Genomic DNA, 57,671 nt, shown 5'->3' with positions numbered 1-57,671 from the left:
CCTTCGCCGCCCGCGCCGCCGACACCGGCCGAACCGCCTTCGCCGCCCGCGCCGCCGACGCCGCCTTCGCCGCCCGCGCCGCCGACACCGGCCGAGCCGCCTTCGCCGCCCACGCCGCTCTCGCCGCCTTCGCCACTGGCGCCGCCCACGCCGCTCTCGCCGCCGGCGCCACCTTCGCCGCTCCACCCGCCGGCGCCGACGTCACCGCTCGTTCCACCGGCGCCGCCCACGCCGCTCTCGCCGCCGGCGCCACCTTCGCCGCTCCACCCGCCGGCGCCACCCGCACCTCCGGCGCCGCCCTCGCCGCGCTCGCCGCTCGGTGCGGCGCCTCGCGCGGCGCTCGGAGTGCCGGGTTTCGTGACGGAGATGGAGTCGACGTAGACGACGGTCGGGTTGGTCCAGGGCCCGGTGCCGCCCGCCGTGAGCTGAAGTCCGATCAACTTTACCTCCGTGCGTTCGAAGGAGGGCTTCGACCCGGCCAAGGCGTCGACATCGATCGTGATCTCTTGCCAGTCTGCCAGCCCGGCGATCGGATTCCACGAGTAGCCGATGTTCGCATAGAACCGGTCCGCCCCGTTTTGCACGAACGGCTGCACGCCGCCGCTGGTGCCGGCGTGGGTCTTCACACGGAACGTGACCGTGCTCCCCGTCAGATCGACCACCGAGGCGAACTCGATGAAGAACTGCGTCGCGGTATTCGCGGTCGTGAACGGCACGGACAGCCGCGCACAGCCGGAGCAACGCTCCTCCGGGACCGAGCCGCCGCCGCCTTCACCCGAGCTGCCGCCGCCTTCGCCCGAGCTGCCGCCGCCGCCGACACCCGGGCTGCTGCCGCCGTCGCTCGAACCACCGCCGCCGTCTCCCGAGCCACCACCGCCGTCGCTCGATCCGTTGCCGCCGTCGCCCGCACCCCCGCCGCCATCCGCGTTTGAACCGCCATCACCCGCGCCGCCGCCGCCGTCAGAGCCCGAGCTGGTCGAGCTCGACGACGTGCTGGAGGTGGACGAGCTCCCGCCGCCCGTCCCGCCCGCGCCGCCGCTGCCTGTCGACTCGTCATCACCACAACCCGTCATGGCGAACGCGCCGACCAACACCCCGTACGCCGCCAAAGAAAGAACTGATCTCATCGTGACCCCTCCTGGATAGGCCCCCGCGAGGCTGCGCGGCCGAGGCCGCCGTTCGCCGGAGCGGCTCTCATCGCACTCGATCTCTGCCGAGCCAGCCCCGCAAGCAGCGACATTATCCTGGACAGACAACTTTCTCAACAGCCTGGACGTGCGAATCCGTCACCAAGAGTCAACGCGCTTGGCATCGCTCGGCGCTGGCGCCGCTGCGAGCGCGGCAGCCACATGAGACCACCTGCGGAGTCGAGCAAAGCGAGGCGCGGCAGCCACATGAGACCACCTGCGGAGTCGAGCCCGAGCACGGCGCGGCATCTCGAGAGCGCAGATCAGCGTTCTCTCATGCCAATCGCTTCCTCAGCGACCGTCGTCACCGCGACGACGCCGCCGACAGCGCACCTCGTTCATTCAAGGCACCTCCGGACGCGGCAGCGCGCTCGGCTCGTCGAGGTTGCCGAGCCCCTCGCCGTCGCGTCCGGAATCGTCGTCAGATCGGTGCAGCTCGATGCTTCAACACGTCTCGTGGACCTCCCTGACGAGCGGGCGCCACAGGATAGCCAGGGGTCACTGGGCGACGTGGGTCACCGTCGAGCCTTCCACGGGCTGGTAGTCGTTGACCACCATCGGCTCCTCGCTCGTCGTGAACTCGTACGGACCCTTCACATGAATGACATCGACGCTGGAGCCGCCGCCTTCGCCGCCTCCGCCGCCTTCACCGCCTCCGCCGCCTTCACCGCCTCCGCCGCCTTCACCGCCTCCGCCGCCTCCGCCGCCTCCGCCGCCTCCGCCGCCTCCGCCGCCTCCGCCGCTCGCGCTGCTGCTGCTCGCGCTGCTGCTGCTGCTCACGCTGCCGCCGCCTTCGCCGCCTTCGCCGCCTTCGCCGCCCGCGCCTCCGGCCCCGGCCACCCCACCCGCGCCTCCGGCGCCGCTCATACCCCCCGCGCCGCCTTCGCCGCTGGTGCCGCCCGCGCCGCCATCGCCGCTGGTTCCGCCAGCGCCTCCGGCGCCACCTTCGCCCCCGGCGCCGCCTTCGCCCCCGGCGCCTCCTTCGCCGCGCTCCCCGCTAGAGCCAAAGAAGAAGCGCTGGCTGCTCGGAGCCCCTTCGCCTGTGCCGGGTCTCGTGACCGTGACGTAGTCGACATCGACGACGGTCGGATTGGCCCAGGGCCCCGTGTTGCCCCCCGTGATCTGCACCCCGATCATCTCCACCACAGTGGGGTTGAAGAATGAATTCGCCGGAGCCAGCTCGTCGACATCGATCTTGATATCCGTCCACTCTCCCAGCTGGGCAAGCGCGTTCCACGAATAGCCGATGTTCGCATAGCCGAGATCGCCCCCGTTCTGCACGAACGGCTGCAGACCGCCGCTCGTGCCGGCGCGGGTCCTCACGCGGAAGGTGACGGTCGCGCCGGTCAGGTCGACCTTCTCGTGGAAGAAGATCATGAACTGCGTGGCCTGCGCCGCCCTCGTGAGCGGCACGGAGAGCCGCGCGCAGCCAGGGCAGCCATCGCCCGGATCAACGATGCCTCCACCCACACCGCCGCCGGCACCACCACCTGCGCCGCCCTCACCTGTGGTCGCTCCGCCGCTCGAGCTGCTGGTCGCGCCCGTGAGGCCCGACGATGTGCTCGGGGGGAAGGGAAAGCCCCCGCCCGTACCGTCCTGGCTCGCGGGGTTGTCCGTGCAACCCATGACGGCGAACGCGAAAACCAGCAACCCACACCCCGCCGCAGAACGAACTGTTCTCATCCTAGCCCCTCCTAGATCCATCCCGCGAGGCCCCGCGGCCAATGCCGCCGTTCGCCTTCAGCGGCTCCGACCGCGCCCGAGCTCCTCCGAGCCAAACAGCACGGGACGAGACTATCCTGGACAGAGCAACTTCTCAACAACACGGACGTGCGGATCCGTCGTTACAGTTCAGCGCATTTCGCGATCACCGACGCCGGCCCCAATGCGCGTGAAGAGGCCACATCATGCCACCTGCGAAGTCGCTTCCGGAGCGCGGGCGCCCGCCGGCGCCAGCGGCTGAGCGTCCCTGGCTGCTCGGCCGTGGTGCGATGTCGAGGCGACGGCGGCGCGCGGCGCCCGTGGCGAGGCCCCATCGATCATCGGGGCGCGGGGCTCAGCGCCCACCCGACGACGGGGCCGCGGTGGGGTGGAGTAGCATCATGGCAATGGCGATCACATAAAACGAGAGGCCGACCAGCAGGAGCGCGATGGCGACACGGTAGATCGTCGTCTTGCGATCGCGGTAGGCGAGCGAGGCGAAGAGCCAGCCGCGCAGGTCGTCGCCCGGTTGCTGGGTGAGCCAGCGGATGTGCTGCACACCCCAGACGATCAGGGTCGCGGAGAGCAGGACGATCGCCACGCCGGCGATGATCAGCCCCTGCGCGTGGGGGCTGGTGCCGGCGATGAGGCGGCCGGAGAAGCCGGTCGTGGTGATGACGATGCCGCACAGACCGATGAGCACCTGGGCGCGGTTGTGAAGGACGGCGAACTGCCGCTCCAGGACCCCGTGGATGACGTCCCAGGACCCGGCGCCGACCAGCTCGACGAGCCGGCCCACCTCTTCCTCTCTCGCGATCTTCTTCATGACAGGCGCCCTAGCACCGCGGCGCCCGCGCCTCATCACGCCGCGCCGCGCGCGCGACGAACAGGCCGAACGCCGCGCTCGTCAGCGCGACGAGGAGCGCGCCCGAGGCCCACAGCACGGGGCGGTGCCCGTAGCGATCGACGCCCATCCCCACGACGGGCCCGAGCAGCACGAAGGCGAGGCGGAAGAGGAAGCTGCGGAGCGAGACGCAGCTCGCGCGATCGCCGTCGGGCGCGAGGCGCTGCTCCTCGTGGTGGAGCAGCGGCATGTGCAGCCCGCGCACGAGCGCGAGCAGGAAATAGAACGCGACCCCGAGCACGTGGCGCGAGAGCGCGAGGCCGAGGTACCCGGCCGCCACCAGGACGACGCACGCGAGCAGCGTCCCCGTCATGCCGAGGCGGCGGCCGGCGCGCTCGCTCAGCATCGAGCCGAGCGCGGTGGTGAAGCTCGCGACGGCCCACATGGGGCCTACCCACGCGACCGGGGCGCCGGCCTCGGTCGCGTACAGCGCCATGAGCCACGTCGGCAGGTACGACGCGAGCGCGAGCGCGACGCCGAGCAGCAGCACCGCGCGGAAGTCGGCGCGCTCGAACAGCGCGTCGCGCACGATCGCGCGCATGCGGCCCAGGTGGTCCTCGACCTTCGGCTCGGCGCGCCGGGTCTCGCCGAACCGGAGGGCGATCCCCGCCGCGAGCGCCCAGGCCGCGGCCTCCATCGCGAACGGCAGGCGCGACCAGCGCGCGTAAAGGAAGCCCGCGGCGAGCGCGGCGCTCCCCGAGGCGACCTGCGCGATCGAGCGCATGCGGCCGTACCAGCGGGCGAACTCGTGCTCTTTGCCCTGCTCTCGCAGCGAGTCGAAGAGGAGCGCGGAGTCCGCCCCCGAGACGAGCGAGAACCCGACGCCGAGCACGAGCTCGGCGAGCAGCACCGACCAGAGCCCGCGCGCGAGCGCGTAGAGGACCCAGCCGGCGAGGATGCAAAAGGAGGCGATCACGAGCGCGCGGCGGTGGCCCAGGCGATCGGCGATGTAGCCCGACGGGAACTCGAAGAGCGCGATGCTCAGGCTGAACGCGCCCTGCACGGCCATCATGGTGGCCACGCTCATGCCGATGTCCTGCGTCCAGAACAGCGGGAAGATGGCCGCCGGGAACATCAGCGACTGAACGCCGTGGTAGACGCAGATGCGCCAGGGGTTCTGCTGGACGGACGACATGACGGGGAGCCCTTGGGCCCGCGCTGCCGCGGGCGCGCCGGACGCCTAGAACTCGGTCCCGATCATGTACCTGAGCTGCCCCGTCTTCAGCGAGAACACGTAGAGCGCCGTCCAGCTGGCGAAGAAGACGTCGTTCGCCGAGATCGCGATCCCGGCCGAGACCTGCGACTTCTTGTGGACCTGCACGTCCCACAGCCGCTTGCCGGTGGCGGCCTCGAAGCAGGCGAGGCGCGTGCCTTCCTTGTGATCCTTCATGTCATAAGGGACGACCAGGAACCCGCCTTCATAGGCCCCCACCTCCACCCCCGTGGCCTTCGTCGTCAGCGGGTCGACGCCGGGCACCACCGTCGTCCAGAGGACCTTCTTCTTGTCGACCGCGGCCACCATGCCGACCTGGCTGCCCTTGCTCCGGGCGCCGAGCAAAAACCGCGGCCCGGGCCCGCTCGGGATGATCGCGCCCCTCACCGACATGCCCTCGACCTCATGCGAGCCGGGCAGCCCGAGCTTGTCGAACTCGTGCCAGCGGGCGAACCGATAGCCGGGCGCCTCTTCCTGGATCGAGCTCGGGACCGTCTTGCAGGCCGCGTCCTTCGCGAGCTCGCGCCGCGTCCCGGTCGCCGGGTCGAGCCCGTGCTTCGCGTCGTCGACCGTCTCCACGACGATGACGCCGTCGCCCTGGCACAGCCGCCTCGCCTTCTCGCCGAGCAACGCCGACCACGACGGCGTCCCGGTGCGCAGGTCATAGGCCTGCGCCTTGCCGAGCGCGTCGATCGAGATCAGGCGGCCGGAGGCGATCGCGCGCCGCGCCTCGTGGTGGGCCGCGTCCTTGGTGAGCGCCGCGGTCTTCCAGATCGGCTTGCCGTCGCGCCCGTCGTAGGCCGCGATCCACTCCTCGCCGCCGGGGACGTTGCTCTTGCCGATCACGTCCGGCGCGCCGTCGCCGTTCACGTCGGCGAGCATCGGTCGATCGCTGAAGTACGCCTTCGGTCCCAGGCCGGCGAGCGGTGTAGGCCGGCCCTTGGACGGCCCCGACGCGCTGAACATGAAGGCGCCGGCGGCCCCGCCGGCCACGACCATGGCCATGACGACCGACATCACGACGACCCCCGCCGCGTTGCTGGACGGCGGGGCGACCCGGACGACGTGCATGCCCTGCGGGATCGGCGCGGTGGTCGGCTTCCTGCCGCGATCGATGAGCGACCGCGCGCCGCAGTACTGGCAGGTGACTGCATCCATCGCCGGCTGGATGGGCAGCGGGGCGCCGCAGCGCGGACACCTGGAATCGACGATCCGAGCCATCGTCCCACTCTACACGAGCTCGAGACTGTCTATTTCTTCTTCTCGCGCTCGGCCGGGACCACGCGCGGCGCCGCGCGGCCCGAGGGCGGGGGCTCCAGCAGCGCCGCGCGGGTGAGCCCCTTCCCGCCGAAGCGCTCGGCCACCTCCGCCACGACGCCCTCGAGGCGGCGGCGGCGCTCGGAGGCGACAGGGAACAGGCTCAGCGTCGGGCCGCCTGTCTCGCTCGTCAGGTCGCTCGCGGCGACGCCGACGAGCCGCACGGGTCGCGAGAGATCGAAGCGCGAGAGCAGCCCCTTCGCGCAGGTGTAGATCGAGTCCGTGTCGCTGACCGGCTCGGACAGCGTCGTCTGGCGCGTCCGCAGCGTGAAGTCCGAGTACTTGAGCTTCACCACCACCGCGCGGCAGGACAGGCCCGCCTTGAGCAGGCGCCGCGCCACGCGGCCCGACAGATCGAGCAGCCAGCGCTCGATCGGCTCCCTGCCGCAGAGGTCCTCCTCCACGGTCTCCTCCGCGCCGATCGACTCCGCCGCGCGGCCCGGGACGACCGCGCGCTCGTCGACGCCCGCGGCGAGCAGCCGCACGTGCTCGCCCCACGCGGGGCCGAGCAGCTCGTGGAGGCGCGGCGCGGGGCAGCGCGCGAGATCGCCGATGGTCGCGAGCCCCGCCGCGCGCAGCCGCTCGGCCGCGCGCGGGCCCACGCCCCACATGCGCTCGAGCGGCAGCGGCGCGAGGAAGGCGGCGACGTCGTCGGGGACCACGACGAGGCCGTCGGGCTTTCGCAGATCGCTCGCGATCTTCGCGGCGAACTTGCAGGTCGCGACGCCGGCGGAGGCCGTGAGCGCGGTCTCGTCGCGGATCGCGCGCTTGATCTGCGCCGCGATCGCCTCGCCGTCGCCGAAGAGCGCGCGGCTCGCGGTCACGTCGAGGAACGCCTCGTCGAGCGACAGCCCCTCCACGAGCGGCGTGAAGCGGCGGAAGATCGCGAAGACCTGCGCGCTCACCTCGGCGTAGCGGGCGTGCCGCACCGGAACCACGATCGCCTGCGGGCAGCGGCGGAGCGCCTCGACCATCGGCATCGCCGAGCGGGCGCCCGAGGCGCGCGCCTCGTACGACGCGGCCGCGACGACGCCCCGCCGGGAGGCGCCGCCGACCAGGACGGGGCGGCCTCGCAACGAGGGATCGTCGCGCTGCTCGACCGACGCGAAGAACGCGTCCATGTCGATGTGGAGGATCTGTCGCATCGCGGGGCGCCGATCGCACCCGAGAAGCGCGCCGGGATCAACCGGCGCCCGCGGGGCCAGGGGCCGCGGGGCGATCGAGCCGGCGGTCGCGCGCCGCTCCGGAGAATGCCCGCCTTCATGCCGAGCTTGCCTGGGTGCGCAGGCACGCGGTACACCCGAACGAGACGCATGGCGAGACTGAAACGGCTGCGGATCGAGAGGTTCAGGGGCGTGGCGCCGGGGACGGAGCTCGTCTTCAACGACACGTTCAACGTGCTCCTCGGCCAGAATGGAACGGGGAAGACGACGCTGCTGAGGCTCATCGCGATGGCTCTGGCGTCGAATTTCGCAGCGCTCGAGGGAGAGGACTTCGCGCTGGAGTACGAGATTGTATCGGTGGGGATAAGCCTCCTTGTCTCCGTTCGAAACGATCTTTCGGACGAATCCGCAATAGAGTCACGCATCGCACGAGGTCGGTTCTCGAAACGTTCTCCGGAGAGCGCAACCCCGGCGTGGTCATACGAAGCGCGCATCCGATTCCATCACCATGCACCAGAGCACCGGGTCGCAGTGACTCCCGTGGGAGCCAAACACTTCATTAACGACGCCCCAAACCGCGACCTATCGATTCCAATATCCGACCCATTTAAACCGGATTTCCTACTATGGTCTCTTAATGAAATTTTCAGCGAAACAGCCATAAATCTCGGCCCTGAGTGGTACGATACCACTGTCGACGACATGCTTGTCCCACGCGGCAGAGGGAGGTTCGACGAGGTGTCACACGCCTTCGAGAAAATGACCGGAGAGTCCTTGGTAGAACACCAGGGTGACTGCATCGAATCTCCCATGCTCAGCGCTCTGAGAACGAGTGACCAGCATGTGAGCGTCAAGCAGTCGACGCGTGTTCCCCCTGAGGTAGTTCGCCTTATCGAGAGCAGCCCCGCGTCGCTCGAAGCCACGAGCCCCAGCCTTCCACACACCGAGTTACCCTTTCTACGCGACGTGGTATCGCTGTTTCACTACGCCGGCTCCGACCTCATCTTGCGCCTTAGTTCGAAGAAGGTCACACCGACTGGCGATGAGTTGCTCTATACAGGCCTCGCCTTCATCTTCACCCTGGAAGACGGCTCTGTCATCACCCACGATGCGCTCAGCTATGGGCAAAAGCGACTGCTGTCGTTCTTCCATTACCTCGCGGTGAGCGAGGACATCGTCATCGCTGACGAGCTGGTGAACGGCCTGCATTACGACTGGATCGAGGCCTGCCTCAAGCGGCTTGTCGATCGGCAGTCCTTCCTGACGAGCCAGAATCCCCTCCTGCTCGACTTCCTCCCCTTCGCCTCTGCCGAGGATGTACGGCGATGCTTCATCCTCTGCCGCCGCGAGCTCCACGAAGGGCGGCATCGAACGGTCTGGGCCAACATGGACGAGGAGAACGCCAACGCCTTCTTCCGTGCGTACCGGACCGAAGCGCTCCAGGTGAGCGAGATCCTGAGGACGAAGGGACTGTGGTGATCCGCGAGCAGGCTTGCCTCTCGATCCTGGTCCTCACGGAGGACAGCGCCGAGGGGAGCTGCGAGACCGTCGCGGCGCTCATGAAGAAGATGGTGCTGCTCGTGGATCCGGCGTGCCGGACCCACCTCATCGCGTTCGAGCCTCAGGGTGAGCATGAGCAGCGTGCGATGCGCGGCAACCTGTGGAAGAGCAGGAGCCCGTTCGACCGGCAGAAGATCATTCTCCTCGGCAGGGCGATCGCCGCGAAGCTCATCGAGGATCCGATCGGGTTCGTCGCCTTCCATGTGGATGGCGATCGCCGATGGGCCGAGCGGGCATCGAGCGAGAACGTCGCGAAATTCGCCGAGTTCGTGAGCACCTACGTGCAACCCCGTGTCCACGATGCGCTGCGCCGGCAGCGTGACCGGGACGCGCTCGCGGCATCGGACCAGGACATCGCCCGGGCGGCCGAAGCAGCGCTTGCGCGTCTGCTGCGCCTCACCCCCTTCCGCAGCATCGAGGCATGGCTCTACCAGAACACCGCCGAGGCACGCAGGCTCTGTCAGGCCGCATGTGGCCGGCATGTTGCGAAGATCGACGGGTGGGCCGCGGACCGCGGGGCGCTCGACGAGCTGGAGGATCCCAAGGCGGAGCTCTGCCTGGGCTCCGAGCACCACCTGGAGCTGGCGCGGCGAGCATTTCCGGCAGACGAGGTGTTCGGGGCGAACAAATCCTATGCCGCGGCCGTGGTGGGGCTCCTGGACTGCGCTGATTTGTGCGCAGCCCTCGCCCGCACACACGCCTGAATCGCGCTCGGCTTTGCCGAGACGATGGACGTGCAAGCCCTACGGTGACCCTTCGTCGCAGCGCCCGCTCGCCTGGCGCTCCAGCCAGGCAGCCCGCGGGGCGGGATCGACGCGGAATCGATCACCGGAGCGCACCGGAGCGCGCCGGCGCGCGCCGCGAGCCGCCCGGGTCGGGTCAGCCGCCGGGCGGGCCCAGGATCACCGGACCTGGCGAGAGGACGTGGGTGCCGTTCATCAACCACACCGCCATCTGGCTCGTCCCCAGGCGTTGCCACACGACATCCGACATCAGATCGGCGTTGACGTCGCCGGCGGCGACCGCTCTCCAGCCGTCGCCGATCGGCCCGGGGATCACCGGCCCCGCGTCGAGGAGCTCGACGCCGTTCATCAGCCAGATCGCGACGAGGCCCCTCTCCTCGTTGGTCCAGAGCACGTCCGACATGCCGTCAGCGTTGAAGTCGGCCGCCCAGAGGATGTCCCATCCCTCGCCGCTCGGCCCGGGGATCACCGGCCCCCGCCCGATGACCTCCGTGTTGCTCATCAGCCACACCGTCATCAGGTTGTGCACCTCGTCGTTCCAGATCACATCCGCGATGCGATCGAAGTTGACGTCGGGCACGGGGCCGATCTCCCAGTCGCCGCCCGGCCCCGGGATGAACGGCCCCGGCGCGAGCAGCTGGACGCCATCCAGCAGCCACACCGTCATCAGGTTCTGCTCTTCGCTGTGAAAGAGCACATCCGAGGCGACGTTGCGGTTGAAGTCGTTCGGCCGGATCACCCAGCCTCCGCCTCGCGGCCCGGGGAGCATCGGGCCCTGCGCGAACGGCCGGCCTCCGTCCGTCAGCCAGATGGTTATCAGATTCCGCTCATCGTGACGCCAGATCACGTCCGCCAGGCCGTCGAGGTTGAAGTCGTGCCCTATGGCGACCCAGCCGCTGCCGGCCGGCCCGCGAAGGATCGGGCCCGGCGCGAGCAGCTGGACTCCGTCCATGAACCAGATGGCCATGAGGCTGCGCTCGGGGTCGATCCAGAGCACATCCTGCTTTCCGTCGAAATTGTAGTCGATCACCTCGATGACCCGCCACCCGTAGGAGCTGGCCCGCTGTTCTGCGACCCCGAGGGTGGGCGTCGCGGTCGCCGCGGATCCGCCCTCGTCGAGCAGGTCGACGCCGGTCGCGCAGCCGAGCACGGCGTGAATCGCGGCGGCGGCACACAGATACTTGGTCACGACCACAGGACTCGTCACGCTCGCCTCTTTTGCGCCGCGCGCGCGGCACGGCCGCCGATCCTGGGGGGATACGCGACCTCGCCCGTGGGCACGCCGCTCACGCGCCTCGTGGGACGGCAAGCGCCAGTCCATCCGGGACCGGCCCTCGGACACCGAGGCGAGCGCGGCGGTCGCGGCCCTCGCTGGGCTCGGTATCGCAGGCTTCTTCGGGTTCTCGAGCAAGTGGGAAGAACGGTACAGACATCCTCGCTCGGGGCGCCGATGCCCATATGAACGCTATGCCCGGCAGCAGAACGTCGACGGCTCGGCCGGCAGCAGCTCGCCGGTCGGCTCGCCGCCGCTCGGGGCGCAGCCGCCGGGATCCACGGCCACGACCTCCGCCGACTTGCTGCCGAGGGCGACGCCGGGCGGCGTGACCCCGCAGAACGGCGCCATGGAGCTGACGAGGATCGAGGCGACCTGCTCAGCGCACGCGCCATCGCTGTAGACGGAGGCCATGACGATGCACGACGCGCCCTCCGGCTCCCCGCAGGCGCACTCGGAGCAACCGCGCGTGTCGTCGGCGGCGCCGTAGAAGACGTGCCGGTCGAGGTAGGGCGCCTCGCACGTCACGTCACCCTCGTGAAAGATGCACGTCAGGAAGCCGCCGGGTGGCGGCGGGACTCCGGGCTGGTCCGGCGAAGGCATGCAGGTGCTCCGGTCGCCCAGGCACTCCGTGTAGGCGCCGGGCACGCAGGCGAGCGCCCGGGTCTGCCAGGGATCGAGGAGCGCCGGCGGCGGGGGCTCGTCGACCCTGGGCGTGCAGGCGGCGGCGGTGACCAGCACGACCGGCGCGTCGATCGAGATCGACTGCACACACGGCTGCCCGCCGCAGTCCTGGCCCGCGGGGACCGCGGTCGAGGCTGTGCAGGCGCCGTCCCAGCCGTCGGGCGCGGCGAAGGGGGTCTCGACGCTGCCGGGGTCGCCGGAACACGCCGAAGATGCATGCGCCGACCAGCCCAGCGGGAGCTGGCACGAGGCGGTGGCCGCGTCGGGCGGGTCGCACAGGCAGGCCGCGCAGGCGAGCGGCGCGGGCGCCAGGTCGGCGAACCCCTCGTAGCCGACATTCGGCGCGGCGGCGGGGCATGCGGGTACCTGGTCCCGCGGGCCGAACCAGAGGAGCGCCGGGCCGAACCAGCCGAGCGGCGCCGGCGGGACGCAGTCGCCGGCGCAGGCGGTCTCGTCGCCGCCGCCGGCCCCGCCGCCCCCGCCCCCGCCGCCGCTGCCACCTGCACCGGCCTCGCCGCCGGCCCCTCCGCCACCTTCCTCGGGCCACGGGCAGCCTGGGTGGCCGTATTCCTGAGGCTGACAGGGACCGTGGATGATCGCGTCGCCGGAGCAGCCCACCAAGGAGAACAGTCCCACGAACAAACAGGAGAAGAGGCGCATGCCGGAGAAGCTACCTGACGGGGCTCCACGCCGACAACGGAGATTCATGACGACACAGGCGATTGCATGCCGCATTGCGGCTCCCTTCTAAAAATTGTCATGTTGGATGCGAAAGGCCCCCGGCGTCGTTCGAGCTCGTTCAATACATTGCCGTGATACCGAATCCGAGCGCAGCGCCGACCGGGGGTGACGACCAGGTGAGGGGTGAAGGCGGTTCACTTCCATCTTTCTGGCGTCGAAGAACCGCGTCCGCGACGATCCAGACAGCTTCGGCGTAAGCGTGCGCGGACCACCTGTTTGACAAGGGCCACGCGCCGCCGAACCGCGGGCCGACGCCGAGCATCGGCTGGCCGGGTGAGCTGATGGTCCACGGCGCCCGAGGGACGAACCGGACCACGCCGATGGAGGCGACCGCGCAACCGAACAGGGCTTGGCCGCGATGACAGGCCAGTGCAGCCGCCGTGAATGCCCTGGCGCCAACGGGCACCGCTTCCACCTCCTGCGCCAGGGACACGAGGCCGCGCCCCTCCACCGCGATCGACCAGTCGGTCCGGCGCACACCGAAGGAGAACGTCATCCCGGCCGCGGCCCCCGGCGTGATCCCCAGGCCCAGGGTCGCCCCGAGCCCCGCTTCGAGCCGCAGCCGTTCCGACGGAGCCGGCGCCGCCTCCGGCCGGGAGGACCCCTGGGGCAGCCCGGCCGGCCGAGGTGGCTCCGGCGGGGCACGCTGCGCTTGCGGGGGCGGCGCCGCGGGCGGTGAGGAGGGCTCGGGCGACGCGGACGACTCGGGCGGCGGCGAGGGCGCAAACGGCGGCGAGGGCTCGGGCGGCGGGGATGCCGGCTCCGGCGCGCTCACGACCCGCGCCACGATCGCCAGGGCCACGCCGGAGAGCAGCTCCTCGCAGCCGCTCCGGGTGCCGAACCCGTCAGCCCACCAGGTATCACCCGCGCCGTCGCGCAGCGCCAGCGAGGCGGTGAGCTCCGGCCCCTCCTGCGCGATGCGGACCGTGAGCACCTGCGGCGCGTCGTCCTGGAACGGGTCGGCGCCGAGCCGGCGCGCCACCTCCGCGCGCAGGAACGCGTCGTCAGGGCAGCTTTCGGTGCCCGGGCCCCGCACGACCTCGATCCGCATCGCCGCGCGCGGCGCGGCCGGCGCGGCGCGGGCGTCTCCGGCGCCGAGCAGGACGGCGGCCGCCACCAGGACGGCGGCCGCCACCAGGACGGTGGCCGCCGCCACGGCGGAGCGCGCCGAGCGCCCCGTGCGCGCCGGGCGCCCCACGCCCCGGAGCGGCCCGGTGGCGCAAAAGCCCCGCGCCGGTCGCGCGCCGAGCCCCGGTCTCGGTCTCGCCCTGGACCGGCTCATCGCGCCGGCTCTCTTGCTGACGCGCCCGGCGCCGGATGGGCTGACGCGCCCCGCTCCGGACGGGCGAGGCGCGCCTGGGCCGCCGTGCGAAGCTGCTCTCGCACGGACTTCAGCCGGCCTGCGGGGAACCGCGCCTCGTGCGCGGCGAGCTGCCGGAGCGCCCCGGCGGGATCGCCCGTGGAGAGGCGCTCCTGCGCCGCCGCGAGCAGCCGGCGCTCCTCCGCGAAGGCGTCCTCCCGCGCGCCGGCCGGCGGCGCCGCCCGCGGCGCGGCCGGGCACGGGCGCGCGGGTGCGTCGACCGCCGCCGCCGCCGGCCGCGGCTCCGGGGTTTGCTGCGACGGCTGCGGCGGGGGTGCTGCAAGGCCGGCGCTGGTCGCGGGGAGCTCGTAGGCCAGCGCCGCCTCGAAGCGGCGCGCCCAGGCGGGCCGCGACGGGGCGAGGGCAAGCAGCACGGCCGCGGTCCCGGCGCCGCCCGCCGCGGCGGCGCCGAGGGTGCGGCCGAGCCGGGCGAGCTGCGATCGCGGGCTCGGGCCGGCAGGCGCGTGCGGCACGCCGGCCGGCGGTGCGGCGGCGCTCGCGCCGCCGTCGCGCACGAGGAAGTCGGACGCCAGGGGAAACACGAGCCAGCAGGCGCGCAGCGCCTGTCGCCGCTCCGGGCGCAGCCGCTTGACGGCGGCACGGTAGTCCTCGCGGGCGAGGCGCAGCCGGTTGCTGGCGGTGTTGTAGTTGAGGCCGAGCTCGCGCGCGATGTCGACGAGCGGCACCTCGTAGGCCTCGTGAAGGACCAGGAGGACCCGCCGCTCGGGCGCGATCGTCAAGAGCACGTCCCTCGCGACCTCCAGCCGCTCTTGCTCCGCGATGCGCTCCTCGCTGAGCGGCGCGGGATCGATGGCCTGGTAGCGCGACGCCGGACGCAGGCCGTCCGGCACCTCGCGGCGGCGGTAGGCGCGATCCAGGTGGTGGCTGACCTTGCGCCACGCGATCCCGAACACCCAGCGGGCCTCGGGGCTGCTGTGCTGGCTGCTGTGCTGGCGCCGGACCTCCCGGCGCAGCAGATCGCCGGCGGCCCCGACCTCGCGCTCCGGCGGGGACCAGGCGGGGTCGAACCGATCCAGGCTCTCGTACGCCGCGAGCAGGACCTCTTGCAAGACGTCGTCGATGTCGGGCTCGGCGACCCCCAGGAGCCGAAGCGCGCGGGGGAGAGTTTCCACCGCGGCAGCGTGAACGGAATTCCATGTGGGGTCGCGGGAGGAGCCTTCGGAGGGGAAAAGAAGGGTGCTCATGTTCTGAAATTGCGCGGAGCTTTCCGGGGTTGTTTGTAAAACGCGCCTCCCGGTGCGCGGGGTTGGAGGCACGCCGCCCGCGGTGGGAGGCGCCCCGGTCCGCCGCGGTCGTCCCTGGCTAGCTCCGCTGCCCTCGACGCACCGGCCGCGGTCGTCCCTGGCTAGCTCCGCCGCCCTCGGCGCACCGGCCGCGGTCGTCCCTGCCTGGCTCCGCGGTGGTGGCCTTCTTTGCAGAAGACTGGCCTCGTTTGATTCCGGGCCTCGCGTGAGCGGCTAAGTTCGGCGCAAGTGACCCCCGCGTGCGTTGGCGCGCACCGGGGGTCGTGGCCGCAACCTCACACAGCGAGGTCCCGACAGTGCAACTGTACTTGATCCCCCCGGACGGTGGGCAAGGGACCGGTGCGCCCAAGCGCCGCGGTCCCCGTTCCACGTCCTTGACCGACGCGGAGGCGATGCGCCTGCGCGCTGCCCTGCGCAACTTGCGCGGGCTGTTCGGCAGCTGGCCATGCCTCGCCGCCGCGATGGGCGTCCCGAAGACGACCATCACCAACTTCGTTTACGGCTCGAACCCGGGCACGACGCACGGGCTCGCCGCGAAGGCTGCGTGCGCCGCCGGGACCACCGTGGAGCGCTTGCTCGGTCGGCCCATCGCAGCGGACCGCTGCCCGCACTGCGGCCGGGGTGCCCCATGAACGCGTGGGGCCCGCACGCTGGCCCCGCTCGCGTCCTGCACATCACCGAGATCGCCGCGCAGGAGCCGCTCATCCGCAGCGCTCTGCGTGGTCTCGGTGTGCGCGCCGTCGACCTCGACGACGTGGTGCAGGACGTTGTGCTCGGGGCGTGGATGAGCTCCCAAGCCGGGCGCTACAGGCCCGACCGCACGCGCGAACCTCTGGACGCGCTCAAGCGCTGGCTGTTCGGAGTGTGCAGGTTCCACTGCACGCACTACCACGAGCGCGCCTTCCGACGCCGGGAGGTGCCCGTCTTCGACCCCTGGGCCGCCACGGGTGAGGAGCGCGTCGACCCGGGGCACGTCGGCGAGCGCATCGACGCCGGCACGGCGCTCATGGCGATCGTCGCGATGCCGCTCTGGGCTCGCGAGGTGCTGGTCCTCGCCGCGCTCGGGCACGGCGGCACCGAGATCGCCGGCATCCTCCGCATCCCGCTCGGCACCGCGGGCAGTCGCCTGCGGCTCGCGCGGGCTCGCCTCGCTCGGAAGCTCCGGAGACGCCGATGAGCAGCCCCGACTTCAAGAAGCGCGTGCTGAGCGACGACGACCTCTCCCTCATCGCCAGCGAGATCCCCGCGCTGGCCGACTTCCGCGGCGTGCGCCCGTGGAACCGCGACAAGCTCTGGGCCGACGTGCTCGACGCCCTCATCGAGGCTCGAACCAAGGACCAGCGCGCAGCGGCGCAGCAAGCGATCGGCGCGATCCAGGCGCTCGACGCCATCGACCGGCTCTTCGTCCGGCACGACAGGTAGGCAGCGGCATGCGGGCGCATTCCGGGAAGAGCGGTGCAAGCCATAAGGCGCTCGCAACGAAGCCCATGTGTGGAGCGCTCTTCCTCATGTCTCAGCCTGAGCGCGCTCGCCTGTGGACCTCCCCATCATCAACATGGCCTGACGACTCGAACAAACAGCGCCGCTAGGGACTCACACCCATGACAGTGCGGAGACTTCGCTGTTGGACGTCGCTTTGGACCACAGTACAGATTTCTCCGCTTCGCTCGGTCCACGTCGTCCCGACGACGATACAGGACCTACCCTCACGTCCGTCAGCGACAGCTTCCACGGCTCAGACCCCGCGAGCGCAACAGCAACATATTCGCGAATTTCAAGCGATATCTGCTTCTATGGCCACAGGCTGACGCAAAATTTCTTGACAGAGGCGTGCCCTCGGAGTAACGCGAGCCACATGCTCGTCCAATTCCTGGTGGAGAACTTCCGTTCGTTCAAGGGCGAAACGGTATTTAGTATGAGAGCCCCACCCGGCAGTACGCGAGCGGTGGCCTCTATCCCAGGGCACGACGGTCTGCTACTGATGCGCGCCGCTGCCTTTTACGGCGCGAATGCTTCCGGAAAATCTAACTTGGTCAGAGCGTTAGATGTCGCGTGTGACCTAGTCGCCCGAGGTGCGGTACCTAATAAGAGGTTACCCGCGTCGCCGTTCCGCCTCGAATCAGACGCTCGGCAAAAGCCAACACGCTTTCAATTTGACTTTATTGTCGAAGGAGTGCTCTACAGCTATGTGTTGGTCATCACTCATGAGTCCGTAGCAGGCGAGGCACTCTACCGAACGCTTCCGGGCACGACCAACGAAGAGCTTGTATACGAGCGCGAGGCCGCACCAGATGGTGGCGAGCATCGGGTCGATTTCGGCCCGTTATTACTGCTTGGCGATGACGAGCAAAAGCAATTTGCGCGCTTTGTCGCCAAAGGAACAGCCGTGCAACAGCCGCTGCTCACTGAGCTTGCCTCGAGAAATGTTCCCGGATTTTCTCCAATCCGCAATTGGTTCCAAGAAGGGTTGACAGTCCTAGGGCCATCTTCGTCGTATGTGAATCTTGTAAAGGAATTGTTCGAAGATGCGACGCTTCGCGAATTTTATGGGCGCATGCTTCGAGACATGGGAACCGGAGTGCAATCGGTTGAGGTTCTCGAAGAGCAGGACCCGAAGCTCAGCGAATTCTTTCGCGACTACGACGAAGTCGTTAGTATGCCAAAGGCAAAGCAGCTGATACAGAGTATTTTGTCCGGCTCTGTGGTAGAGGATCCTGGGGTACACATAAAGAAGGATGGAGATGGCGCAAGCGTTCTAAAGCTAACACTGCGTCACGGCGCCAGTGGAGGAACGACCGTAGAGTTTCCGCTGCACGAGGAGTCCGACGGAACTCGACGCCTGCTTCACCTACTACCGGTGCTTTTTCACCGCACCAGAGAATCGTGCACGGTGATCGACGAACTTGATCGCAGTCTCCATACGTCTCTTACGCGACGGTTTGTCGAGGAGTTCATGGCTATGACATCCGGTGCGCTAAGCCAGTTGATCTTCACGACCCATGACACGAATCTGCTCAACGGACACTTGCTGCCCCCGGGTTCTATATGGTTTGTTGAGAAAGACGACGCAGGCGCATCGCATCTGCATTCCCTTGCTGATTACCGCACTGCGCAGCTTGAGCATCTACTAGAACACCTCGAGGATGGCTACTTGCAAGGCCGCTTCGGAGCGATACCTTTCCTTGCGCATCGCGACAATCTTAGCTGGCGACCCGAGGAGTGCACGGAATGATCCCTCGACGCAAATTGCTGGATCGAACGGTACAAGAACGTGACGCGCGATTGTATTTTCTATTCGTCGAGGGAGCCAAGACCGAACCCGCATATTTCTATGCACTAGAAGAGTGCAACCTTGTGCCAAGGCATCGCGTAAAGCTTCATGTCTACCCGCCCGACAAGAACGCCAATGCCCCACGCTACCTGATCGGCAAAGCCGAAGAAGTTGCCAAGCTCACAATCATGGGCGCTGACGACGAAATGTGGCTTGTCTTTGATGTTGATTGTCGGTCGGGAAGCACCAGGGTAACTCAAGTCATACAATCGTCTGAAGACGCCACCAGACGCGGATGGAATGTGGCTGTTAGCAATCCTTGCTTTGAGCTATGGCTACTTCTGCACTTTAGCGACGACCTCACAACTGTAACCGAGTCCGGAGATAGCGTCGAGGCAGCGATTCGTTCCATATTGGGCGGATACGATAAATGTCGGACTCCGGTCAGATGTTTGAGCGCGGAGGCATTGAAACAAGCGGTCGCTAGAGCTCGCACAGGTGACGTTGAGCCGTCTAGTCCGATTCCAATTCTGCCGGGAACGCGTGTGTATCGGTTAATTGAGAGCGTCTGGCGCGCGCAATTGCACACGTGGGCTGACTGAATGGCCATTCGCCCGTGAGGTTCTTCGGGCAGGCTCATCCGCCCTCCACCGTCTCGGGTTCGGTGTAGGCCGAGACTCTGACAGCGGCGGTGCCCTGGCGCCGAGCGAGCCGCGACGAGGTGCAGGCGCAGCGAGCGCCGACGGGGCGGAACTGCCCTTGGCAGTCGATGCAACGGCGCCCACCGGCTATGACATTCTCCGTCCTCCCGGCCCCTCTTTCGTTCGGTTCCCCGCGGTTTTCCCCGGCAGAATCGCTATAATCAGAGGACCTTAGACGAAAACGCCCCGCTCTCAGCTGCGAACTGGGAGCAGGGCGGCAGAAGCCGAGCGGTGCGACCCGTCCGACGTCCTGGCAGACCGGATCGTGGGCCCTCCGCCGGGGGAAGGCAAGGGTCCCGTGGCGAACGTGCTCCCACGCAAGCGGCAGCTTGCCGTGCTCGCGGCCTTGGTGGACGGCAACAGCGTACGCGTTCTGCGGACCACATCCTGTCTTCGAGCCTCTGCGCCGCTTAGAAACCCGCGCCGGAGGTACCGATGGACGAGAGCACACGCACCTGGCGCGACCGCGTGGCGCGCTGGCACAAGAGCGGGCACTCCGCCCGCGTGTTCGCGGAGCAGGAGGGGGTCAACGCCGGCACACTGTACTCCTGGAGCCGCCGACTGGGCATGAAGCGGAGCGAGCACCGGCAGCGCTCGGAGAAGGCGACGCTTCCGGCGCTGCTGCCCGTGGTGGTCGCCCCGCCTGCAGCCACGACGCCCTCTTCGGGCGCGGCGCTGGAGATCGTCTTGCCGGACGGGGCGGTCGTCCGCGTCCCGCCGTCGTTCGACGAGGTTACGCTGGCGCGCGTTGTTCGTGCGCTCGGGGGGGCACGATGATCCCTGGCCGCGTCTCGATCTACGTTGCCACCGAGCCGCTCGATCTACGGCGCTCGTTCGATGGTCTCGCTGCCGTCGTGCGCGAGGTGCTGCGACAAGACCCGCTCTCCGGAGCGCTGTTTCTCTTTTTCAACCGGGCGGCCGATCGCTGCAAGGCCCTTTGGTGGGACCGCAGCGGATACTGTCTACTTTACAAAAGGCTCGAGCGTGGGGCATTTCGAGCCCCACGTGCCGTCACTCCGGGAGCCACGAGCGTCCTTATTGACGCCGCCGAGCTCGCGAAGATCCTGGAAGGCATCGCCCTGTCGCCCTCGAAGTTGCGGCGAGCGGTCCCGTTCGCCGAGACCGCACCGCCGCAGGTCCCCTGATCTCGCCTGACAGCCTCGCACGCTCCTGGGTAGCCCCCACGGTTGCATTGCCTCGAGCGACATGAATTTTCCTCCACAAGCCCCTTCAAAAAGCAAGAGCTCACGAGTACTTACCGCGTCGTGAGCAAGCCGGTCGAAGAGCAGATTCGCGAGCTCAAGGACAAGCTCGCGCGCGCTGCCCACGAGCGGGACGAGTACCGCAAGCTCTACGAGCTCGCCAGCATCGAGCTGGAGCGGCTTCGCCGGCACATCTTCGGCCAGAAGGCCGAGCACGTCGACCCCGGGCAGATGCAGCTCGCCTTCGATGCGATCGTGCAGATGCTCGCGGGCACCGGGGCGCAGCCGGATGCGGGCGCGACCGGCTCACCCGACGGTGGCGATGGCGCGGCGCCGAACGGCTCCTCCGGAGGCGGGGACAAGGGGCGCCAGGCTCGCCCGCACGGGCGGCAACGGCTGCCCGAGCATCTGCCGGTCGAGCGGATCGAGCTGTTGCCGCCGGAGGCGCAGGACGAGCGCGCGACCGCGCTTGTCCGCATCGGCGAGGAGGTGTCGGAGACGCTGGAGTGGCGGCCCGCGAGCTTCGTGCGACTGCAGATCGTGAGGCCGAAGTTCGCGGTCAAAGGTGAGCCCGAGCAAGGCATCACGATCGCCGACGTCCCCGACAGCCCTGTCCCGCGCAGCCTCGCCGGTCCGGGGTTGCTCGCGCACGTGCTGGTCAGCAAGTACGCCGACCACTTGCCGCTCCACCGGCAGGAGAAGATGTTCGAGCGCTGGGGCCTTCACCTCTCGCGCTCGACGCTGTGCGGCTGGGTCGAGGCGTGCGCCGACAAGCTCGCGATCCTCGTCGGGGCGATGGCCAAGGACGCCCTGAACGCGCACTGCATCGCCATCGACGCCACCGGCGTGCTCGTGCAAGCAAAGGACAAGTGTCGGCGGGGCCACTTCTGGGTCCTGGTGGCGGACCGAGATCACGTCCTGTTCCGTTTCACGCCGCATCACAACCAGGATGGCCCGAAGGAGTTCCTTCGCGGCTACAAGGGCTATGTCCAGGCCGACGCCTCGAACGTCTACGAGCAGCTCTTCCGCACCGAGGGGGTGACCGAGGTCGGTTGCTGGGCCCATTGCCGGCGGAAGTTCTTCGAGGCGATGACCTCCGACCGGGACCGCGCGACGGTAGCCATCGGCTTCATTCGCAAGCTCTACGCGATCGACAAGGCGACCAAGGAGCTGGTTCCGAACCGTCGAACCGAGCAGCGCCGGACGGATGCCGAGCCCGTGCTCGTGGCCTTCCGCGCGTGGCTTGAGACAGAGGACCTGCTCGTCCTGCCGAGGAGCCCCATCGCAGGCGCCATCGGCTACGCGCTCAACCAATGGACCGCACTCACTCGCTTCCTCGAGGATGGCCGGCTCCGCCTCGACAACAACCGGAGCGAGCTTGAGCTCCGCCGTGAAGCCGTGGGCCGTAAGAACTGGCTCTTCGTGGGCAGCAAGGACGGCGCCGAGTGGAACGCCACCATCGTGTCGCTCATCGCCTCCTGCGCGCTGCACGGCATCGAGCCCTGGGCCTACTTGCGCGACGTGCTGATCATGCTGCCCACCTGGCCTCCCGAGCGGGTCATCGAGCTCGCTCCGAAGTCCTGGAAGCAGACCCTCGAGAACGCCGACGCTCGGCAGCGGCTCGCGGCCAGTCCGTGGCCCCGGGCGCCGGACGCGACGCCCAGCTGATCGATCGTCGGCGTCGCCGTCCGCTGCCGTGGGCACGGACGCATGCTTTCCGGCTGCCGGGCGCGCAGCTCGCCGGCTTTGGCGCGCTGGTGCCGGCTCTTCGGCGCTTGCGCGGTCGACGCGTGGCTTCCGGCGCCTTGTCGACGATTCGGGCCCGGCAGAGGCATCGGCGGCACGCGGCTTCGCCGCCGCGCGCCTGCGGGCGACGTGCACGCGGGCGGTGACCTCAGCGTCGACCGCCGTTTCCTCCGCTCGCTGCTGGGCCCAGCCACCCTTCGCCGCAGACCGCTCTTCCTCTCGCATCGGGTCGCGAATCTACGGCGACGCCACGCACCACGCGAGGATGGGGTCTACAGGACGGATACGCAACAGCGAGCGCGCGGTCAGCCGGATGACCGACGTCAGCCGATCGGCGATCAGCCGCTTCGGGCTCGCCCTCGGCGAGGGGGCGCAGCGCCTCCATGACCGGCTTGTGCGCGGGCTCCGCTGCGAGCTGATCCAAGCTGACGAGGTGTTCTCCTACGTCGGCAAGAAACAAGCTCGCGTGACCGAGAAGGACGCGCCCGGCATCGGCGAGACGTACTCCTTCGCGGCCATGGACACCGCCTCGCGCCTCGTCATCGCGTGGCGCGTCGGCAAGCGCGACATGGAGACGTGCGGCCCCTTCATCGCCGATCTGCGATCGCGCCTGCTGGTGATGCCGCAAATCACCACGGACGGATTCGCGCCGTACATCGCCACCGTCGCGCAGCACTTCGGGCTCAGCGTCGACTACATGCAGACTGTCAAAAACTACCGCACTGGCTCCTACCGCGGGCCGGACCATCGGTATGAGCCGCCGCGCGACCCGTTCATCACGAAGCACACGATCTACGGCGCGCCCGACGCAAAGAAGGCTTCTACGGCGTACGTGGAGCGCCTGAACGGCACCACGCGGCACCTGCTCGGCCGCATGCGAAGGCTCTGCTATGCCTTCAGCAAGAGCCCCGAACACCATAGGGCCGCCGTCGCGCTGCACTACACCTACTTCAATCTGTGCTGGACCGTGCGCACGCTGCGTGTGACCCCCGCGATGGAGGCTGGCCTCACCGGGCACGTGTGGGACTTGGAGGAGCTCCTGGACGCCATCCTGACCGAGCCCGCGGGCGAGAAGCCTCAGCCGCAACCCTTGGAGCACCGGCAGCCGGAAGCGCCATCCAGGCCATTGCCTGGCGGCCGTGGCTTCCTGCGGCTCGTCACCGCGCCGACGCCCGCGCTTCGCCGTCCGACCGTCCAGCCGGACCCGCCGCCCCTCGCGCCGGTCACGCCCGCTCATGACGCACCTCCGCCCGGCCCGGTGCAGCTCGATCTCCTGTCCTGGCGTCCGAAGCCGAGGGCCCCCGAGCAGCTCTCCCTCTTCCCTGAACCCCCGCCCGAATGAAGGCCAGTTTTGACGACTGGCCTTTGAAGGCCACCACCGGCTCCGCTGCCCTCGGCGCACCGGACACGGTCTCCCTGGGGCAGCCCCGCTGCCCTCCACGCACCGGACACGGTCTCCCTGGGGCAGCCCCGCTGCCCTCCACGCACCGGACACGGTCTCCCTGGGGCAGCCCCGCTGCCCTCCGCGCACCGGACACGGTCTCCCTGGGGCAGCCCCGCTGCCCTCCGCGCACCGGACACGGTCTCCCTGGGGCAGCCCCGCTGCCCTCCGCGCACCGGACACGGTCTCCCTGGGGCAGCCCCGCTGCCTCCGGCGCACCGGCCGCGGTCGTCCCTGGCTAGCCCCGCTGCCTCCGGCGCACCGGCCGCGGTCGTCCCTGGCTAGCCCCGCTGCCTCCGGCGCACCGGCCGCGGTCGCCGTCGACGCCCTTCGTCGCAGATGGCACGGCCTTCGCTCCAGGTAAACGCAGGCGCGAAAGCCATGGCGCAAGATTACGACTCTGGTGGCACCTCGTTCATGAATTCAGCCGGCACCGTTGACACCCCACGATGCGTCGTTACCCCTGCCCGGAACGTCCGGCGCGCGCCGGACGCTCACATCACGTCCAGCGCGGGGGGTCGGGGAGCATGGCAGTCCATGTTCTCTTGGCGCCCGGCGAAGGACCTCGACGAGAGGTGCTCCCCTCATGACCAAGCCTTCGACTCCGATCAAGAAAAAGCCCGCTCCCAGGAAGCCCGCAGCCCCGCCCCAGGCGGCGGCGGCGTTCGACAGGGCTCTCCCCGAGATAACGGCGCTGAGCCCGGATCGGCTCGTCGCCATCAACCTCGATATCCCCCGCGCGGTCTCCCAGGTGCTGGGCGTGCTGCCTGGCCTCCTCGCGCTGCGCCCCGCCATCGCGGAGCAGCTCCAGAAGCACGATCTCGCGCTGCTCGACCGGCTCGAGACCTACGCGCTCGCCACGTGGCACGCGCACCTCGTGTGCCTGTCCAGCAGAGCCCTCGAGAGCGCGGTGAAGCCGCTCCTCGCGGAGGCGGTCCCGCTCCGCGAGAACCTGCTGAGCGACGCGGAGGCGCTCGCCCGCCGCGGCCTGCTCGACGCGGAGGCGGTCGCGGAGATCCGCGCGGGACAGGGGCACATCGACACAGCCAACGACCTCGTCGCCCTCTCGGCGCTGTTCAGCGGCAGCTGGCCCGAGATCGCGGGCAGGACGGCGGCGACCGAGGAAGAGGTGAAGCGAGCCGGGGAGATCGGGCCGCAGCTGCTCGCCTCCCTCGGCGTGAGAGAACACGGCGCAGGGCCCGGGCCGACCGAGGCCGCGGACAGGCGAGCGCGCGCGTTCGCGCTGCTCGTGCACGCCTACGACCAGACCCGGCGCGCCGTCGCCTACCTGCGGTGGGACGAGGACGATGCCGACACGATCGCGCCGTCGCTCTACAAGGGCCGTGGCCGCGCGGCGTCGTCCAGCGACACCGCTGCTGCGCCGGACGACGCCGCGCCGCCCGGCGCTGCGCCGGCGGGCGCGCCGGCCCAGGCGGCGCCCAGCGCAGCGCCGGGCGGCGCACCGCCGCTCAACTAGCCGGCGGACTGGCTACCCTGTGAGCGCCTCCACACGGCCAGGACGAGCACCACACGACGTCCGATGGCAATCGCCCGCAGGGTGCCCGCTGGTGACCGGTCGACACGCGCCACGCGCTCCCGCGCAATGCCACCCCTACAGGCCAGGATCGACCACCAGGTTGCATAAATAGACGCTCTTCCCGCAAAAAGAATGAGCGAGTCGCCGATGGCCCACAACCTCGGTCGCCAAGCCGCTGCATAAACGACCTGGGGTGTGAGCCGCACAGACTCCCGGTCCCGCGTGATCGTGATCGTGCGCGTGGTCGTGCGCGTGCGCGTGCGCGTGCGCGAAAGCGGGCAGCTCGCGAGACCTTCCCGTTGGCGCAACGGGCATGTCCAACACCGACCGTCCACTCTTGGACCACGAAAACCTCGACGCCTACCGCGTTGCCATCGAATTCCTTGCGCTCTCCGTGCAGCTGCTTGAGGAGATCCCGAAGGCGGAGCAAGGACGTCGAGCAAGGCAAGCGCCTTATGTCACGCCTCGCCGCCATGCTGACAAGGATGTGCCGATAGCCACGTGTCTCGCGCACGCGCACGCGCACGCGCACGATCACGATCACGACCACGCGCACGATCACGATCACGACCACGCGCACGACCACGCGTTTGTGTGGTGTGATCGCCTGCCCCTTTCCCTTGTGGGGAGGGGTACTTATGCAACGCTGGGGGCGACTCAAGGGCTCTTGAGCCGGTAGCCCACGCCTGGCTCCGTGATCAGGATCAGCGGGCGCGCCGGATCGCGCTCCAGCTTGTGCCGGAGCTGCGCCATGTAGACGCGCAGGTAGTGCGCCTGCCCCGCGTAGGCAGGCCCCCACACCTCGCCGAGGAGCTGGCGATGGGTGAGGACCTTGCCCGCGTGCCGTATCAGCGTCGTGAGCAGCTTGTACTCGATGGGGGTCAGGTGGATCTCCTCGCCCGCCCGCAGCACGATCCGGCGCGCGAGATCGACCTCGATGTCCTGGATCGCGAAGCAATGGCCCTCCGCCGTCGCCCCGCGCGCCGCGCTGGCGGCGTGGCGCAGCGCCACGCGCAGCCGCGCCAGGAGCTCGCCGGCGCTGAAGGGCTTGGTCAGGTAATCGTCGGCGCCGCCGTCCAGCGCGTCGATCTTGTCCTGCTCTTGACCGCGGGCCGACAGCACGATGATGGGGACGGCGCTCCACTCCCGGAGCCGCCGGGTCACCTCCAGGCCGTCCATGTCCGGGAGCCCCAGATCGAGGAGCACGAGATCCGGATTGCGCGTCGTCGCCTGGGCGATCCCGTCGCTGCCCGTCTCCGCCTCCACGAGCCGGTAGCCGCGGGCCGCCAGCATCGCGCGCAGGAACCGGCGCATCTGCGGCTCGTCCTCGATCAGCAGCACGAGGGGGGACGCGTCCGACATTCGCCCAGCCACGTTATCAAGCGCCCGCCGCCGCCGGCAGCTCCGGGCTCGCGAGGTTCGGCGGGCGGCCCTCGATGGGCAGCGTCACGCGGAAGGTCGCGCCCCCGTGAGGCCGGTTCTCCGCCGCGATCCGCCCGCCGTGCGCGGTCACGATGCCACGGCAGATCGTGAGGCCGAGGCCGATGCCCCGCTGCGTGTGGCCGCGCCCCCGGTAGAACTTCTCGAAGATGCTCTCCTCCTCGCCGGGCGGTATGCCCGGACCGCGATCCTTGATCTCGAGCGTGGCCACGTTCCCCTCGGTGACCCCCCGGATCCCGATCGGGCTGCCGGCGGGCGAGTACTTGAGCGCATTCTCGAGCAGGTTGATGAGCACCTGCTCGATCAGCACACCATCCATCGGGACGAGCGCCGTCGCCCGGTCGAGCTCGATCGAGACGTCCCGACCTTGAAGGTGCTCCTCGACCCGGTTCAGCGCAGCCCCGACGACCTCCTCCAGCGGCAGCCACTCCTTCTTGACCGCGAGCGCCCCGGACTCGAGCCGCGTCATGTCCAGCAGGTTGCGCACGAGGCGCTCGAGCCGCTGCGCCTCCTCCAGCACCGTCTGCGTCAGATCACGGCGAGCGGCCGGGTCGAGCGCCGCCGCGTCGTTGCCATCATCGAGCAGCGCCCCCGCCGCGCCTGTGATGGTGGCGAGCGGCGTCCGCAGATCGTGCGAGACGGAGCTCAGGAGGGCGTTGCGGAGCTCCTCCGCCTGCGCCTTCAGCCGGGCGCGCTGAGCCTGCCTCGCGAGCAGGGCGCGCTCCAGCGCGAGCGCCGTCTGCGTGGCAAAGGCGCCGAGCAGCTCGCGCCGGCTCAGGTCGAGGAACGGCCACGGTCGGCTCGGGCGGACGCTGAGGACGCCGATCGGCCCAGAGGAGCCCTGGAGCGGCAGGTGCATCGCGCTCGCGCTCGGGAGGGTGTCGGTGCCGGCGCCCGCGGCCTTGCCGCGCGCATACGCCCACTCCGCGACCGCCCGCTCCTGCTCACCCGCGACCAGATCCTCGGCCGTGCCCGCCCGGACGGCGAGGCGGCCGTCGGCGCCGGGCAGGAGGACGACGGCGTCGGCCTCGAAGACCTCGCGCACATGGCGCGCGGCAGCCAGGCTGAGCTTGTCGATCCCGCGCAGGACGGCCAGCTCCCGGCTCATCGCGTAGAGCGCCGCGGTGCGCTGCTCGCGCTCGCTGGCGCTCTCGGCCTGGCCGCGGATGCGCGCGGTGAGGCTGGCGATGACGAGGCCCACACCCAGCATGATGGCGAACGTGAGGAGGTAGCGGAGGTCCCCGACCGCGAAGGTCAGGTACGGCCTTACGAAGAAGAAATCGAAGGCCGCGACGCCGAGCACCGACGCGAGCACCGAGGGCCCGGTGCCGAAGCGGCTCGCGACGAAGACGACCCCGAGCAGGTACACCATGATCAGGTTCGCCAGGTCGGAGAACGGGTGCATCAGCCACGAGACCAGCGTGCAGATCACCGCCGCGCACGCGCCCCAGACGTAGGCCAGCGGCCGGAGCCCACGCCGCTCCGGCGGCCCGGGCTCCGGCTTCGCCGCCTCCGCCACCCCCTGGATGACGTGGACGTCAATGTCGCCGCTCTGCCGCACGAGATCGTCGAGCAGCGAGCCGTAGATGAAATCCTTCCAGCGGGGGTGGGTCGGCTTGCCGACGACGATCTTGCTGACGTTGTGCTGCCTGGCGTACCGCAGGACCTCCCCGGCGACCTCCGCGCCGTGGAGCTGGACCGTGGTGGCGCCGAGGCGCTCGGCGAGCGCGAGGTTCCGGTCGACCCGCTCGCGATCGGCCTCGGACAGCCGCGCCTGGGCCGGCGTCTGCACGTAGACCGCGTGCCACTCCGCCTTCAGGCCGCCGGCCATCCGCCGCGTCGCCCGGATGAGCCGCGCCGACATGGGGCTCGGCCCCACGCAGACGACGATCCGCTCGGCGACGGCCCACGTCTTCTGGATCCCGTGGGCGCGCATGTAGCCGCGCATCTGATCGTCGACGCGCTCGGCGGTGCGCCGCAGGGCGAGCTCGCGCAGGGCGATCAGGTTGCCCTTGCGGAAAAAGTTGCTCGCCGCGCGCTCGATCTGCTCCGAGAGGTAGACCTTGCCCTCGCGCAGCCGCTCGAGGAGGTCGTCCGGCGGGAGATCGATGAGCTCGATCTCGTCGGCGCGCTCGATCATCGAGTCGGGCACCGTCTCCCGGACCACGACGCCGGTCACCTGGGCCACCACGTCGTTCAGGCTCTCGATGTGCTGGACGTTGACGGTGGTGTGGACGTCGATCCCCGCGTCGAGCAGGTCCATGACGTCCTGCCAGCGCTTCGCGTGCCTGAGCCCCGGCGCGTTCGTGTGCGCGAGCTCGTCGACGACGAGGAGCTTCGGCCGGCGCTTCAGCGCGGCCTCGAGGTCGAAATCGCGCAGCGTCCTGCCGCGGTGCTCGACCTCGATCGCCGGCAGGCGCGGCAGCGGCGGGGGCTCGTCGAGGAGCGCCTCCGTCTCGGCGCGGCCGTGCGTCTCGACCCAGCCGACGACGACGTCGACCGCTTCCTCGCGGAGCGATCGCGCCGCCTCCAGCATCGCGTACGTCTTGCCGACGCCGGGCGCGGCGCCGAAGAAGATCTTGAGCTTGCCCTTCTTCCCGCGCTCCTCCTCCTCGCGAGCCGCGGCGAGCAGCGCCTCGGGATCCGGCCGATCGTCGCTTGCGTCCACCACCTCGCGCTCTCCTCAGCGGGCGCCGTCGAGGGCGAGGTTCAGGAGGAGCACGTTCACGTGGGGCTCGCCGAGGAGGCCGAGCAGGCGCCCCTCGGTGTGCCGCGCGACGAGCCGGCGCACCTCGGCCTCGGAGAGGCCGCGCGCTCGCGCCACGCGCCGCACCTGGTACTCCGCCGCCGCGGGGCTGATGTGGGGATCGAGGCCGCTGCCGGAGGCTGTCACGAGGTCGACCGGCACCGGCGCGGCGCCCTCGGGATCCGCGGCGCGGAGCGCGTCGACCCGGGCCTTGACCGCCTCGACCAGGGCGGGGTTCGTGGGCCCGAGGTTGCTCCCGGCAGAGGCCTGCCCCGCGTAGGGGACAGGGCTCGTCGCCGAGGGGCGGCCCCAGAAGTAGCGCGGCTCGTGCGAGCGGTGGAACGGCTGGCCGAGCAGGGTCGATCCGACCACGCGGCCGCCCCGGAGCACGAGGCTGCCGTTCGCCTGGTGGGGGAACGCGGCCTGCGCGATGGCGGTCGAGAGCAGCGGGTACGCGAACCCCGTGAGGCCGGTGAGGACGAGGAGGAGGACGAGGGCGGGTCGCAGGTGCGCGAGCATGGTGTTCTTTCCTTGGGACCTCAGGCGAAGCCGAGGGCGGAGAGGAGGAGATCGATCCCTTTGATCCCCACGAACGGCACGATGAGCCCGCCGAGGCCGTAGACGAGCAGGTTCCTGCGAAGCATCCGCTCCGCGCCGACGGACCGGTAGCGGATGCCCCGGAGCGCGAGCGGGATGAGCGCGACGATGACGAGCGCGTTGAAGATCACCGCGGAGAGCACGGCGCTCCGCGGCGTGGCGAGCCCCATCACGTTGAGCCGCCCGAGCGCAGGGTACGTCGAGACGAAGGCGGCCGGGATGATGGCGACGTACTTCGCGACGTCGTTCGCCAGGCTGAAGGTCGTCAGCGCGCCCCGCGTCATCAGGAGCTGCTTGCCGATCTCGACGATCTCGATGAGCTTGGTGGGGTTCGAGTCGAGGTCCACCATGTTCCCGGCCTCCTTTGCGGCCTGGGTGCCCGTGTTCATGGCGACCGCGACGTCCGCCTGCGCCAGCGCGGGGGCGTCGTTCGTCCCGTCGCCGGTCATGGCGACGAGCCGCCCGCCCGCCTGGTAGTCGCGGATCATCTTCAGCTTCGCCTCGGGCGTGGCCTGCGCGAGGAAGTCGTCGACGCCGGCCTCGGCAGCGATGGCCGCGGCGGTGAGCGGGTTGTCGCCCGTGATCATCACCGTCTTGATCCCCATGCGCCGGAGATCGCCGAAGCGCTCGTGGATGCCGCCCTTCACGATGTCCTTGAGGTGGATGACGCCCAGCACCTCGCCGCCCTCGGCGACCACGAGCGGCGTGCCACCCTTCCGGGCGATGGCCTCCGTCACCGCGCGCACCGCGGCCGGGACCGCTCCGCCCTTCTCCTTGACGTAAGCCTCGATCGCGTCGAAGGCGCCCTTCCGGATCTCGCGCGCGCCGCTGTCGACGCCGCTCATCCGGGTCTGCGCGGTGAAGGGGACGAAGCGGGCGCCGAGGGTCGAGAGATCGCGCTCGCGCAGGCCGTACCTCTCCTTCGCGAGCACGACGACGCTGCGCCCTTCGGGGGTCTCGTCGGCGAGCGACGCGAGCTGCGCGGCGTCGGCGAGCGCCCTGGCCTCGACCCCGTCCGTCGGGATGAGCTCCGTCGCCTGCCGGTTGCCGAGCGTGATCGTGCCGGTCTTGTCGAGCAGCAGCACGTCCACGTCGCCGGCGGCCTCGACGGCGCGGCCCGACATGGCGATGACGTTCGCCTGGATCATGCGGTCCATGCCGGCGATGCCGATCGCCGAGAGGAGCCCGCCGATCGTCGTCGGGATCAGGCACACGAGCAGCGCCGTGAGCACGGTGATGCTGATCGGGGTCCCCTGCCCTGCCGCCCGGACGCCGAAGACGGAGTACGGCAGCAGCGTCACGGTCGCGAGGAGGAAGACGATGGTGAGCGCGGCGAGCAGGATGTCGAGCGCGATCTCGTTCGGCGTCTTCTTCCGCTTCGCGCCCTCCACCATCGAGATCATCCGGTCGAGGAACGCCTCGCCGGGGTTGGCGGAGATGCGGATGATGAGCCAGTCGGACAGGACGCGCGTCCCGCCCGTGACGGCGCTCCGGTCGCCGCCGCTCTCCCGCACCACCGGGGCGCTCTCGCCCGTGACGGCGCTCTCGTCGACCGACGCGACGCCGACGACGATATCGCCGTCACCGGGGATGATCGCGCCCGCCTCGACGAGCACGAGGTCTCCCTTCCGGAGGCTGGACGCGGACACGGCGACCCGCTCCGCGTCGCGCTCCGGGCGCGCGAGCTTCACGGCCTCGACGTCGCGCCGCGCCTTGCGGAGCGTGTCGGCCTGCGCCTTGCCGCGCCCCTCGGCCACGGCCTCCGCGAAGTTCGCGAAGAGCACGGTGAACCAGAGCCACAGGGAGATGGCGAGGATGAACCCGGCCGGCTCCTCGCCCTCGCGCTCGCTCAAGAGCGCGTGCACGAACAGGGCCGTGGTGAGCGCGCTCCCGGCGAGGACCACGAACATCACCGGATTGCGCGCCTGGTGGCGCGGGTCGAGCTTGCGGAACGCCGCGACGATCGCCGGCTTGACGATCGCCGGGTCGAAGAGCGGCCTCGCCGCGGTCTTCTTCCCCTCCACGTCGCGGGATGGGTGGCGCGGCCTCGGCGGCGGCGACAGCTCGGGGGGCGGGGGCGCGGGGGCGCCGGGCTTGGCCCTGGCGATCGCCTGGCCAGCGGCGTGGAGGTTCATGGTCATCGCGTCATCTCCAGGTGCTCGACGACCGGGCCCAGCGCGAGCGCTGGGACGAACGTGAGCGCTCCGACGAGCAGCACGGTGCCCGTCAGGAGCCCGACGAACAGCGGCGTGTGCGTGGGCAGCGTGCCCGGGCCGGCCGGCACGAGCTTCTTCCTCGCGAGCGAGCCCGCGAGCGCGAGCACGGGGACGATCACGGCGTAGCGGCCGACGAGCATCGCGACGCCGATGGCGGTGTTGTAAAAGGGGCTGTTCGCGCCGAGGCCGCCGAAGGCGCTGCCGTTGTTGTTCGCGCCGGACGAGAACGCATAGAGCACCTCGCTGAACCCGTGCGGCCCCGGGTTGAAGACGCCCATCTGCCCTCCCTCGGTCATCACGGCGATCGCGGTGCCGACGAGGACCGTGATCGCCGGAAAGAGCACGACCAGGGACGCCATCTTCATCTCGAACGCCTCGATCTTCTTGCCCAGGTACTCCGGCGTGCGCCCCACCATCAGGCCGGCCACGAAGACGGCGATGACGACGAACATCAGCATGCCGTAGAGGCCGGAGCCGACGCCGCCGAAGACGACCTCGCCGAGCTGCATCAGCCAGAGGGGCACGAGCCCGCCGAGGGGCGTGAAGGAGTCGTGCATCGCGTTGACGGAGCCGTTCGAGGCCGCCGTGGTGGCGGTCGCCCAGAGGGCGGAGCTGGTGATGCCGAAGCGCGCCTCCTTCCCTTCCATGTTGCCGCCGGCCTGGAGCGCGCTCGCCGCCTGATCGACGCCCAGGGCGGAGAGCGCAGGGTTGCCCGCCTGCTCCGAGGCGACGCATACGACGAGGAGGACAGCGAACATGGCCGTCATCACGGCGAGGACGGCCCAGCCCTGGCGCCTGTCGCCCACCATCCGGCCGAACGTGTGGCACAGCGCGGCGGGGATGAGCAGGATCGCGAGCATCTCGAGGAAGTTCGAGACGGCCGTGGGGTTCTCGAACGGGTGCGCCGAGTTCACGTTGAAGAACCCGCCGCCGTTGGTCCCGAGCTGCTTGATCGCGATCTGCGACGCTGCAGGCCCCATCGGGATCACCTGATGAACGACCGCGCTGCCGCCCTGGTCCTTGACGGCCTGGAGCAGCGACGCGCTCTGGTACCCGCCGAAGCCCTGCACGACCCCCTGGGACACGAGGAGGACGGCGAGCAGGAGCGAGAGCGGCAGGAGGATGTAAAGGGTGCTCCGGACGAGATCGACCCAGAAGCTCCCGACGGTATCCGCCGTCTTCCGCGTGATCCCGCGGATCAGCGCGACGAGCACGGCCATTCCGGTCGCGGCGGACACGAAGTTCTGCACGGTGAGCCCGGCCATCTGCGTCAGGTAGCTGAGCGTCGACTCGCCGCCGTACGCCTGCCAGTTCGTGTTGGAAGCGAAGCTCGCGGCGGTGTTGAACGCGAGATCGGGCGGGACGCCGGCCATGCGTTCGGGGTTCAGCGGCAGGACGCCCTGGAGTCGCTGGAGGGCATAGAGGACGAGGAGCCCGGCCAGGTTGAACGCGAGCGCCGCAAAGGCGTAGTCCTTCCAGCGCATCTCCTGATCGGGACGCACGCCCGCGGCGCGGTAGACGAGCCGCTCGAGCGGCCCGAGGACGCTGGCCATGAGGCCGCGCTCGCCCCGGTAGACCCGCGCCATGTACGTGCCGAGCGGGACGGAGAGGCCGATGAGGACGGCGAGGTAGAGCGCTGGTTGAAGCGCGCCGCTGGCGGTCATGACAGGCGCTCCGGCTTGAGGAGGGCGAAGATCAGGTAAAACAGGAGCCCCAGGGCGAGTGTGCCCGAGATCCAGGTGAACGCGATCATGGCGCTCAGACCCTTTCACAGAGCTGGATGAGCCCTGCAAACAGCAAAAAACAGGTGACTGTCAGTCCCAGGTAGACCATGTCCATGGCGACCTCATCGGGGCCATCGGACGCCGCGGCGCCCGCGCCGACCGAGCGGGACAGAACGTAGTCCCGCGCGGGTCAAGGGACCGTCAAACTGAGGGGGCCCCTCGTCAAGAAAGTATCAAGACGGCGGGATCGCGCCGCAGGGTGCTCGGCGAGCTCATGGCGGTGCTCCGTCGGTCGCTGTCTCCGTCGACCATGGCGACAAGGTAGCCCTCGCCCCGTCAAGATCTCCTCAATGCGCGCCCTGCCGGCGTAAAAAACGCGTTGATGAGGTTCTCGGCCGTCGCCAGGGCACAGGCGTCACGCCCGCCCTGGCGCCCGGCGCGAGGCCCACGCGCTCCCTCCGCTCCTGTCTTGACGATCTCTTGACGGTGCCCGACCGCCTCTTGACGGCTTCTTGACGCTGGCGGGCCTAGCTTTGCGCGCGTCATGCAGAACAGGCCACCACTCTTCGGCATCCCCACGTACCGCGATGGCGCTTGCGTGGCGCAATGAGGCTCGGGTGGCGTCGTCGAGCGCGTTACACCATATTTGATAATGTCGTCGTAGCCCACCGCCCGGCACGAGCGGTCGCAGGTGAGAGATGCTTGCGTGGCCACCGCGGCGCACAGCGTGCGGCTGGAGCAACGACACAATCTTCGCGCATCGGCCATTCTGGCAAGTATCGACAGCCTAGAGCCCGTGCACGAACGCAAAAAGAAGGCAGGGGCATGCGACTCGTCACGTTGGCCAATCTCACGAGCACAATTCCTGCAATATGTGCCATGTTTGCCTGCGCGGATGGCGCCGAGCGCGAAGCCAATGGCCTGCGTTCCGAAGGCCAGAGTCCATCGCCCGGCGTGGCGGCGCAGCGGTTGGACGGCAACAGGTGGAAGGCCATCTACCCGGCCGATTTCAACCGCGACGGTATGGCGGACGCGCTCTGGAACAATGCCGGACAGAACCTGATGGCCGTGTGGCTGATGAACGACAGCCAGCTCCTGGCGCCGGGTCCGAACATCCCCGGACCGATCGGCGACGGGTGGGAGGCGATTTCGGCTGGTGATTTCGACCACGACGGCATGGCGGACGTGTTCTGGTACAACAGCCCACAGAACCTGTTGGCTATATGGCTGATGAAAGGCAGCCAGCTCCTTGCACCGGGGCCGATCATCCCCGGACCGCTCGGCGACAGGTGGGCGGCCGTGACGAGCGCTGCCGACTTCAACTTTGACGGGATGAATGACGTGGTTTTGAACAACCCCCGACAGAATCTGGCGACCGTGTGGCTGATGAACGGCACCCAGCTGCTCGCGCCGGGTCCGAACATCCCCGGACCGATCGGAGACGGGTGGATCGCCTCGACAACGGCCGACTTCAACTCCGACGGTATGGCGGACATACTCTGGAACAATGCCGCACAGAACCTGATGGCTGTGTGGCTGATGAACGGCACCGAGCCGCTCGCGCTGGGTCCGAACATCCCCGGACCGATCGGAGACGGATGGGTCACCATCACGGCGCTCGACTTCAACTTCGACGGCATGGCGGACGTGCTGTGGCATAACGCCGCACAGAACCTGATGGCCGTGTGGCTGATGAACGACAGCCAGCTCCTTGCGCCGGGTCCGAACATCCCAGGACCGATCGGCGATGGGTGGGTGCCCGCGTCGGGCGTGGCCGATTTCAACTTCGATGGCATGGCGGACGTGCTATGGGGCAACGCCGAACAGGACCTGATGGCCGTGTGGCAGATGAACGGCAGCCAGCTCCTCGCGCCGGGTCGGAACATCCCCGGACCGCTCGAAGGCGACTAGCGCTGCTGCGGGAAGTCGGGCCAGGAAGCGACCGCCATGACGCCAAGGGCGCCAAGGAACCAGGGGAATAGGAGGGAAATGCAGGAACAGCCCTTCCCCTCGCCTCTTGGCGCCATGGCGTTTTTTCTGCTGATCCGGGGCAACTTCCCACAGTGGCGCTAGGTGCTCTGCGAGGTCACACAAGCAACCGAGCATGTTCCGGTAGGGTTCGCAGGGTCAGGCGGTCCGGGCGGTGAACGCATCCACCGTGCTTTGCGCCGGACCTGGGCGCGGCGCCACCTGCGCGCCCACACGGCCAATCCCCGCTTCTTGCATCCATGGTCGTCGGAGATGCATGCGATGCACAACGAGCCGGTCGCGCCCCTGGATCCAGGGTGCTCGCCGCGTTTGCGCGATGGTTCCGGGAGGCCGAGGGAGCGCATCGGCTCCCCGGCGCTCTCCACGCCTGAACGGCTCCGTCTCTTCGCTGCTCTGATCGCAACCCAGGGGAGTGAACATGTTCGTTCCTGACGTGAAGCGCGTGCTCGCCACGGCGATGCTGCTCGTTCCATCCATCACTTGCGTGAGCCCGCGCGAGGCGTCCGAGGTGCCCGAGCGCGCGGACAGCGGCGTGCGAGCCGGGGTCGGCGAGGCCCGGCAACCCCTGTGTTTTGGTCAGACGATCACGAACGTCCTCCTTCTACCGGAGACGTTCCACTGGGAGGATGCCGCCCACCTGCTCCGCGTGGCGGAGGGGTTCGGCCCGCGGACCCTCAGCGTCTCCGTGTCGGCGAGCGTCTCGCCGGCGGTGCGCGTGCTGAGCACCACCGCGCCCAGGGTGCCCCCGCCCCGGCCCGTGGCGCGCCCACGGGACAGTCGCGCACCCAACGACCTCTGGCCCTTGCCGGCGCTGTCGGAGGACGAGCCGTTCGGGTTCTTCCAGCCCTTCCCGGGCGCGCCGGGCGGCCTACCGGGCGGCGACGATATCTGGGGCCCTCAGCCATCGACGGGAATGCCGGGCAGCGGCGGCGGCTGGAGCTATCAGCCCGCGCCGGGCATGCCGGGCGGCGGCACCTGGGGTCCTCAGCCTTCCTCGGCCACGTGGGGCGGCGACACGTCCCCGGGCGCCCAGCCCACACCGGGCCCGCTGGACGATTGCGTGCCGTCGGACGACCAGATCACCAGGGCGGTCGGCTTCGACGTGAGCGCGACCGTCGCGCTCGACGCGACCTCGGTCCTGTTCGTGCCCACGGCCGCGCTCGCGCGGGTCTCGGCCTATCCGGTGTACCAGCAATACACCTGGGATATCGTCAGCACCGCCGGCTGGAACCGGGAGACTCATGCAGCAGAGACCGTCGTCGTGGGATCTGGCATCGCCTACAGGCCGATCGGGGTCTATTTCGATACCGACCTCATCTATGATCTGGCCGCGATCGGCGGCGGTCTGATCGACCCGGGCCCGTACGTGGACCCCGGCGGCACCGGCGGCGCGGGCAACGGCTCGACCCCCGGTGAAGACGAGGCCAGCGGCGTCGGGACCACCGGCGTCGCGGCCACCGCCGCGGCCACCGGCACGGGCACGGGAGCCGGCGCTGGCGGCCCCGGCGATGCGGGAGCCGGCACCGGTGGCCGCGACGGCGCGGGCGGCGCTGGCGCCAACGGCGGCGCGGGCGGCGCTGGCGCCAACGGCGGCGCGGGCGGCGCGGGTGGTCCTTGGATCATCGATCCGTAGACCGCCGGCAGCGCCGGCGCTTCAGGTGGGGCGGCCGGCACCGGCAGCGGGGGCTCGCAAAGCGGCCGAGCTCGGCGATCCGGCGCGCCGCCCAGCGCGCCGTCCCTACCGCGCCGCCCGCGCGATCTCGTCGGCCGCGCGCGCCCTCTCCTCCGCCGACTTCGACAGCGGCCCCGTGAGGAGCGCCTGCGCCTCGCGGAAGCGCGCCGCCACGTCGGACCAGTAGCTCGCCTCCGCGCCCTGCGGGGCGGCGATCTGCTTGATGAGCGCCGCGTCGTACGCCGCGATGCCCGCGTACGCCGAGGCGGGCTTCGCGCGGGCCACCCAGTCGAGCGCCGCGAGGTCGCCCAGGCCGAGGCCCGCGAGCGGCGCCCGCCGCATCATGAGCGCCGCGTCCTCGGGGCCGTTGCGCAGGCCGAGCGCGACAGCGAGCAGCGCCGTCGCCTCGGCGGGGCGCGGGGTGTCCTTGGGCCACGCCGCGAGCAGCGCGGTCGCCTGATCGAAGTCCACGGCCCGCCAGTACAGCCGGCCGAGCTCGAGCCGCGCCCTCGCATAGAGGAGCCTCGACTCGGGCGAGAGCTGCGCTGTGCGCAGCGCCGCGCGGTGCTGGAGCGGGACGCCCCGGCCGAGCAGGACGCGCAGGAGCTCGGGCCGCGCCGCCGCCTCGGGCGCGATCAGGCGGCCCGCGTAGTACGTCGGCAGCCGGGCCGCGAGCCGCTCGACGGCCGACGAGGGAGGGGCGCCCGCCGCGAGCGGCGGCAGCTCGAGCGCGTCCAGCGCGTCGACGCGCCGGCCGCCGTAGAGGCGGGAGAGCATCTCGCGCGCGCCGTCGACGCGGGCGTCGCGGAGGACGCCGACCGCAGAGAGCTCGCGCAGGCCGACGAGCGCGGCGTCGCGGCCGCGGGCCTTCCAGGGATCGAGCAGCTGATCGAGCTCGCCGTAATAGACGTTCGCGAGCTCGGCGTCCTTCCGCATGGCGTCCGGCAGCGGCGCGGACCGGACCGCCTCGACGAGCCGCATGTCGGCCCGCCCGGACTCCACGGCGACGATGCCCTTCGCGTAGAACGGAAGCTCGACGCCGCGCCGCCCGAGATCCTCGATCGCCCGGGCCTGCTCCGTCACCCACGCGAAGAGCGGCCCCTTGGTGAACGCGAGGACGCGCTGGACATCGTAGGGCGGCCGCAGCGTGGGCGGCTCGGTCGCGGTGCGCGCGAGCCGGGCGGAGAGCGTCAGGCCGAGCAGCACCTGGTAGAGGTCGCCCCGGAGCGCGGCGGGCGGCGCTTCGAGGAGCGGCACGGCGATGGCGTCGCCGCAGGTGATGGGCGCGAGCTCGGCCCGGAGCGCGCGCGCGAGACCCGCCTCGAGGCCCGCGCACGCCTCGACGCCCGCGAGCCGCGCGTCGCGCTTCGCCGCGTCGTCCTCGGCGAGCGCGGCGTCGAGCGCCTCGATCGCGCCCTGTGCGTCGTCGCAGGGCTGCGCCGGCGCGACGGCGGCGCGCCGCACGAACGCCTCGCAGGCGCGCGGCGCGGCGGGCACGCCGGCAGGCGCCGGCGGGACCAGCGCGGTCTTCGGATCGAAGGGCGCCGGCTTCAGGATCGGGAGCCACTCGTCCTTGAGCGTGCCGTGGACGGCGAAGGCCTCCTCCTCCGGGAGCGGCGCCGGCGGCGGGGCCGCCGGGCGGCCGTCGCCCGGCGAGACCGGCGCGTTCGGCGCGGGCGGAGGCGCCCCGGCGCAGGCCGCGAGGGAGAGCCCGAGCGCGGCGGCGAGGGCGTTGAAGGCGAAGTGCGAGCGAAGGTGGGAGGGCATCACGTCTCCTTGGACACGGGCGGTCCGCAAAGGTTTCGCGGACGAGCGGCGGGCGTCCATCACAATCCGAGCGCGGGCGCAACCCGGGCGCCGCCCACGGAACGACGCCGCGGCCGGCGCCCCACCCGGGGCCCCTCTCTCTCGGTCACGCGCTCACCACGGCCCGACAGCCGCGTTCGACGAACATCGATCGCACAACGCAAACAGCGAACCTTGTGGTGTGCATCGCACCCACGGCCCTTGACAGCTCCGTCCTCAATGCGATGTCATCGTCTCGAAGGACAACCATGTACACTGGGATGCCTACCGTTCGGGACTGCCTCCATCGAGCCGGCGCGTGGCTGGGTGCTCGCGGGCGACGCACGCGCTGTATGGAGACCGGGCTGATTGTGGGACTCGCGTCCCTGCTCTCGGCGTCCTGCTCGTCGACGGCGCCCGATGAGCCCGATGAGCCCGAGAACGCCATCAGAATCGGGGCCCTCCTCCCCTTCTCCGGGAGCGAGTCGGCCATCGGCCGCAACCTCGAGCAAGCCATGTTGCTCGCGGTCGAAGACGTGACCGCGGCGGGGGGGCTCGAAGGGAGGCCGTTCGACATCGTGAGCCGAGACAGCCATTCGAGCCAGGACCGCGGGCTCGACCAGCTGCTCTCGCTGATCTACACGGATGATGTCCGTTACCTGGTAGGACCCGAAGAGAACGAGCTCGCCCGCGACATCGCGATCGAGGTGAAGAAGGAGGACCTCCTCCACATGCTGCCGAGCTATGCCGCGCCCTCCATCGCGCGCCGCGAGGACGACGGCGGCAGGGTGAGGCTCGCCCCTTCCCCGCTCGGCATCGGCTGCGCGCTCGCGAAGACCATCGTCAGCGAGGGTGTCCGCACTGCCAATAGCCTCTCCGCGCGGGACGACTACAACACCGCCGTCAGCACCGAGTTCACGACCCATTTCGCGGCGCTCCAGGGCAGGATCCTCCCCTCGGTGACGTTCAAGCCGGGCGCACAGACGTACAAGGACAAGATCAACGCCGCCTTCAACCCAGAACGGACGGCCGGCCGCACGCTGCTGGCCGCCTATCCGTCCGCCGCCTCGACCATCGTGACCGAATGGACCGTCCACGGGCGCCCGGGCAGGTGGCTCCTCGGCCCTGCGTTGCACACCGAGGTGTTCCTCGCCAACATCCCTCAAGGCACCCTCGACGACAACTCCTATGGGATCTCGCCCTCGCTCAGCCTGCGGAGCGAGTGCAGCCCCGACCCCGACGACCCAGCCGGGGAGGCGCTCAGCTGCACGCGCTGGAACGCCGAAGCCTTCACCTATCACTTCTCCCGCCGGTGGAACCACGAGGTGCCGTTCCCCGCGGCGCACTTCTATTACGACGGCGTCGTCCTCATCGCGATGGGCCTCGTGTACGGGTACGCCACCACCGGGCAGATCATCACGTCCGGGAACGAGCTGCGGCAGAAGATCCTCGAGCTCAACGACCCCAAGAACGACGTGGCCGTGTGGTGGGATCTGAAGGCCGCGATGGCCAAGCTCCGCGCGGGGACCCCGCTCCGCTACATCGGGGCGGCCGCCGAATACGAGTTCGACACCTACGGGGCGAGCCAGAATCACATCATGCAAAAGTGGACCATCCAAGGCGACAAGTTCGTCGATGGCGACCCCTTTGACGCCAAGTGCATCGTCCAGCAGTGAGCTGGAGCGACAAACGGGTTGAAACCACAAGAAAGAGCAGGAATTTCACAGGGAGGCGGGGAGGCGGGGAGCGAGAGACGGCAAGAGGGAGAAGTTCATTTTCTTCTTCCTCCCCGCCTCCTCGCCTCCCTGTGAAAATTCTCCGGGCTTCAACGTGATCGGTACTCTAGCGGCTGAGCCCGTATCCCACGAATCTGCTCCCCGCTATAGAGCGGCAGCTCAGTAGCGGTGTCGTAGCTCGAAGAAGATCTCGCGCGGCGCGAGCGGGTACTCGAAGCCCGAGAAGCCGGGATCCGGGCCGAAGGTGCCGAGGATGTTCTTGGCGCGCACGGCCAGGGTCGTCTCGTGCCCCGGGATGATCCACAGGTTGCGCGCGACCAGGCTGGCGTTCCACCTGAGGTACGTGGGCAGCTCGAACGCGCCGCCCTTCTCCAGGGTGCTCGCCTCCGCGGACCGCCGGGGCCCGACGAGGATCCCTTGCGTCGAGAGCTCCAGCGGCACGGAGCTCGGCGACGGCAGCTTCACATAGGCGCCGGCGCGGGCGATCCAGCTCGGGTAGGCGACCATCGACGAGCCGACCAGATCCGCCTGGTACCCCACCTGGCCGGAGTCCCGGGTGGAGTGCACGGTCTCGAACGACCCGTAGCCCCCGAAGGCGTCGCCGCGCCGCAGCTCGGCGCGGGTCGCCCAGATCAAGGACTTCTGGCTGGCGACGTTCAGGGCCGTCTGGTTGATGCCCCGCGGGACGAACTCCGCCTTGTCGTTCAAGAGGCTGTACGACACCCCCGTGCTCGCCGTGGCCCAGACGGCAGGCCTCCACGTCAGCTCCGCGTCCACGGTGTGGATGAGCTGAGGCGACAGCCGCTCGTTCCCGATCACGTCGCCCGGCACGAGGGGCTCGGCGAAGAGCAGATACGGGGAAGGCGCCTTGAAGGCGCTGCCGTACAGCAGCTTGGCCACGACCGTCTTTCCCAGGTGCGAGGTCGCCCCGAACCGACCGGTCAGCTGATTGCCATACTTGCTGTGGTGATCGTAGCGGAGCCCGCCCGTGACCTTCAGCCACGGATCGAGCACCTTGAGGTTGGCGCTAAGGAGCGCACCGACGTCGAAGAGCTCGGCCGATTGCTGCTCCCGCTCCGGCGAGCCGAAGGACTGCCCCGACTCCTTGGTGACCCGGCGGAAGGACGGCAGGTCCTCCTTGTCGTAGACGGACTCCAGATTCAATATCAGGTTGAATCGGTCCCACGGCATCCACCGGGCCTCGACGCTCGCGTCCACGCCGCGATACGCCATGCGCCGCTCGATGTAGTACCAGCCGCCGGCGACGTCGATGCGATCGTCCGGCAGGACGCCCCCCTGGAAGTACATCCCCTGCACCGCGAACGCGAGCTCCCGGTTCAGCTGGTAAAGCCCGTCGACCGCCACGCGACGCTGCTGGAGGCTGATCACCGTGCCGGCACGGTTCCCCTCGTCGTCCGTACCGCCGGTGAGCTGTGCCCATTGCGCAAAATCCCCGCCGCGCCGGAGGCCTGACCAGTACGCGCTGAGCCTGAGGTGGTGCCCACGCTCGGGATGGCGAAACCCGATGCGCGCCCCGACGACCCCCGACATCCGCTCGAGGTTCTGGGCGTCCAGGCGCCCCGCGTTGTAGGGCGGGATGAGGGGAGCCGGGGACTGGGTAGGCATCTCCAGGCCGCTTCGATCGTCGAGCTCCCCCGCGGCCGTCAGCATCATCTCGAAGCGGTCGGTGAACATGCCGCCCACGAGGTCGAAACGGCCGCGCGGGTGGTCCCTCGTCACGCCGACCTGCACCGTGCCGTCGACGAAGGGGATGTCCTCCGGATCGAGGGTGATGATGTTGACGACCCCGAGGAACGCATCGGCGCCATAGAGCGCCGACGCCGGACCACGGACGATCTCGATCTGCTTGATGGCCGACAGCGGGATCAGCTCCGTGCCCAGCCAGTTGCCGCTGGTGGTCCGGAACGCCGCCGATCGGCCGTTGATCATCACCTTGATCCCGCCGCTCTCGGCCCCCAGCCCGCCCGTCATCCCCTGCACGCCGGCGTTCGGCAGGATGTGGTCGTCGATGAGATAGAACCCGACGACGTGCTGCAGCACCTCGCCGACGCTCGTGTATCCCCAGCGCTGGATCTCTTCCGCGGTGATCGCCGTCATGATGGCGGGCGCGTCGTCGAGGGTCTCCAGCGTCTTGGTGGCCGTGGACACCTCGACGTCGAGCAGCCTCAGGAGGTCGACGTCCTCGAGCGCGTCGTTCCGGCGCTCACCCCCCACCGCCTTCGGCGCTCCCGGCGCCGTCGCGGTCGTCGGCTGGGCCCATGCGAGACCGGGGATCGAAGCGATCACCAGCGCGACCATCCACCTGGTTTCGAGTGAGGCAAGCATCATGCGGGTTCAGTGGGCTCCAGACATTCGTCCATCATCGGTTCGGCGCGATCGTCACGTCGCCTTGGCGGTCGCGGCGAGCTCCTCCTTCAGGGCAGCGCTCACGGAGTCGAACTCGTCACGTAGCCGCGCGAGGTCGCCCGCCTGCGGCAGCTCGCCTTGACCCGCGGCGAGCTGCATCTTCTCCGCCAGCTCCGCGACGCGCGTCGCGCCGATCGAGAGCATGCTGCCCTTCAGCTTGTGAGCGTTCGCCTTGATCTCTGCAGCCACGGCGCTCCGGATGACCCCCTCCAGGCCGTCGAGCTGCGCCGGCACGTTCTTGAGGACGAGCTCGATGAGCTTCCGCGAGCGCGGGACCTCCGGGTCGAGCACCGGCGCGCACGCCGCCTCCAGCTCGGGGGCGGAAGGAGACGGCGACGACCCGGGCTCGTCCCGGCTCAGGACCACGTGCCGCCACAGGGTCTTCTGCAGAGATTGAGGGCGCACCGGCTTGGCCAGATAATCGTCCATCCCCGCCGCGAGCACCCGGTCCCGCTCGCCGACGAGCGCGTGCGCCGTCAGCGCGATGATCACCGTGTGGCGGTTCCTCGAGCGCTCCCAGGCGCGGATCTCCTGGGTGGCGGTGTACCCGTCCATCACGGGCATCTGGCAATCCATGAGCACGGCGACATACCGCTTTCGCTTGACGCACTCGAGCGCCTCCTGGCCGTTGCACGCGGTCTCCACGCGCAGGCCCAGCTGCTCGACCTGCTCCATCGCCACGTAGCGGTTGATCTCGTTGTCATCGACGACCAGCACGGGGAGCTTGCTCGCGATCTTACCCGGCTCCGCGCCGGGCTTGCTAGGCGGCGGGGTCGAGGCGCCCGTGAGCGCGCTCTGCAGCGTGTTGTACAGCTCGGAGACGCGGAGCGGCTTGGGGAGCTGCGTGACCATGCTGGAGTCCATCCCGCTGAGCGTCACGCTCGATCCCATGTGATAGAGCGCCACCACGGGCAACGTCTGCAGCGCCGGGACCGACTGGATCGTCCTGAGGAACGCCTCGAGGCCGAGATCGTCCATCTGGACGCCGACGACGGCGGCGCTGAACGGCCGCTTCTCCAGCACCGCGAGCTCGAGCCGGTTGATCGCGTCCCTCCCGGAGGCCGCGGACTCGGCGTCGAAGCCCCAGGCCACCAGGTGCTCCACCACGACGTCGCGCCAGCTCCTGCTGTTCTCCACCACGAGCGCGCGGCGCCCGCTCGCCCACTCGGCGGAGCGGATCTGCTCGCCTCCGGCCGTGACGCCGACCCTGATCGTGAACCAGAACCGGCTGCCCTGCCCCGGCGTGCTGTCGAGGCCGACCTCGCCGCCCATGACCTCGACGAGGCGCTTGCTGATCGCGAGCCCGAGGCCCGTGCCGCCGTGCTTGCGGACCAGCGAGCCGTCCACCTGCGAGAAGGCCGCGAAGAGCTTCTTCTGGTCGTCGGGCGCGATGCCGGGGCCGGTGTCCACCACGGAGAGCTTGATGAGCGCCGTGGCCTTGTCCTGCTGCGAGGTCGAGGCGTCGATCAGCACCTCTCCGCGATCGGTGAACTTGATCGCGTTGCCGACCAGGTTGGTGAGCACCTGGCGGAACCGGTCGGGATCGCCCACGACGCCCGTCGGGACGCGGCGCTCGACGCGGTACACGAGCTCGAGGCCCTTCTCGTGCGCCTGGCTCGCCATCAGCTCCGCGACCTCCTGGATGACGAGGCGCAGATCGTAGGAGACGTGCTGCGCCACGTACTTGCCGGCCTCGAGCTTCGAGAAGTCGAGCACGTCGTTGATGATCGACATCAACGTGTTGGCGGAAGCGTCGACGGTCTCCACGTAACGCCGCATCTTGCCGTCGAGCGACTGGTTCTGCATGAGCCGGATGACCCCGAGGATGCCGTTCATCGGCGTCCGGATCTCGTGGCTCATGTTGGCGAGGAACTCGCTCTTCATCCGGGACGCCTCGAGCGCCTGCTCGGTCTTCACGCGCAGCTCCTCGAACGCCTGCTCGTTCGCCTCGACCATGCTGTTGAAGGCCGCTCCGAGCAGCTCGAGCTCGTCGCCGCTCGTGATCTGCACGCGCTCCCACTTCTTCCGATCCACGATCGGCGATTCGGTCGGCGGCGCGCTCGAGCGGAGCCCGGTGGCGATGGCCCCCGCCGCCGTGCGCAGCGCGAGCAGCGGCTCGGTGATGTGGACAGCGACCCGCTTGACGAGGAAATAACTGGCCGCCCCGCTGCCGAGGATCAGCGCCACGATCAGGCCGAGCGTGGTCACGAGCCGGTTCGCGGCGAGGTCCCGGGCCTGGACCATCCGCTCGACGACGCTCCTCGTGCTGATGCCGTAGATCACGGTCCCGGCGTGGGTCCCCTCCGAGAGGACCGGGGCCGCGACCTCGAGGACGTCATCCCCGCCCAGGGGGTTCTGCCGCCGCCGCAGCACGAGCCGGGACGGGTGCGTGGTGCTGATCCCGAGGGACTCCATGTCCGCCGCGGTGAAGCTCGGCGCCGCCGGGCTGGGCGCGTCCTTCGAGGCGGGCACCCGGGCCAGGCCGCTCGCCGCCCAGACCCGGTTCTCCGCGTCGAAGAACAACCCGTAGGCGATGTCGTTGTTCTCCGAGACGGTCTGGTGAATGAGCGCCTTGACATCCCCGAAGAGGTTGTCCGCCACCAGGCTGCGCAGGGCCAGCGCCTGATTGAAGCCGAGCAGGCGCGCCTTCTCTTCCAGACCGCTCAGGAGCTCCTGCTCACGCTTGGCCTGGACCGCGCGATCCGTCGAATAGATGAGCGCGCCGCTCGCGAGCAGCGTGGTGCCCCCGAGCAGCAGCAGCGCGCCCAGGATCAGGCGCAGCAGCTTGATGCGGAGCGAGCCGTGGGTGTTCGGGGTTGCCATGCACTCTACTTTGGACGCCTCATCGACGGCGGCGGGTTAGAGGAGGACGACGCCGCGGAAGACCCCGCAGACGAAGGCGGCGGCGGGCTGGTCTTCCCGACGCGCGACGCCACCGCGCGCTCGACCGCCGGCGCCAGCGCGACGTGCAGCTTCGCCTTCGAGACGATGCCGTCGGCGCCGACCTTCTCGCCGATCGCGCTCAGCTTGTCGATATCACAGCTGGAGACGAGGACGATACCCAGGTTCGAGAGCTGCGCGTTGTCGCGGAGCAGCTTCGCCAGCTTGTCGCCGTTGATGGTCGGCATGTTGATGTCGAGCGCGACCACGGAGATCTTGTCTCGCTTGATGACCGCCGTCGCGCCGATGGGCGTGGCGAGCTCGACCACATCGAAGCCGGCCTTGACCAGGACGGCGCGCATCGCCTCGCGAGCGATCTCGTCGTCATCGATCACGAGCACCCGGATCATGACGACGCGCTCCAGGGACGGCAGCTACGCGCGCGACGCTCTCCACGCGACGAGCAGATGGCAGGCGAGCCCGGGAGCTCGATGGTTCGAGCTGGCCCGTCGCATCGTGACCATGTGCCCGGTTGGAAAGGTAATCGCACGGCGCCTCCATTCCCCCCGATACGCGCTCACCTACCGATGAGAAAGTCAACCTGGCCGAACTGACTGGAATTCAGGCCGAAGCGCCGCGCGAGCCTCACGTCAACCAGGCGTTTCACGGAGATGGGCAGGCGGACGCCCGACGACCGGAGCCTCCAGTCGGCGTCCGCGAGCTCGTAGAGGACATCCGCCGCTTGCACCGCGAGCGCCTGGGTGTCGGGGATGGCAGCGAACGTCCCGAACTCCGCGTGCTCGTTCACGAGCGAACGCACGGCCACGACCACCGGCGCGCCGAGCCGGTCCACGTAGGGCAGCCAGACGTTGGTCAAGAACCTCGGGCTCAGGAGGCCATTGTCGTTCGGCAGCCAGATCGCGTCGACCTTCGCCCGCTGGAGGTTCACGAGCGCGGCGCGGAGGTCCTGCACGCGTGGCTTGTTCGAGAGCTCCTCCTTGACGAAGGCCAGCTTCTCGACGTGCATGAGCGCCTCCTGTCGCGCGATGTGATCCGCGAAGCCCCGGCGGTAGACGACGCCGACCCGATGAGCGTCGAGGCCCAGCGTCCGCAGGCCCACCATGGCCGTGACCGCCGGCACCTCGTAGGAGATGGCGACCGAGTTGGGGACGGTGCGCTGGAGCTCCTCGGCGAAGGACGCCATCAGGATCAGCGCGACCGGCGGGGTCGGGACGGTGCGCGCCCACTCGCGATACAGGAGCACGGTCGAGTTGTTGACCAGCACCACAGCCTGCGGGCGATCGCGGGCGACGATCTGCGCCACGAGGTCGGGGCTCGACTCCTCGCCGCGCAGCAGCGAGATGATGACACGATGTTCCCCGGACAGCTCGACGCGGAGCGATCTCAGCATGTCGTCGAGCTGCGGATCCGAGGGGGCGATGACGGAGATGACGGGCCTCGCGTCCGGAGGCGGCGGCTTGAGCGTCGGCGCCGGGTCGCTGGCGACGGGCGTCGCCGGGCCGGACGAGCAGCTCAGGGACAGCACGAGCCCCGCGAGGGCGGAGGCCCGCAGCAGCGAGCGCCGAGAGAGGGGACGCGTCGACCTTACTTCCATTCGTCAACCCCCAGATCGGCCAGCACGTGTTTCGGAAGCCTCCGGATCGCGCCCTCCACCGGCTGGCGCTCGCTCAGGAACGTGACCGCCACCAGCCCGACCTTCGCCGTCGAGAGGCTGAGGATCGTGAACGTCATCTTGCTTCTCGACTCGAAGTCAGAGCGAAATCGCTCGGGGAGGAGGACCGCATCAGCCGTCTGGAACTGGAGCAGCTGCAGGAGATCTTCGATCTTCGTGACGCGCTGGACCTCGGGCGCGGTGCTCACACCCAAGAGCCCGGCTACGAACTTAGGGAGCGATTTCCGTTCGACCAGATCGACGATCCCGTATCTGAGACCGGAGAGCATCTCCTTGGTCAGCGCCCTCGTCGAGACCAGGAGGTACTGCTCCGCGTCGCTCCCCGCCATCATGCCCTGGATGTCGGCGGTCCGATTGAGCGAAGCCAGGACCGGCTTTGGCGAGAGGGCCGCGTCGGGCGGGCTCGACTCGAGCGCGGCTTTGAAATCGCTCAATTTTCCGAACACGGTGACATCGACGCCGGGCATCGACTCCTCGATCTTCTGCTCGAGGGCGCGAGCGCGGAGCGGTGTCACCGCATACACATAGAGCGTGGCCACGGGCCCAGCCGTGATAGGCGGGCTGAGCAGCAGAAGACAGCACCCGATGAGCAGAGCCGCCGCCAGCAGGGCCGCCGGCGCGCGCGTCGATCGGAGCCCCCGGCGAAGCGGAACTCCGGTCCTGTCGGGCCAAGCGCGCTCGGCGAGAGTCCTGAGGAGTGAGCGAAATCCCCCGTGCCGAACCGGAGGAGCCGCGCGGTTATTTCGTGGGACCCACGATGATGCCCAGCGGGTTGCGATTCGCGCCCGACACGCGAGGTGCCCCACGGCCCGCTCGACCGCCGATCGCCGTGCCCCCGTGGAGCGCCTGCAGCTCGTTTCCACCAGGCTCATTTCCTCCCGGTCATCATGGGTAGGGAGCGTAGCCGATGGTTAACCCTCTTTGTCAAGCGCCCCCTGGGAGGCGCCCCCGCGGCCCCACCGAGCTTGGCGAAAGGGGGACGCCGGGGAGGGTGGCGACACCCGACGGCCGCTCGCCCGCCAGCAGCCGGCCAGCAGGACCACGCCGGAGCTGCCGAGCAGGACAGATACCGGGGCGAGCGCTTGACACGCTCCTCACGCACCTCGGTCTCAGGGCTCGATCTCGAGTCCCAGGATCGGCATATCCCCCGCGCCGCGCAAGCAAGAGATGGCGCCTCCGAGAAACCAGCAGACGGCGCCCCGGATTCGCGCGACACATCATGCCTCGTCGACCTACATGGTGAGCGATGGTGCATCGTGATACCCGGTAATTTTGCCTTGTCACGCACAAACCGCGGAATCCATGGGTGCGCCTTCGCTCCCTGCCACCGAGCTCGAAAGCTCGCGCGTCGCGCTCGATCTACTTACCGCTTGCGTACTGCTGGCGCTCTGCCGCTGGCGCTCTGCTGGTGGCGCTCTGCTGGTGGCGCTCGCCGCTGGCGCAGGACGATCGTGGCGTCCAGCTCTCCGGTGCGGCGTCCCGCCAACAATCGCTCCGACAAACTGATTGTAGTCCATCGGGTCGCCACACAGCAACCCTCGCGAGCCGCGGCCGCAGGGCCGGGGTGTCGCGGATCACAGCGGGTGGCGCGCCCGAGAGGCGCGGGTGCCGAGCGCCGCGCAGACGTGAGGCAGGGCCCCTGCGGCCCGGCGTATTTGCAAGGAACTCTCGTGACCTGGGGAACGAAGGTTCCACTCGAAGGGCGCTCGGCCAGCGGACGGGCAAACCGCTGCCCGCCGCTGCCCGGAGCGCCGGGCGAGCGGAGCGGCTCGATAGGCGAGGCGGCGCGCCGCGCTGCGGCGCGCCGTTCGTCTCAGTACCACTCGCTGCCGAGGCCCAGCGTGAAGGTGAATGTCGGCCCCTCTGGCAGGAACACCGGGTGGAGATCCGCGCTGATGGCGAAGCCGCTCCGCCGCGCGCCGCTCCCGGCCAGGCCGCCGAGGATCAGGGCGCCCCGCGCGTGAGCGCCGAAGTACCAGGCCGCCGTGCTCTCACAGCCGGCGCTCGGGAGCGGGATGCCGCCCTCCGGGACCTCCGCGCCGCAGGTCGCGACGGCCACGTAATCCATGGAGGGTCCCGCGCCGAGATCGAGGAAGTGGAACAGCGTGAAGCCCGCGAGCACCGAGTTGTAGTCGATGAACCCCGCCTCGAATCCAGCGCTGTTCTCGGTGCTCTCGGGGGTGAGCGTCACCATCGGTGTGTTCTGGTAGTATATCCCGAAATAATGGTTGACCTGGACACCGAGCCGGCCCGAGAGCGCAAAGACGGCCCCCGTGCCCGTGGGTGACTCGATGATCCCGCCGCCGAGCGTCGTACCGAAACGAAAGCGCATCCCGTCCTTCTCGTCGTCCTCGGGCTCCTTCGGTTTCTCCTCGGGAGCGGGCGGAACCGGCGCGGGCGGCTCCGGAGCGGGCGTGCGCGCGGCCGGCGCGGCCCGCGGCGCGGGCGGCGGTGCAGGCGCAGGTGTCGACCGCGGCGCGGGCGGCGGCGCAGGCGCAGGTGTCGACCGCGGCGCGGGCGCAGGCCGCGGCGCAGGCGGCACCGGCGTGGGAGATGGCGGCGGGAACGGCATGGGAGCGGGCGCAGGCGCAGGCGCCGGCTGCACCGGAATCGGCGCAGGCGCGGGAGCAGGCGCAGGTGCGGGCTGCACGGGTATCGGCGCAGGTGCGGGCTGCACGGGTGTCGGCGCAGGCGCCGGCTGCACCGGTGTCGGCGCAGGTGCCGGCTGCACCGGTGTCGGCGCGGGCGCCGGCTGCACCGGTGTCGGCGCAGGCGCCGGCTGCACCGGTGTCGGCGCGGGCGCTGGCGCGGGGGCCGGCGCTGGCTGCACCGGTGTCGGCGCAGAAGAAGGCGGCGGTGCTGGCTGCGCGGAGGCAGACGGGAGCGGCTCTGGAGGAGGAGGCGGCGGGAGGGGAGCGTCGCCCTGGGTCAAGGCCGTCGCCGAGACCGCCAATGGAACGGTGAGCGCCGCGAGCGCGGCAAGCCAGCGAGGGGGTGTCATCCGGTCTTCCTCGATGCGCTCCTCGCGGCCGTCAAGCGCGCGGAGGTGCGCGCTGTCGGTCGCGGTGCGCCGCAGCGGATGATCCGCCCGCGAGCCGTGGAGCGCCAGCCCATCGACGACCGCCCGATGAACGTCGCCCCCCGTCCCTCCACTTTCCTTCACGGAACGCGGCGGCTCCGGTCACCAGCCCCTCGATCCATGCGCCGAGCTCGCCAAGCCCTCCGCTGCGGTATCCGCCCCCTGCCCGGGATCCTCTTCTCCGCGGCTTGCGTGGAGGAAACGCTCCCCCCGGAGGCGACCGCGGGCGGCGGCACTGGAAATGTCCATGAGACGAGCGGCGCGGGTGAGGGCGCCGCCGACCCCGTGGACCCCGGCGGCACCGGCGGCGAAGCGGGGCACACCCCCGGTACAGGGGGCGGCGGCGCTGGCGACGGCGGCAGCGCTGACTGGTACGCTTGCGGCCGGCCGGCGCTCGAGGGGTACCTCGGCGAGCTCGAACGCGACGAGCGCCCGATCTGGCCGACCGAGCTCTCGTGCGGCGACGGCGCGGATCGGTCGCCCGAAGCGCAGGCGGCGACCATGCGAGAAGCGGTGCCACTCCTCGAATCGGACCCCGACGTCTCCCGGTACGCCTGGTTCTCCGGGCGGACCGGCGCGATCCCCAACGTCGACCTGCTCGGCGCGAGCGCCGAGCTCACCGCGCTCGGCGAGCTCCACGTCTCGCGGCCCTACGAGGAGGAGCGCAGCCCGTGACGGCCCGCGCGGCGGTCGCTCCGTCGACGCCTCCGCCCGCCGGCGCGGTGGCCGCCGTCCCCGCGGCCGGCGTGCAGGCCGCGCCGCTCGACTTCGCCGAGGTGTACGAGGAGATGTTCCCCTTCGTCTGGCGGACCGTGCGCCGGCTCGGCGTGGACGCCTCGGCGCACGAGGACGTGTGCCAGGAGGTGTTCGTCGTCGTGCACCGGCGGCTCCCGGAGTTCCTGGGCCGCTCGTCGCTGAAGACGTGGGTCTTCGGGATCGTCGTGAACGTCGTGCAGACGCACCGGAGATCGCTGCGCCGCAAGAGCCCCGCCCACCGCGGGACAGGAGAGACCGTGGATCCCGAGCTGCTCGCCGGGCCGAGCAACCTCAGCCCCTACGAGGCCATGACGAGGGCGGAGGCCGCGCGCGTCGCGCACGAGCTGCTCTCGTCGCTCGACGAGGAGAAGCGCGTGGTGCTCCTCCTCGCCGAGCTGGAAGAGATGCCGGCGGCGGAGATCGCGCGGGGCATCGGGGTGAACGTCAACACCGTGTATGCGCGGCTGAGGGCCGCTCGACAGGCGTTTTCCGACGCGGTGCACCGCCACCACGCCAGGATCCGAGGAGGCCGCAATGGATGAGCTGGGGGCCGGGGAGCGAGCGCTCCTGAACGCCCTTCGTGACGAGGACGAGCCGACCGACGACGACAGACGCCGGACGCGCGCGGCCGTGTGGGCGAGGCTCGGCCTCGCAGGGACGGCGGCCACGGCCACGGCCGTGGCCGTGAGCGCCGAGAGCGCCGGAGCCGCCGGCTCCGCGAGCGCCGGCGCGGCCGCGCACGCGGTCGGCCCCGCCGCCGCGAGCATGGCCGCGAGCGCGAGCACCGCGGTCGCACAAGGCGCGGCCATCACGCTGCTCGGCGCCCCGATGAAGATCGGGCTGGCGGCGCTGATCGTGGGCCTCGCGACGGGGGCCGCGCTCTACTTCCCGACGCCGGGCGAGGCGCCCGATGCGCGACGCGCGCAGGAGGAGGCGGCGGGCGCGGCCGAGGCGCCCCGAGCGGCGCGCGCCGCCGCGCCCTCCAGCGCCCCGGTCGACGGGACGCCTGCGCCCGCCGAGGCGAGCGCCTCCAGCAAGGCCGGCGCTCCCGAGGCGTCCAGCGCGCCCGCCGAGCCGAGCGCCGCGCCCCCGGCGGCCGCCGCGGCGCGCACGACGGCGTCGCGCGCGCCCCGGGCGGCGGCCGCCGCGAAGCAGGGCTCCGAGGGGCTCGACGCGGAGATCGCGCTGCTCCGCGACGCGCAGCAGGCGCTGCAGGCGGGCCAGTTCGCGCAGGCGCTCTCGAAGCTCGACGAGCACGCCAGCCGGTACCCGAGGGGCGTGCTCTCGACCGAGCGCGAGGCGTCGCGCGCGATCGCGCTCTGCCGCTCCGGCCGCGCGCCGTCCGGCAGGGCGATCGCGGCGAGGCTGCTCGCGAAGAGCCCGGGCTCGCCGCTCGCGACGCGCGTGCGCGCCGCGTGCGGACAGGAGGAACAGGAGGAACAGGAGGAGTAGAGTGCGCGGGTGCACGTCTCGAGGTGGGCGCATGCGCCGTCGATCCTTCCGGCGCTGATCGTCGCGGCAGGGCTCCTGCCCGCGCGCGCGCTCGCGGCGCCCGCCGAGCCGCGCACCATCGATCTCCGCTGGGAAGCGCCGGCGGGGTGCCCGCCGGTCGACGAGGTCCGGAGCGAGATCGCCCGGCTGCTGGGAGCGTCGGAGCAGCGCCAGCCGATCGAGGTCGAGATCGCGATCGCTCGCCAGCGCAACGAGCGCTACCGGCTCGATCTGCGAATCCGCGCGCCGGCGCCGGGCGAGCGGGTGATCCGTGGCGACGACTGCGCGTCCATGTCGCGGGCAGCGGCGCTGATCGTCGCGATGTCGATCGATCCCGACGCGGTCGCGCGGAGCGCCGCCGCGCAGCCCGCGCCGCCCCAGGCGGTCGCCGCCCCCGCCGTCAGCGCGCCGCGCCCGCCGCCTCCCGCGCCGCGCCGCCGACCGCCCGCGGCAGCGCGGCCGTCCGCTGCGACCGAGCGCGACGTGGAGGGAGCGCTCTGGCTGAGCGCGCAGATCGAGCAGGCGCTCGTGCCGACGATCGGCGTCGGGCTCGCCGCGGGCGGCGGGATCCGCAGCGGCTGGTTCCGCGCGGACGGCGCGGCCGGCGTGGTGCCGTCGAGCTCGAGCCACATCGCGGGGCTGGCTGCAGGCGCCGAGTTCCGGCTCTGGTTCCTCGAGGTCGACGCGTGCGCGCTCCCGCTCGATCGCCCCATCCGCGTCTACGTCTGCGCGCTCGGCCGCCAGCACTGGCTCCGCTCCAGGGGGCGGGACGTCGATGAGCCGTTCACCGTCACGACGCCGATCTTCGCGGCCGGGCTCGGGACGCTGCTCGAGTGGCGCATCGCCGCTCCCGTGAGCGTCGAGGGCGCGCTGCACGCCGTCGTCCCGCTGAGGCGGCCCCGCTTCGTCGTCGAGAACCTCGACGGCGTCGTCTACCGCCCGCCGGCCGCGGGCCTCAGCGCGCGCCTCGGCCTCGCGCTGGCCTTCTGAGCCTCAGGGCGACTCCGGGCCGGCGCGCCACGCGGCCTCGATCGCGCAGCCGGCCAGCGCCCCGCGGTAGAGGCGCAGCTCGTCGTAACGCCCTCCGAAATACGGATCCTGATCGAACTGGGACCGCCCGAGCCAGTTGTTCGCGTCCTGGATCGCCGAGAGCGGAAAGCCGACCGGCGTGCTGCCGAGGAGCGCACCGTCGAGGTAAAGCGAAAGGGTCCCCGCCCCGCCGTCGAAGACGGCGGCGAGCTGATGGATCTCGGCATTCTCGAGCGTGGGCGCGGTGGTCACCTGCACCTGACCCGCGGCGCCGCTGTCGCTCGCGAGCGCGGCGATACCCGGCGGGTCGAAGCCCGTCGAGGGGGTGATGACGAGGTAGGACCGCCCCACGCTCGAGTCGCCTTCGACGGGATCCTCACCCGTGCTGCCGATGCCGAAGTCGACGACGCGCAGGTACGCCCCTCCGCCGTTGCGGGCGACCCAGACCATGACGGTGACGTCGCGGAGCCCCGCGAGGAGCCCCGCGGGCAGCTCGACGTAGTCGTCCTCTCCGTCGAGGGTGAGCACCCCTCCGCCGTCGAGGCTCGCGCCGCCGAAGATCTCGCCGTCGGCGCCGCCGACCGTATCGGCGACGACCGCCCCCACCCCGTCGAACGAGTACCGATGAGCCAGCGACGGCAGCGCATCGCAAGGGGCCGCGCCGCCGCCCCCTTCCCCGCCGCCGCCCGCCTCGCCGCCGCCGCCCGCCTCGCCGCCGCTTCCCGCCTCACCGCCGCTCGGCGCCCCACCACCACGCCCCCCTTCCCCGCCGCCACGACCACCTTCCCCGCCGCCGCCCACAACCGACGTCGGAGTCATACGGCCCACCGCAATATCCATATCTGCCCCACATCCGGACAAGCCGAGGAGCAGCACCATCATCGTAGTCTTCCGCGCGCACGACACAGGCTGATCCTAGCGCGGGTGTGCGGTCGATTCGATCACGAAAGGCGCGCGCCCCGGCGACGAGGGGGAGAGTGCTGATTCCACACGCGGGAGCCGACCATGATGTGCCGACTTGACCGAGTGTTCGCAAGTCCCTGGCTCGCCGCCGGGGGATGTCTCTTGAGCATCTCGTGCACTGGCATCCTCGGAGGTGATGACGCTCCGGGACAGGACCCTGGAGACGACGCCGTCGTCGCGCCAGGCGGGATGCCTTTGCACCACATGACAGCATCGGAGTACAATAGCACGGTCGCCCACCTCCTGGGCACGCGCCTCCGGCCGGCGGACGGGTTCCCGGCCTCCGGCGCGAAGGGCTTCGACGCGAACGCCAGCGCGCTCTCGAGCCTCTCGCAGGTGCTCGTCCAGGGGTATTACGACGCCGCCAAGAGCCTGGCGGCCGACGCGTTCTCGAACGAGGCGCAGCGCGCCCAGATCCTCGTGTGCGACCCGGCGGAGGACGCGGGCGACAGGTGCGCGCGCGAGATCATCGAGCGCTTCGGGCTGCGCGCCTTCCGGCGCCCGCTCGAGGCGGCGGAGGTCGACCGGTACGCGGCGCAGTACGACGACGCGCGCACCACCCTCGAGATGTCCCCCGTCGAGGCGGTGCAGCACGTCGTCCGGACCCTGCTGACGTCGCCGAATTTCTTCCTGCGGATCGAGGTCGGCCCCGACTCGAAGCGATCGCCGGGCGCCCTCGGCGGCCATGAGATCGCGTCGCGCCTCTCGTACCTCCTCTGGAGCTCGCTCCCGGACGAGGAGCTCTTCGAGGCCGCAGAGGGCGATGCGCTGGCCACCGAGGACGAGCTCCGGGAGCAGGTGGACCGCATGCTGGCCGACCCGAAGAGCGCCGCGTTCTTCCAGAACTTCTTCGGGCAGTGGCTCGGGACCCGCACGCTCCCGAGCCACAGCGTCGACACAGCGATGTTCCCGGGCTGGAACGACGAGATGAAGGGCGCGATGATCGATCAGGCCAACGCCTATTTCACCGGCTTCACGACCGGCGAGCGGCCGTGGTCCGAGTTCCTCACGACGCCCCACCCCGAGAGCCCGCTGCTCGCGCCGCTCTACGCGAACGACCCCGAGGCCGGGCGCGCCGGGTTCCTCACGCTCCCCGCGTTCCTCACGCTGTCTTCCCGCGCCGATCGGACCTCCCCCACGTCCCGCGCGAAGACGATCCTGGCGCAGCTCTACTGCGCCGAGCTGGCCCCTCCCCCCGGCGTGGATATCCCGGAGCTCGAGGCCGCGGGAGGCGACACGGGCACCGTCGACAACGTCCGCGAGAAGCTCGAGAAGCACCGCGAGTCGCCCGACTGCGCGGGCTGCCACGATGTCCTCGATCCCATCGGGCTGAGCCTCGAGAACTTCGATGCGATAGGCGCCTACCGGACCGCGTACCCGAACGGCGACGCGGTCGACGCGACAGGCGAGTACGGGGGCGCGGCGTTCCAGGACATCTCGGGGCTCATCCCGGAGCTCCAGAAGGACCCCCAGCTGGGGATCTGCCCCTCCGAGCAGCTCTTCACCTATGCGTTGCGCCGGCGCCCGGTCGGCGGCGACAGGGACGCGCTCAAGGAGATCGCCGCGCGCTGGGAGAAGGGGACGATCGCGGATCTGGTGAAGCAGGTGGTGACCAGCGAGGCGTTCCGCCTCCGTCCAGCGAAGGTCGGGGCGAAGTGAGGCCGCGGGGCGAAGTGAGGCCGCAGGCGCTGTTTCCGCACGGAACCAGGCACGAAGGAGCGATGCGCACATGAAACGCGGAATGACACGCAGGAACCTGTTGCGCGGCGCGGGCGTCTGCCTGGCGCTGCCGTTTCTCGAGAGCCTCGCGCCGCGCAGGGCGCGGGCGGGGGAGCCCGGCACGCCGAAGCGCTTCTTGCTCTGCACCTTCCCGAACGGGGCGCCCCACCACTGGTGGGAGACGGCGCCCGCGTTCGGCAAGACGCTGAAGGGCGCCGATTTCAAGCTGCCGAGGGTGCTCGAGCACTTCGCGCCGGTGAAGTCGAAGATGCTCATGATAAGCCGCCTCGGTAACCACACGTGGAGCAAGGAGCAGAGCGCGTTCATCGAGCCGTCCCACTCGCGCTGCATGGCCGCGCTGTCGACCTGCGTGGACGCCGATGAGCTCGGGAGGGCCGCGGGGCAGGACCTCGGCGAGTGGGTGGGCAACGGCGTCTCGGTCGACCAGCTCATCGTGCAGAAGGCAGGCCCGGAGCAGGCGACCCGCATCCCGTCGCTGCAGACGGGGCTCGGGGTGAAGCCCGGATTCTTCGACGGGCGCAGCTACGCCTACAATCAGGCCGTCTCCTGGAAGAGCCCGCGCGAGCCGCTGAAGCGCTCGGTCAACCCGAAGGCGGTGTTCGACGCGCTCATCAACGCGGGCGCCGCGAGCGCGCCCCCCGTGCCAGGGCAGACCGACGAGCAGGCCAGGATCGAGGCGGAGCGCCGCGCGGCGACCGA

47 protein-coding genes (2 of these 47 only partly in view) are annotated in these 57,671 nt (G+C 70.3%); 23 read left to right on the top strand and 24 right to left on the bottom strand.

The window, feature by feature from the left end:
- The 6 genes from WMF22_RS07535 to WMF22_RS07510 form a co-directional block, all read right to left on the bottom strand.
- A protein-coding gene (locus tag WMF22_RS07535; RefSeq protein WP_438035325.1) for a hypothetical protein crosses the window boundary here: on the bottom strand, positions 1-1,127 show its 5' portion. 163 nt of this gene lie to the left of the window's left edge; the window shows 1,127 of its 1,290 coding nt (coding positions 1-1,127); its start codon is at positions 1,125-1,127; its stop codon lies beyond the left edge, outside the window.
- A 558-nt stretch (positions 1,128-1,685) separates the two neighbouring features.
- Positions 1,686-2,870 (bottom strand): hypothetical protein, encoded by a 1,185-nt coding sequence (locus tag WMF22_RS07530; protein ID WP_438035324.1) that lies wholly within the window; start codon positions 2,868-2,870, stop codon positions 1,686-1,688.
- Between the two features lie 373 nt (positions 2,871-3,243).
- The gene (locus WMF22_RS07525) at positions 3,244-3,714 is read right to left on the bottom strand and encodes a hypothetical protein (RefSeq protein WP_438035323.1); all 471 of its coding nucleotides are present in this window, start codon (positions 3,712-3,714) and stop codon (positions 3,244-3,246) included.
- A gap of 10 nt (positions 3,715-3,724) precedes the next feature.
- Complete coding sequence (locus tag WMF22_RS07520; protein ID WP_437298426.1) at positions 3,725-4,927, bottom strand: MFS transporter; 1,203 nt, start codon at positions 4,925-4,927, stop codon at positions 3,725-3,727.
- A 45-nt stretch (positions 4,928-4,972) separates the two neighbouring features.
- Complete coding sequence (locus WMF22_RS07515) at positions 4,973-6,226, bottom strand: outer membrane protein assembly factor BamB family protein (RefSeq protein ID WP_438035322.1); 1,254 nt, start codon at positions 6,224-6,226, stop codon at positions 4,973-4,975.
- Between the two features lie 29 nt (positions 6,227-6,255).
- Positions 6,256-7,467 (bottom strand): DNA polymerase IV, encoded by a 1,212-nt coding sequence (locus tag WMF22_RS07510; RefSeq protein WP_438035321.1) that lies wholly within the window; start codon positions 7,465-7,467, stop codon positions 6,256-6,258.
- Positions 7,468-7,635: 168 nt separating this feature from the next.
- Between WMF22_RS07510 and WMF22_RS07505 the strand changes: the two genes are divergently transcribed.
- Both WMF22_RS07505 and WMF22_RS07500 read left to right on the top strand, forming a co-directional pair.
- Positions 7,636-8,964, top strand: a complete 1,329-nt coding sequence (locus WMF22_RS07505; RefSeq protein ID WP_438035320.1) for an AAA family ATPase — start codon at positions 7,636-7,638, stop codon at positions 8,962-8,964.
- Complete coding sequence (locus tag WMF22_RS07500) at positions 8,961-9,749, top strand: hypothetical protein (protein WP_438035319.1); 789 nt, start codon at positions 8,961-8,963, stop codon at positions 9,747-9,749. The genes WMF22_RS07505 and WMF22_RS07500 overlap by 4 nt, the downstream gene beginning before the upstream one ends.
- 175 nt (positions 9,750-9,924) lie before the next feature.
- Here WMF22_RS07500 and WMF22_RS07495 read toward each other — a convergent pair whose 3' ends face one another.
- From WMF22_RS07495 to WMF22_RS07480, 4 genes are all read right to left on the bottom strand, one after another.
- A complete protein-coding gene (locus tag WMF22_RS07495) occupies positions 9,925-10,995 on the bottom strand; it encodes an FG-GAP repeat domain-containing protein (protein WP_438035318.1) in 1,071 nt (356 codons plus the stop codon).
- Positions 10,996-11,253: 258 nt separating this feature from the next.
- A complete protein-coding gene (locus WMF22_RS07490) occupies positions 11,254-12,405 on the bottom strand; it encodes a hypothetical protein (RefSeq protein ID WP_438035317.1) in 1,152 nt (383 codons plus the stop codon).
- Positions 12,406-12,544: 139 nt separating this feature from the next.
- Positions 12,545-13,642 (bottom strand): hypothetical protein, encoded by a 1,098-nt coding sequence (locus WMF22_RS07485; protein WP_438035316.1) that lies wholly within the window; start codon positions 13,640-13,642, stop codon positions 12,545-12,547.
- A 122-nt stretch (positions 13,643-13,764) separates the two neighbouring features.
- Positions 13,765-14,979 (bottom strand): RNA polymerase sigma factor, encoded by a 1,215-nt coding sequence (locus tag WMF22_RS07480; protein ID WP_437298419.1) that lies wholly within the window; start codon positions 14,977-14,979, stop codon positions 13,765-13,767.
- Between the two features lie 524 nt (positions 14,980-15,503).
- Between WMF22_RS07480 and WMF22_RS07475 the strand changes: the two genes are divergently transcribed.
- The 11 genes from WMF22_RS07475 (at position 15,504) to WMF22_RS07425 (ending at position 25,688) form a co-directional block, all read left to right on the top strand.
- Positions 15,504-15,743 (top strand): transcriptional regulator, encoded by a 240-nt coding sequence (locus WMF22_RS07475; RefSeq protein ID WP_438035315.1) that lies wholly within the window; start codon positions 15,504-15,506, stop codon positions 15,741-15,743.
- On the top strand, positions 15,740-16,288 hold the full coding sequence (locus tag WMF22_RS07470) for a sigma-70 family RNA polymerase sigma factor (protein ID WP_438035314.1): 549 nt from the start codon (positions 15,740-15,742) through the stop codon (positions 16,286-16,288). The genes WMF22_RS07475 and WMF22_RS07470 overlap by 4 nt, the downstream gene beginning before the upstream one ends.
- Positions 16,285-16,533, top strand: coding sequence for a hypothetical protein (locus tag WMF22_RS07465; RefSeq protein ID WP_438035313.1), 249 nt, complete (start codon positions 16,285-16,287; stop codon positions 16,531-16,533). Before WMF22_RS07470 ends, WMF22_RS07465 begins: the two co-directional genes overlap by 4 nt.
- 433 nt (positions 16,534-16,966) lie before the next feature.
- Positions 16,967-18,343 carry an AAA family ATPase gene (locus tag WMF22_RS07460; protein WP_438035312.1) on the top strand — a complete coding sequence of 459 codons (1,377 nt, stop codon included), beginning with the start codon at positions 16,967-16,969 and terminating at the stop codon, positions 18,341-18,343.
- A complete protein-coding gene (locus WMF22_RS07455) occupies positions 18,340-18,984 on the top strand; it encodes an RloB family protein (protein ID WP_438035311.1) in 645 nt (214 codons plus the stop codon). The genes WMF22_RS07460 and WMF22_RS07455 overlap by 4 nt, the downstream gene beginning before the upstream one ends.
- Positions 18,985-19,518: 534 nt before the next feature.
- On the top strand, positions 19,519-19,860 hold the full coding sequence (gene tnpA / locus WMF22_RS07450) for an IS66 family insertion sequence element accessory protein TnpA (protein WP_437296051.1): 342 nt from the start codon (positions 19,519-19,521) through the stop codon (positions 19,858-19,860).
- Entirely contained in the window at positions 19,857-20,228 is a 372-nt protein-coding gene (tnpB, locus tag WMF22_RS07445) for an IS66 family insertion sequence element accessory protein TnpB (protein ID WP_437296052.1), read from the top strand. The genes tnpA and tnpB overlap by 4 nt, the downstream gene beginning before the upstream one ends.
- 42 nt (positions 20,229-20,270) lie before the next feature.
- Positions 20,271-21,953, top strand: a complete 1,683-nt coding sequence (tnpC, locus tag WMF22_RS07440) for an IS66 family transposase (protein WP_438032201.1) — start codon at positions 20,271-20,273, stop codon at positions 21,951-21,953.
- A gap of 343 nt (positions 21,954-22,296) precedes the next feature.
- Positions 22,297-23,373: an IS1 family transposase gene (locus tag WMF22_RS07435; protein ID WP_438035310.1), complete on the top strand. Its 1,077-nt coding sequence runs from the start codon at positions 22,297-22,299 to the stop codon at positions 23,371-23,373.
- 685 nt (positions 23,374-24,058) lie between these two features.
- On the top strand, positions 24,059-24,949 hold the full coding sequence (locus WMF22_RS07430) for a hypothetical protein (RefSeq protein WP_438035309.1): 891 nt from the start codon (positions 24,059-24,061) through the stop codon (positions 24,947-24,949).
- 373 nt (positions 24,950-25,322) lie between these two features.
- A complete protein-coding gene (locus WMF22_RS07425) occupies positions 25,323-25,688 on the top strand; it encodes a hypothetical protein (protein WP_438035308.1) in 366 nt (121 codons plus the stop codon).
- On the opposite strand, the gene WMF22_RS07420 is transcribed toward WMF22_RS07425, so the two are convergent.
- The 6 genes from WMF22_RS07420 to kdpF are packed head-to-tail and all read right to left on the bottom strand — an operon-like array spanning position 25,667 to position 33,761.
- Positions 25,667-26,371 carry a response regulator gene (locus WMF22_RS07420; RefSeq protein WP_437298416.1) on the bottom strand — a complete coding sequence of 235 codons (705 nt, stop codon included), beginning with the start codon at positions 26,369-26,371 and terminating at the stop codon, positions 25,667-25,669. The genes WMF22_RS07425 and WMF22_RS07420 overlap by 22 nt on opposite strands.
- Positions 26,372-26,387: 16 nt before the next feature.
- Complete coding sequence (locus tag WMF22_RS07415) at positions 26,388-29,120, bottom strand: DUF4118 domain-containing protein (RefSeq protein ID WP_438035307.1); 2,733 nt, start codon at positions 29,118-29,120, stop codon at positions 26,388-26,390.
- Positions 29,121-29,132: 12 nt separating this feature from the next.
- Positions 29,133-29,714: a potassium-transporting ATPase subunit KdpC gene (kdpC, locus tag WMF22_RS07410; protein ID WP_438035306.1), complete on the bottom strand. Its 582-nt coding sequence runs from the start codon at positions 29,712-29,714 to the stop codon at positions 29,133-29,135.
- A 20-nt stretch (positions 29,715-29,734) separates the two neighbouring features.
- Entirely contained in the window at positions 29,735-31,933 is a 2,199-nt protein-coding gene (kdpB, locus tag WMF22_RS07405) for a potassium-transporting ATPase subunit KdpB (protein WP_438035305.1), read from the bottom strand.
- Positions 31,930-33,672 carry a potassium-transporting ATPase subunit KdpA gene (kdpA, locus tag WMF22_RS07400; RefSeq protein WP_438035304.1) on the bottom strand — a complete coding sequence of 581 codons (1,743 nt, stop codon included), beginning with the start codon at positions 33,670-33,672 and terminating at the stop codon, positions 31,930-31,932. The genes kdpB and kdpA overlap by 4 nt, the downstream gene beginning before the upstream one ends.
- The gene (gene kdpF, locus WMF22_RS07395; protein ID WP_437869545.1) at positions 33,669-33,761 is read right to left on the bottom strand and encodes a K(+)-transporting ATPase subunit F; all 93 of its coding nucleotides are present in this window, start codon (positions 33,759-33,761) and stop codon (positions 33,669-33,671) included. Before kdpF ends, kdpA begins: the two co-directional genes overlap by 4 nt.
- A 796-nt stretch (positions 33,762-34,557) precedes the next feature.
- On the opposite strand from kdpF, the gene WMF22_RS07390 reads away from it, so the two are divergent.
- Positions 34,558-35,643 (top strand): FG-GAP repeat domain-containing protein, encoded by a 1,086-nt coding sequence (locus tag WMF22_RS07390; protein ID WP_438035303.1) that lies wholly within the window; start codon positions 34,558-34,560, stop codon positions 35,641-35,643.
- A gap of 496 nt (positions 35,644-36,139) precedes the next feature.
- On the top strand, positions 36,140-37,354 hold the full coding sequence (locus WMF22_RS07385) for a hypothetical protein (protein ID WP_438035302.1): 1,215 nt from the start codon (positions 36,140-36,142) through the stop codon (positions 37,352-37,354).
- Positions 37,355-37,459: 105 nt separating this feature from the next.
- Here the strand turns inward: WMF22_RS07385 and WMF22_RS07380 are convergent, their stop codons facing one another.
- Positions 37,460-39,160, bottom strand: coding sequence for a hypothetical protein (locus WMF22_RS07380; RefSeq protein ID WP_438035301.1), 1,701 nt, complete (start codon positions 39,158-39,160; stop codon positions 37,460-37,462).
- 389 nt (positions 39,161-39,549) lie between these two features.
- Here WMF22_RS07380 and WMF22_RS07375 point away from each other — a divergent pair, with 389 nt between their 5' ends.
- Complete coding sequence (locus WMF22_RS07375; protein ID WP_438035300.1) at positions 39,550-40,854, top strand: ABC transporter substrate-binding protein; 1,305 nt, start codon at positions 39,550-39,552, stop codon at positions 40,852-40,854.
- Between the two features lie 219 nt (positions 40,855-41,073).
- Here WMF22_RS07375 and WMF22_RS07370 read toward each other — a convergent pair whose 3' ends face one another.
- The 6 genes from WMF22_RS07370 to WMF22_RS07345 form a co-directional block, all read right to left on the bottom strand.
- On the bottom strand, positions 41,074-43,221 hold the full coding sequence (locus tag WMF22_RS07370) for a TonB-dependent receptor plug domain-containing protein (protein WP_438035299.1): 2,148 nt from the start codon (positions 43,219-43,221) through the stop codon (positions 41,074-41,076).
- Positions 43,222-43,314: 93 nt separating this feature from the next.
- The gene (locus tag WMF22_RS07365; RefSeq protein WP_438035298.1) at positions 43,315-46,164 is read right to left on the bottom strand and encodes a response regulator; all 2,850 of its coding nucleotides are present in this window, start codon (positions 46,162-46,164) and stop codon (positions 43,315-43,317) included.
- A 5-nt stretch (positions 46,165-46,169) separates the two neighbouring features.
- Entirely contained in the window at positions 46,170-46,631 is a 462-nt protein-coding gene (locus tag WMF22_RS07360; RefSeq protein ID WP_437298407.1) for a response regulator, read from the bottom strand.
- A gap of 167 nt (positions 46,632-46,798) precedes the next feature.
- Positions 46,799-47,836, bottom strand: coding sequence for a hypothetical protein (locus WMF22_RS07355; RefSeq protein WP_437298406.1), 1,038 nt, complete (start codon positions 47,834-47,836; stop codon positions 46,799-46,801).
- Positions 47,827-48,453: a hypothetical protein gene (locus tag WMF22_RS07350; RefSeq protein WP_438035297.1), complete on the bottom strand. Its 627-nt coding sequence runs from the start codon at positions 48,451-48,453 to the stop codon at positions 47,827-47,829. The genes WMF22_RS07355 and WMF22_RS07350 overlap by 10 nt, the downstream gene beginning before the upstream one ends.
- 1,274 nt (positions 48,454-49,727) lie before the next feature.
- Complete coding sequence (locus WMF22_RS07345) at positions 49,728-50,246, bottom strand: hypothetical protein (RefSeq protein ID WP_437298404.1); 519 nt, start codon at positions 50,244-50,246, stop codon at positions 49,728-49,730.
- A gap of 131 nt (positions 50,247-50,377) precedes the next feature.
- Here WMF22_RS07345 and WMF22_RS07340 point away from each other — a divergent pair, with 131 nt between their 5' ends.
- The 5 genes from WMF22_RS07340 to WMF22_RS07320 all read left to right on the top strand — a co-directional run bounded on the left by WMF22_RS07340 (position 50,378) and on the right by WMF22_RS07320 (position 54,230).
- The gene (locus WMF22_RS07340; protein ID WP_438035296.1) at positions 50,378-50,878 is read left to right on the top strand and encodes a hypothetical protein; all 501 of its coding nucleotides are present in this window, start codon (positions 50,378-50,380) and stop codon (positions 50,876-50,878) included.
- A 307-nt stretch (positions 50,879-51,185) separates the two neighbouring features.
- Complete coding sequence (locus WMF22_RS07335; RefSeq protein WP_438035295.1) at positions 51,186-51,668, top strand: glycosyl hydrolase; 483 nt, start codon at positions 51,186-51,188, stop codon at positions 51,666-51,668.
- Positions 51,665-52,291 (top strand): RNA polymerase sigma factor, encoded by a 627-nt coding sequence (locus WMF22_RS07330; RefSeq protein ID WP_437298401.1) that lies wholly within the window; start codon positions 51,665-51,667, stop codon positions 52,289-52,291. The genes WMF22_RS07335 and WMF22_RS07330 overlap by 4 nt, the downstream gene beginning before the upstream one ends.
- Positions 52,284-53,201 (top strand): hypothetical protein, encoded by a 918-nt coding sequence (locus WMF22_RS07325; RefSeq protein ID WP_438035294.1) that lies wholly within the window; start codon positions 52,284-52,286, stop codon positions 53,199-53,201. Before WMF22_RS07330 ends, WMF22_RS07325 begins: the two co-directional genes overlap by 8 nt.
- A gap of 9 nt (positions 53,202-53,210) precedes the next feature.
- Positions 53,211-54,230 carry a hypothetical protein gene (locus tag WMF22_RS07320; RefSeq protein WP_438035293.1) on the top strand — a complete coding sequence of 340 codons (1,020 nt, stop codon included), beginning with the start codon at positions 53,211-53,213 and terminating at the stop codon, positions 54,228-54,230.
- A 3-nt stretch (positions 54,231-54,233) separates the two neighbouring features.
- Here the strand turns inward: WMF22_RS07320 and WMF22_RS07315 are convergent, their stop codons facing one another.
- Positions 54,234-55,088 carry a LamG domain-containing protein gene (locus tag WMF22_RS07315; protein WP_438035292.1) on the bottom strand — a complete coding sequence of 285 codons (855 nt, stop codon included), beginning with the start codon at positions 55,086-55,088 and terminating at the stop codon, positions 54,234-54,236.
- A 348-nt stretch (positions 55,089-55,436) separates the two neighbouring features.
- Here WMF22_RS07315 and WMF22_RS07310 point away from each other — a divergent pair, with 348 nt between their 5' ends.
- Both WMF22_RS07310 and WMF22_RS07305 read left to right on the top strand, forming a co-directional pair.
- Complete coding sequence (locus WMF22_RS07310) at positions 55,437-56,891, top strand: DUF1592 domain-containing protein (RefSeq protein ID WP_438035291.1); 1,455 nt, start codon at positions 55,437-55,439, stop codon at positions 56,889-56,891.
- Between the two features lie 70 nt (positions 56,892-56,961).
- Positions 56,962-57,671 carry the beginning of a DUF1552 domain-containing protein gene (locus WMF22_RS07305; RefSeq protein WP_437298396.1) on the top strand. The gene runs 868 nt beyond the window's last position, so 710 of the gene's 1,578 nt are visible here — the first part of the coding sequence; its start codon is at positions 56,962-56,964; the stop codon falls past the right edge of the window.

It is taken from the genome of Sorangium sp. So ce204, assembly GCF_051526795.1.
Taxonomy (GTDB): Bacteria; Myxococcota_A; Polyangia; order Polyangiales; family Polyangiaceae; genus Sorangium; species Sorangium cellulosum_B.
Note: the sequence above shows the minus strand (reverse complement) of the source record. Positions and strands in the feature narration are given on the sequence as shown.

What these genes read in the sequence shown, in the direction of transcription:
- WMF22_RS07530 (WP_438035324.1), bottom strand. Translation starts at nt 2,870, where the DNA reads ATGAGAACAGTTCGTTCTGCGGCGGGGTGTGGGTTGCTGGTTTTCGCG.
- WMF22_RS07525 (WP_438035323.1), bottom strand. Translation starts at nt 3,714, where the DNA reads ATGAAGAAGATCGCGAGAGAGGAAGAGGTGGGCCGGCTCGTCGAGCTG.
- WMF22_RS07520 (WP_437298426.1), bottom strand. Translation starts at nt 4,927, where the DNA reads ATGTCGTCCGTCCAGCAGAACCCCTGGCGCATCTGCGTCTACCACGGC.
- WMF22_RS07515 (WP_438035322.1), bottom strand. Translation starts at nt 6,226, where the DNA reads ATGGCTCGGATCGTCGATTCCAGGTGTCCGCGCTGCGGCGCCCCGCTG.
- WMF22_RS07510 (WP_438035321.1), bottom strand. Translation starts at nt 7,467, where the DNA reads ATGCGACAGATCCTCCACATCGACATGGACGCGTTCTTCGCGTCGGTC.
- WMF22_RS07505 (WP_438035320.1), top strand. Translation starts at nt 7,636, where the DNA reads ATGGCGAGACTGAAACGGCTGCGGATCGAGAGGTTCAGGGGCGTGGCG.
- WMF22_RS07490 (WP_438035317.1), bottom strand. Translation starts at nt 12,405, where the DNA reads ATGCGCCTCTTCTCCTGTTTGTTCGTGGGACTGTTCTCCTTGGTGGGC.
- WMF22_RS07475 (WP_438035315.1), top strand. Translation starts at nt 15,504, where the DNA reads ATGCGCCTGCGCGCTGCCCTGCGCAACTTGCGCGGGCTGTTCGGCAGC.
- WMF22_RS07470 (WP_438035314.1), top strand. Translation starts at nt 15,740, where the DNA reads ATGAACGCGTGGGGCCCGCACGCTGGCCCCGCTCGCGTCCTGCACATC.
- WMF22_RS07465 (WP_438035313.1), top strand. Translation starts at nt 16,285, where the DNA reads ATGAGCAGCCCCGACTTCAAGAAGCGCGTGCTGAGCGACGACGACCTC.
- WMF22_RS07460 (WP_438035312.1), top strand. Translation starts at nt 16,967, where the DNA reads ATGCTCGTCCAATTCCTGGTGGAGAACTTCCGTTCGTTCAAGGGCGAA.
- WMF22_RS07455 (WP_438035311.1), top strand. Translation starts at nt 18,340, where the DNA reads ATGATCCCTCGACGCAAATTGCTGGATCGAACGGTACAAGAACGTGAC.
- tnpA (WP_437296051.1), top strand. Translation starts at nt 19,519, where the DNA reads ATGGACGAGAGCACACGCACCTGGCGCGACCGCGTGGCGCGCTGGCAC.
- tnpB (WP_437296052.1), top strand. Translation starts at nt 19,857, where the DNA reads ATGATCCCTGGCCGCGTCTCGATCTACGTTGCCACCGAGCCGCTCGAT.
- WMF22_RS07435 (WP_438035310.1), top strand. Translation starts at nt 22,297, where the DNA reads ATGGGGTCTACAGGACGGATACGCAACAGCGAGCGCGCGGTCAGCCGG.
- WMF22_RS07430 (WP_438035309.1), top strand. Translation starts at nt 24,059, where the DNA reads ATGACCAAGCCTTCGACTCCGATCAAGAAAAAGCCCGCTCCCAGGAAG.
- WMF22_RS07425 (WP_438035308.1), top strand. Translation starts at nt 25,323, where the DNA reads ATGTCCAACACCGACCGTCCACTCTTGGACCACGAAAACCTCGACGCC.
- WMF22_RS07420 (WP_437298416.1), bottom strand. Translation starts at nt 26,371, where the DNA reads ATGTCGGACGCGTCCCCCCTCGTGCTGCTGATCGAGGACGAGCCGCAG.
- kdpC (WP_438035306.1), bottom strand. Translation starts at nt 29,714, where the DNA reads ATGCTCGCGCACCTGCGACCCGCCCTCGTCCTCCTCCTCGTCCTCACC.
- kdpB (WP_438035305.1), bottom strand. Translation starts at nt 31,933, where the DNA reads ATGACCATGAACCTCCACGCCGCTGGCCAGGCGATCGCCAGGGCCAAG.
- kdpA (WP_438035304.1), bottom strand. Translation starts at nt 33,672, where the DNA reads ATGACCGCCAGCGGCGCGCTTCAACCAGCGCTCTACCTCGCCGTCCTC.
- kdpF (WP_437869545.1), bottom strand. Translation starts at nt 33,761, where the DNA reads ATGATCGCGTTCACCTGGATCTCGGGCACACTCGCCCTGGGGCTCCTG.
- WMF22_RS07390 (WP_438035303.1), top strand. Translation starts at nt 34,558, where the DNA reads ATGCGACTCGTCACGTTGGCCAATCTCACGAGCACAATTCCTGCAATA.
- WMF22_RS07385 (WP_438035302.1), top strand. Translation starts at nt 36,140, where the DNA reads ATGTTCGTTCCTGACGTGAAGCGCGTGCTCGCCACGGCGATGCTGCTC.
- WMF22_RS07380 (WP_438035301.1), bottom strand. Translation starts at nt 39,160, where the DNA reads ATGCCCTCCCACCTTCGCTCGCACTTCGCCTTCAACGCCCTCGCCGCC.
- WMF22_RS07365 (WP_438035298.1), bottom strand. Translation starts at nt 46,164, where the DNA reads ATGGCAACCCCGAACACCCACGGCTCGCTCCGCATCAAGCTGCTGCGC.
- WMF22_RS07360 (WP_437298407.1), bottom strand. Translation starts at nt 46,631, where the DNA reads ATGATCCGGGTGCTCGTGATCGATGACGACGAGATCGCTCGCGAGGCG.
- WMF22_RS07355 (WP_437298406.1), bottom strand. Translation starts at nt 47,836, where the DNA reads ATGGAAGTAAGGTCGACGCGTCCCCTCTCTCGGCGCTCGCTGCTGCGG.
- WMF22_RS07345 (WP_437298404.1), bottom strand. Translation starts at nt 50,246, where the DNA reads ATGCGCTTTCGTTTCGGTACGACGCTCGGCGGCGGGATCATCGAGTCA.
- WMF22_RS07325 (WP_438035294.1), top strand. Translation starts at nt 52,284, where the DNA reads ATGGATGAGCTGGGGGCCGGGGAGCGAGCGCTCCTGAACGCCCTTCGT.
- WMF22_RS07315 (WP_438035292.1), bottom strand. Translation starts at nt 55,088, where the DNA reads ATGACTCCGACGTCGGTTGTGGGCGGCGGCGGGGAAGGTGGTCGTGGC.
- WMF22_RS07310 (WP_438035291.1), top strand. Translation starts at nt 55,437, where the DNA reads ATGACAGCATCGGAGTACAATAGCACGGTCGCCCACCTCCTGGGCACG.